This window comes from Actibacterium sp. D185-2, from assembly GCF_054954595.1.
Genome location: NZ_JBPWNX010000001.1, coordinates 163,585 through 218,680 on the forward strand (window position 1 = coordinate 163,585; position 55,096 = coordinate 218,680).

Below are 55,096 nucleotides of genomic sequence, written 5' to 3' on the forward strand. Positions count from 1 at the left end.
TGCCAAAGCGAGCGCTCTTCGGGGCTCAGACCCCTGGGCGGGCGGCGTGACATGGCTAGCCCCCCGGCACCAGGGACAGCGCCTGCTCGATCGGCAACAGCACGATAATCCGGCCCGGGTCACGCACATGGCCTGCGGCGCGCCCGGCCGCAGCGCCGGTGCCAAAGAAGATATCGGCACGTTGCGGCCCCTTGATGGCCGAGCCGGTATCCTGCGCCACCATCAGCCGGCGAAGCGGACCCTTGCCACCCTTTTCGATCCAGACCGGTGCGCCCAGCGGCGTGAATGCCGGGTCGACCGCAACGGTGCGCATCGTGGTGATCGAACGATTCATCGCGCCCAAGGGGCCCTGATGCGCCGGAACATTGCCGATTTTGCGGAAAAACACATAGGACGGGTTATGCTGCAACAGCGCGCGCCCCTCGGCCGGGTTGCGTTTGACCCAGTTGCCGATCACCTGTGCCGAAACCTGATGCGCCTGATAGATGCCGCGCCGGACCAGCTCTGTCCCGATCGAGCGGTATTCATGCCCGTTCGCGCCACCATAGCCGACCCGCAACGCGGTGCCATCCCGCAGCCGGACCCGGCCCGACCCCTGAATCTGTAAAAAGAAGACATCGACCGGATCATCGACCCAGGCAAGCTCCAACCCGCGGTCGCGCAGCAGGCCCAGATCCTCTATCTCTTGGCGACTATACCACTTTTCGCCCGGCGCCAGTTCGGGCGGCTTGCTGTATAGCGGATAGCGGAATCGCGCATCCGGGTTGCGCGCGCCGTTCAGCTCGGGTTCGAAATAGCCGGTGAACAGGGCAGGGGCCGCACCGCCGATCAGGACGGGGCGAAAGAACAGCTCGAAAAACATGCGGGCGTTGGGCCGGTCATGCGCCAGGGCGCACAGCGCGCGCCAGTCCGGCCCGTCCAGGTCGGGGCAGGTCTGCATGAAAACGGAAAGGGCCGCGTCGTGATCGTCCGCGGCCCAGCCTTCCAGATCGTCAAAGCGCAAAATCTCGGCGGTGGTCGCCATGCCGGGGGCCGCGCCGCTCACGGTCAGTACCGCCGCAGCGGCGACAGCCCGCAAGCCACGGATCATTCCCCCGTGGCCACCAGTTGCCAGTTGGGGTCATTCGACCCCATGATCCTGGCGAAGGTCCAGATATCGCGCTGGCGCTTGATTTCGTTCGGGCTACCCTCGACGATGGCGCCGGCCTGATCGCGCACGACCGAGGTCAGCTCGCCCACGAATTTGATGACCAGCTCGCCCTCGTTGCTATCGCGCGAAAAGCGTGCATCCTGCAGCACCAGTTCGCGCACGCCAATAAAGTTCGCGTCGATGGTCAGGCCTTGTTCTTCGCGCATCGCAATGCCCGAGGCGAAGCTTTGATAGACGTCATCCGACAGGAACGGGCGCACCTGCGCGATGTCGCCCTGCTCATAAGCCATCAGGATCATTTCATACGCACCGCGCGCGCCGGCCAGAAACTCGCCCACGTTGAACCCCGGCTCGGTCAGCTTCATCGACGCCAGCGCCTTGGCCGCATCCGAGCCGTCCGGCACATGATCGGTGATGTCGGCATCGACGCCGCCTTCGATCACCTCAAAGTCGCGGCGCACCGAACCGGTGCCTTCGGCCCCGACTTGGGTCGGGACGCGCGGTTTCTCAAAACCCTCGCGCGTACCCAGCACGGACCGCAGCCGCAGAATCAGAAAAACAGCGACGCCGGCCAGAACCAGAAGCTGAATAATGGCAGAGCTCATAAAAACCTCGTCTTGTGCCGGGGGTTGGTAACAGTGCTACATCGCACATATGTAAGGCACGGGGTCGATCAAGTCCACCAGCGACCCCAAGAGAGAGAGGCTTGTCATGTGGCTTTTTGCACTGTTCCTGGCGGTTCCGCTGATTGAGATTGCCCTGTTCGTTCAGGTTGGCGGTCTGATCGGGCTGTGGCCGACCCTGGCCATCGTCGTGATCACCGCAATTCTGGGCACATCTTTGATGCGGGCGCAGGGTGCCGTTGCCATGGGACAGATCCGCAATTCGTTCAATGAACTCAGCGATCCGACCGAACCGCTGGCCCATGGCGCGATGATCCTTCTGGCCGGTGCGCTGTTGCTGACACCGGGGTTTTTCACCGATGTCACCGGGTTTTTGCTGTTGTTTCCACCGTTTCGCGCCCTGGCCTATCGCTGGCTGCGGTCGCGCGTTCGGGTCCAAAGTTTCACCACCGCCGCGCCGCATCGCGGCCCGGCCCGGCCCGGCGGCGATGTGATCGAGGGCGAATTCGAAGAACTGAATGGCGAAAAGCCCGCCAATAGCGGGCCATCGGGTTGGACCCGGCATTGAGGCGCATCGGCGTTCCTGTTAAGCACGCTGCCAAATTCATACCCCGTTTCAGGAGCAAACGATGAGCGAAACTGCCGAAAACGGCGCCGCACCGGCGCAGCCCGCGCAGGTGAAGATGAATGTTCTGGGTCAGTATATCCGGGACATGTCGTTCGAGAATTACCTGATGCAAAAGGGCGTAACCGGCGAGGTTGCCCCCGAAATTCAGGTGCAGGTGGCGCTGGACGCCAAAAAACGCCAGGCCGATCACCAATACGAGGTGATCAGCAAATTCACCGTGCGCTCGACCAACAAGGGCGACAAAGCCCCGCTTTTCCTGATGGAGCTGGAATATGCCGGGATCTTCCATGTGGAAAACGTGCCCGAGGATCAGCTGCATCCGTTCCTTTTGATCGAATGCCCACGGATGCTGTTCCCCTTCGTGCGCCGCATCGTCAGCGACGTGACCCGCGACGGTGGCTTCCCGCCGCTGAACCTGGAAACCGTTGATTTCCTTGCGATCTATCGTAATGAGGCCCAGCGCCGGCTTGAGGCCCAGAAGGCATCGCAGCCCACCAACTGAGCCTTAGCCCAGCTTTTTCCAAACCGCGCCATCGCCCAGACTGTCGACAAAGGCGGCATGGGCGGCGGCCTCTTCCCCGGTCAGGCGCGCGGGCAGGGGGGTGCTGCGCGGTTTGGGGCGCCATTCACGTTGCGCATCGCCGGTACCTGACCGATCCGAATTTCGGGTGCTGAGGGCGAAATCGGGCTGACGGCCGCCCACCAGCTCCAGATACACCTCTGCCAGAATTTCGGAATCGAGCAGCGCGCCATGCAGCGTCCGCGATGAATTGTCGATGTTGAACCGGCGGCACAGCGCATCCAGCGACGCAGGCGAGCCGGGAAACCGCTGCCGCGCGATTGCCAGCGTGTCGATTGCCTGCTCCCAAGGCAGGCTCGGCAGCTTGATCCAGCCCAGTTCGGCATTCAGGAATTTCATATCGAAGGCGGCGTTGTGGATCACCAGCTTGGCGTCGCCGACGAAATCCAGAAATGCCTGACCGATCTGCCGAAAGACCGGCTTGTCGCGCAAAAACTCGTCGCCCAGCCCGTGCACCTCGAACGCCTCTTTCGGCATCATCCGTTCGGGGTTGATATATTGGTGATAGGTCTTGCCGGTGGGCAGGTGGTTCCACAGTTCGACCGCGCCGATTTCGACAATCCGGTCGCCGGTTTCAGGGTCAAAGCCGGTGGTTTCTGTATCCAGAACGATCTCACGCATCTGCCAGGACCTTTCTTATATCCTCGATCACAAACTGGACCGCAGCGCGCGCGCCTTCAAGGGTCAGCGTTTCGATCACGTAATCCGCGCGGGCGCGTTTTTCCGCATCCGGCACCTGTTTGGCAAGAATAGTCTCGAATTGCGCCTCGGTCATCGTGCCGCGCGCCAGCACGCGGGCGCGCTGAACCTCGGGCGGGGCGGTGACCACAAGGGTGGCGTCCATCTGATCCTGCGCGCCGGTTTCGAACAACAGCGGAATATCCAGAACCACAATGTCATCGCCCGCGTGATCCGCGATGAAATCGGCCCGGTCCTGCGCCACCAGCGGGTGGATCAACTGTTCGATCCGGCGCAGGGCGGTCGGATCCTGCGCGATCCAGCGCTTCAGCGCATCGCGGCTGACCGCGCCGCCAATCACCGCGGGCGGGTACAGCTTTGCCATCAGGGGCACCGCGGCACCGCCCTGGGCATACAGCCGGTGCACGGCGGCATCGGCATCCCACACCGGCAGGCCAGCCGTGGCAAACATGGCGGCGGTCGTGGATTTTCCCATCCCGATCGAGCCGGTAAGCCCCAGAAGAAACGGGCGCCCGGTCATGCGCCCAGAACGATGGCGCGGGTTTTTTCGTCCACCTCGGGGCGCAGGCCGAACCAGCGCTCGAACCCCGGCGCGGCCTGATGCAGCAACATGCCAAGGCCGTCGACAATCGTGCAGCCGGCCTCTTCGGCCTCGATCAGCAGGCGGGTGCGCAGGGGCGTATAAACCAGATCAGTCACCACGGCGCCCGGCGACAAGCCATCCAGTGGCACCCGGAATTCCGGCTTGCCGACCATCCCCAGCGACGTGGTGTTGACCACCGTTGCCGCACCTTCGACCATGTTTCCGGCCTGAACCCAATCATAGACGGTGATTTTCGGACCAAATTCGGCCCGCAACGCATCGGCCCGCGCCTTGGTGCGGTTCGACAGCCGGATTTCGGTCACGCCGACCTCGGCCAGCGACGCGATCACCGCCCGCGCGGCACCGCCGGCACCGAACACCGCGGCGGGGCCCGATGCTGGCGCCCAGTCCGGCGCACCCTGGCGAATGTTTTCGATGAAACCATAGCCGTCGGTATTGTCGGCGTGAATCTTGCCATCCTTGCGGAAGATCAACGTGTTGGCCGCCCCGATCAGCGCCGCGCGGTCGCTGACCAGATCGGCCAGGCCCAGCACGGTTTCCTTATGCGGGATCGTCACATTCACACCGACAAAGCCAAGCTTCGGCAGCATGTGCAGCGCGTCTTTCAGATCGTCGCGGGCGATATCCATCGGCACGTAGTGACCTGGTATGCCGTATTTCCGGAGCCAGTAATTATGCAGCCGCGGCGATTTGGAATGCGCGACGGGGGATCCGATGACACCGGCCAGGGGGATTCGATTGCTCATGCCTGCACTGTTCCGTTCGTGGTCAGGTAGGACAGCAGTTCCAAAAGGGGAAGGCCCAGCACGGTAAAGTAATCTCCTTCGACGCGGGAAAAGAGGCGCACCCCTTCTTCTTCCAATTTATAGCACCCGACGGAATGCTTCACACTGTCCCAATTGCGGGTCAGGTATTCTTCCATATAGGTGTCGGAAAAAGGCCGCATCGTCAGGCGAACCTGGCCCACATGCCGCCAGACCGGCTTGCCCGCCTCATAGATCACGACCGCCGACAGCAGCTTGTGATGCGTTGCCCGCAAGGCCCCAAGCTGGGCGCGGGCATCGGACATGTCGCGGGGCTTGGCCAGAACCGCGCCTTGCAGTTCCAGCACCTGATCGCAGCCGATCACCTGGGCCTCGGGACGCTTTTCGCTGATCTTGCGGGCTTTGAATTCGGCCAGCGCATCGGCCACGTCGCGCGGCGTTGCCCCGTCTGCCTCCAGCGCGGCGCGGATCATGTCTTCGTCAATTCTGGCTGGCAGCACCTCGAATGGCACACCCGCCTGACGCAGCAATTTCTGACGAATATCCGAGGACGACGCGAGGATAACGGGATCGGCCATGTTGATGAACCTGTGGATGAGCCTCAGAAGAACCCGTGCGGCGCCTCTGGGTAAAAGTGGCATTTGCGCTGGTTTCCATAATATCGGGCAATTTTGTCAAGCGATACACCCGGTTCGTCCCGTGGGGATATCGAAAAACGCAAAGCCGGGATAAGCGTCAACAGGCGGTATCGTTCAGCCATTTATCCACAAGCGAATTAACGCTTACATCAATTCAACCTATTGAAAATAAACAACTATTATTAATCTCCATAATGATTTTCCATTTTATCAACGATTTATGCACATACAGCATGTCCTGTGGGTTTTTCTGAGGACACTCAAATAATCCCCACTATCCCCACCCCCTACAAATACATCATCTTTTCTTTTCTTCTTATATTATTTTAAGAAGGCCGGGCCGAGAGAGTTAAACAAGGACGCAAAGCATGGCTGATTTTCTGGCAGGGTTTTATCCATGGACGAAAGCCCTGCATGTGATTGCCGTGCTGACCTGGATGGCGGGGTTGTTCTATCTGCCGCGTCTGTTCGTCTATCACGCAGAGCGGGTAGAAACCGGAACGGACACCGACGCGCTGTTCCAGACGATGGAGCTGAAGCTGTATCGCTACATCATGAACCCGTCGATGATCGCGGTCTGGCTGTTCGGGCTGATGCTGATCTTTACGCCGGGCATCGTTGACTGGTCGGCCGTCTGGCCCTACACCAAGGGGATTTCTGTTCTGGCAATGACGTGGTTTCACCACTGGCTCGGCCTCCGGCGCAAGGATTTTGTGACGGGCAAGAACAGTCTGGCCGGAAAAACCTATCGAATGATGAACGAGTTGCCGACGCTTCTGATGCTGGTCATCGTCATTTCGGTGATCGTGAAGTTCTGATTTTGTTGACTCGGCACGCGCCAGCCCTTATGTGAGCGGCCAAAGGGCAGTCCTGCCCGCGATTTCCCATTCCAAGTCCGACCCGATGACGCCTTTGCGCAGGGTCTCAGCATAGTTTGTTTTCCCATGACCCAAGACGAAATCCAAGAAACCCTGAACCTGTCCGACCTCAAGGCGAAAACGCCCAAGGATCTTCTGGATATGGCCGAAGAGCTGGAGATCGAGAACGCCTCGACCATGCGCAAGGGGGACATGATGTTCTCCATCCTCAAGGAGCGCGCGGAAGAGGGCTGGGAAATCTCGGGCGACGGCGTGTTGGAGGTGTTGCAGGACGGGTTCGGCTTTCTGCGTTCGCCCGAGGCGAACTACCTGCCCGGCCCGGATGATATTTATGTTTCGCCCGAAATGATCCGTCAGCACAGCCTGCGCACTGGTGACACGGTCGAAGGCGTGATGCAGGCCCCGCGTGAGAATGAGCGCTACTTTGCCATCACCAAGGTCACGCAGATCAATTTCGAGGATCCCGAAAAGGCCCGCCACAAGATCAACTTCGACAACCTGACGCCGCTCTATCCCGACGAGCGGCTGAAGATGGAAATCGAGGATCCGACGATCAGGGACCGCTCGGCCCGGATCATCGATCTGGTCGCGCCGATCGGCAAAGGCCAGCGTGGGTTGATCGTGGCGCCGCCGCGGACCGGTAAAACCGTTCTGTTGCAGAACATCGCCAATTCGATCGCGACCAACCACCCGGAATGTTATCTGATCGTGCTGCTGATCGACGAACGCCCCGAAGAGGTGACCGACATGCAGCGCAGCGTGAAGGGAGAGGTGATTTCCTCGACCTTTGACGAACCGGCAACCCGTCACGTCGCCGTGGCCGAGATGGTAATCGAAAAAGCCAAGCGCTTGGTCGAACATAAGCGAGATGTTGTTATTCTTCTTGATTCGATCACAAGACTTGGTCGCGCCTTCAACACCGTGGTGCCGTCCTCGGGTAAGGTGCTGACCGGTGGTGTGGATGCGAACGCGCTGCAACGGCCCAAGCGGTTCTTCGGTGCGGCACGGAATATCGAAGAGGGCGGCAGCCTGACCATCATCGCCACCGCGCTGATCGACACCGGCAGCCGGATGGACGAGGTGATCTTCGAAGAATTCAAAGGCACGGGTAACTCGGAAATCGTGCTGGACCGCAAAGTGGCCGACAAGCGCGTGTTCCCGGCGATGGACATCCTCAAATCCGGCACCCGGAAAGAGGAACTGTTGGTCGATAAGCTCGATCTGCAGAAGACTTTTGTGCTGCGCCGGATCCTGAACCCGATGGGCACCACCGATGCGATCGAGTTCCTGATCTCGAAACTCAAGCAGACCAAGTCCAATGCGGAATTCTTCGATTCCATGAATACCTGACGGACGACCCGTTAAGGGGGTTACGCGGTGGATACGATCTATGCTCTGGCAACGGCGCGCGGCAAGGCCGGCGTCGCCGTCATTCGGCTTTCCGGGCCCTGCGCGCGGCAGGCGGCGGTTGCGCTTGGCGTAACACTGCCCGCGCCACGCAAGGCCGGGCTGCGCAAGCTGTTTGACGCGGACGGCCTGTTGCTGGACGAGGCACTGGTGCTGTGGTTCGAGGTCGGCGCAAGCTTTACCGGCGAAGAGGTGATCGAGCTGCACACCCACGGCAGCCCGGCCACAGTTGCCGCCGTCCTGCGGGCCTTGTCGGAAATCGAGGGGGTGCGCCTGGCGGAACCCGGTGAATTCACCCGCCGCGCGCTGGAGAACGAGCAGCTTGACCTTGCCCAGGTCGAAGGTCTGTCCGATCTGATCGAGGCCGAGACCGAGGCGCAGCGCCGTCAGGCCCTGCGGGTCCTGTCCGGCGCCATCGGGCAGCGCGCCGAATCCTGGCGCAGCGATCTGATCCGGGCGGCGGCCCTGCTGGAGGCCACAATAGATTTCGCCGACGAAGATGTGCCGGTGGATGTCACGCCCGAGGTGCTGGCGTTGCTGGACCGGGTCGAGGTTGACCTGACGCGCGAGGCGGCGGGCGTGTCTGCCGCCGAACGTATTCGCGACGGGTTCGAGGTGGCCATCGTCGGCCCGCCGAATGCCGGGAAATCGACATTGCTGAATGCGCTGGCCGGGCGCGAGGCGGCGATTACCTCTGAATTTGCGGGGACGACGCGCGATGTGATCGAGGTGCGGATGGATTTGAACGGCCTGCCCGTGACCGTGCTGGATACCGCCGGTCTGCGCGAAACCGTAGATGTGGTCGAAGGGATCGGCATCGACCGCGCCAGGGAACGCGCCACCGCCGCCGACCTGCGGGTGTTTTTGCTGGACGATCAGGGGTCCACCCTGGGCCTGACGCCAAAGGCGGATGATATCGTTCTGCGTGGCAAGGCCGATCTGGGCGGCGGCGGCGTGTCCGGAAAAACCGGCGAAGGTGTTGCAGAGCTGATCGCGGATATTACATCGCGTCTGGAAACCCGGGCCGCGCGGGCGGTGACGGCGACGCGGGAACGCCACAGGGTGGCGATCCTGAATGCGCTGGCCTCTATTTCTTCGGCGCGGAATCAGGTATGCAGGGGGCCGGACAGCGCAGAGCTTGCGGCTGAAGAGCTTCGAACCGCCATTCGCGCCCTCGATTCGCTCGTGGGGCGGGTGGATGTCGAACATATTCTGGATGAAATCTTCGCCAGCTTCTGTCTGGGCAAGTAAGGAGTGTTTCACGTGAAACATCGGGATTTCGATGTTGTTGTGGTGGGCGGAGGCCACGCGGGGACGGATGCAGCGCATGCATCGGCGCGGCTTGGCGCGCGCACCGCACTTGTGACGCTTCGCCGCGATGGCATTGGCGTGATGTCCTGTAATCCGGCAATCGGCGGGCTGGGCAAAGGTCATCTTGTGCGCGAGGTCGATGCGATGGATGGGCTGATGGGGCAGGTCGCGGATCGCGCCGGCATTCAGTTCCGCCTGCTAAACCGGCGCAAAGGGCCCGCTGTCCAGGGCCCGCGCGCGCAGGCCGACCGCAAGATTTACCGCGAAACCATGCAGGCCTTCATTACCTCCACGCCCAATCTGGATGTGGTGGAAGGGGAGGTGACCGACCTTATTATGCAGGGTGAAACCGTGGCCGGTGTTGTTCTGGCCGACGGGTCCGCATTGCGCGCCGCTGCCGTGGTTCTGACCACGGGTACCTTCCTGCGCGGTGTGATCCATATTGGTGATGTCAGGCGCCCGGGCGGGCGGATGGGCGATAAGCCGTCGGTCAAACTGGCCGAGCGGATCGACGGGTTCGGCCTGCCGCTGGGTCGTCTGAAAACCGGCACGCCGCCGCGTCTGGATGGGCGGACGATTGATTGGGGTGGGCTGGAAAGCCAGCCGGGCGACGATGATCCGGTGTTGTTTTCCTTTCTGTCGAAAGCTCCGTTCGTGCGTCAGGTTGCCTGCGGAATCACCCACACAAACGAACAAACCCACGCGATTATCCGCGAGAACCTGGATCGTTCAGCGATGTATGGCGGGCATATCGAAGGCGTCGGCCCGCGCTATTGCCCCTCGATCGAGGATAAGATCGTACGGTTTGCCGATAAAACCGCGCACCAGATTTTTCTGGAACCCGAGGGGCTGGACGATCACACCGTCTATCCCAACGGGATTTCGACCTCTCTGCCCGAGGATGTGCAGGCGGATTACGTCCATTCGATCCGGGGGCTGGAACAGGTTGTTATTCTGCAGCCGGGCTATGCCATTGAATACGATTACGTTGATCCCCGCGCGCTGGACACAACGCTGCAGGTCAAGGATGTGCCGGGATTGTATCTGGCCGGGCAGATCAACGGAACCACGGGGTATGAAGAGGCCGCGGCCCAGGGCATGGTTGCGGGGCTGAATGCGGCGCGATCTGCCTTGGCTGCCGTGCCGGTGTTGTTCAGCCGGACCGACAGCTATATCGGCGTGATGATCGATGATCTGGTGACCCGCGGCGTGACCGAACCCTACCGTATGTTCACATCGCGGGCCGAATTTCGGCTGTCGCTGCGTGCGGATAACGCGGATCAGCGGTTGACCCCGATGGGACTCGAAATTGGCTGCGTGGGCGCGACGCGCCAGCGGATGTTCGAAAACAAGATGGAACAGCTTGGCCAGGCGCGGGCGCGGCTGGATGCAATGTCGTTGACGCCAAGGCAGATCGGCGAGGTCGGGATCAAGGTGAATGCCGATGGCCACCGCCGCTCGGGCTTTGATCTGCTGGCGTTCCCGGATGTGGGATTTGACGATGTGATCGCGCTGGATCCCTCGTTGGCTGACGTTGCGCCGGAAATTCGCGATCAGGTCGCACGCGATGCGCTTTACGCTAACTACATCCGGCGACAGCAACAGGATGTGGCGGCGATGAAGCGTGACGAGGCGCAGAGGATTCCCGGAGATTTCGATTACGGCGTGCTGCAAGGTTTGTCGAACGAGCTGAAAACCAAACTGTCGCATATCCGTCCGGCGACGCTGGGGCAGGCGGGGCGTGTGGATGGGATGACGCCAGCCGCGCTGACGCTGCTTTTGGCCAAGTTGCGGCAGCGGGAGCGGAAATCCGCATGAGCACCGATGCCATGCTGAATGTTTCACGTGAAACATTGGAGCGCCTGAAAACCTATGAGGCGCTTTTGAAAAAGTGGAATCCGGCGATCAACCTCGTCGCGAAATCCACTTTGGCAGAGGCCTGGACCCGCCATTTCATCGATTCCGCCCAGATTTTCGATTGCGCGCCGCAGGATGTGCGGCATTGGGCCGATCTGGGCAGCGGCGGCGGGTTTCCCGGCATGGTGATCGCCATCATGGCGGCCCAGCGTGCGCCGGACATGGCGGTGACGCTGGTCGAAAGCGATCAGCGTAAGGCCACCTTCCTGCGCACCGTCGCACGCGAGGTTGGCGTGGCCGTCAATGTGATCGCCGCCCGAATCGAAGAGGTGCCGCCACTGGGCGCCGATGTGGTGTCCGCCCGGGCGCTGGCGCCGCTGTCGGTGCTGCTTGGCTTTGCCGAACGGCATCTGACGCCCGATGGGCGGGCGATTTTCCTGAAAGGCGCCAATCACGCGCACGAGATCACCGAGGCGCTTGCATCCTGGCGGTTCGAGGTCCAGAAAATACCCAGCAGGACAGATCCACAGGCTGTCATTCTTTCCATCGGAGGACTTGCCCATGTCTGACCCGACGCGCCCGACCGCGCCGAAGATCATCGCTGTCGCCAATCAGAAGGGCGGCGTTGGAAAGACCACGACGACCATCAACCTGGCTGCCGCGCTGGTGGCCGAGGGGCTGACCGTTCTGATCGTCGATCTGGATCCGCAGGGGAATGCCTCGACCGGGCTGGGGGTCGAGGCGGGGCAACGGCTTCGCACGACCTATGATCTGCTGCTGGACGAGGCCCCGCTGAGTGAGGTGATCCGCGCGACAGAGATCGACGGGTTGCTGATCGCGCCGGCGACGACTGACCTTAGCTCGGCAGATATCGAAATGGTATCAAATGAAAAGCGCAGCTTTCTGCTGCATGACGCGCTGCGCCAACCCGCGATTGACGGGTATGGCTTTGATTACATCCTGATCGATTGTCCGCCGTCGCTCAGCCTGCTGACGGTCAACGCGATGGTTGCCGCGCATTCCATTCTGGTTCCGCTGCAAAGCGAGTTTTTCGCGCTAGAGGGTTTGTCGCAATTGATGCTGACCATTCGGGAGCTGCGCCAGACGGCAAATCCCGGCCTGCGGATCGAAGGTGTTGTGTTGACCATGTATGACAAACGCAACAACTTGTCCCAGCAGGTCGAAAATGACGCACGGGAATATCTGGGCGATCTTGTGTTCAAGACAGTGATTCCGCGCAATGTGCGGGTCAGCGAAGCGCCGTCTTTCGCGATGTCGGTGCTGGAATATGACCCGTCGTCACGCGGGGCGATGGCCTATCGCGCGCTGGCGCGGGAAATGCTGCAGCGCACATCGGTCGTGGCCGCATAATAAAAAGGGGGAGTCATGAGCAAGAAACCTGAAAGACGTGGCCTTGGGCGGGGCCTGTCGGCATTGATGGCCGATGTGAACCTGGTTGAAGACAGCGCCGAGGCCGTCGAAGACAGGCCGCGCCGATCGGACTTGACGGTGCCGGTTGAAAAGCTTTTCCCCAACCCCGATCAGCCGCGCCGCCGCTTTTCACAGGAGGCGCTGGAAGAACTGGCCGCCTCGATCCGCGAAAAAGGTGTGATTCAGCCGCTGATCGTGCGCGACAACAAACGCCAGGCCGGAACCTATGAGATTGTCGCGGGCGAACGCCGCTGGCGCGCCTCGCAATTGGCACAGTTGCACGAGGTGCCGGTGATCGTGCGCGATCTGGACGATACCGAGGTTCTGGAAGTCGCGATTATCGAAAACATCCAGCGCGCCGATCTGAACCCGGTCGAAGAGGCGCAGGGCTATCGCCAGTTGATGGATCGGTTTGGTCATACTCAGGAACGGCTGGCCGAAGCGCTGAGCAAAAGCCGCAGTCACATTGCCAACCTGATGCGTCTGCTGCAACTGCCCGACGAAGTGCAGGACTATGTACGCGAAGGGCAGCTTTCGGCGGGACATGCGCGCGCGCTGATCACCACCGACGATCCGGCCGCGTTGGCGCGTCAGGTGATTGCGGGCGGATTGTCGGTGCGCGAAACTGAAAAGCTGGCAAAAGGGCCGAAACCGGCCGCGAAATCCGCGCCAGCGCCCAGCGGTGAAAAAGATGCCGACACCCGCGCGCTGGAACAGGATCTGTCCGCCAATCTGGGGATGAAGGTCGTGATTGATCATCCGGCGGGGCAGGAGGCGGGCAAGCTGGTAATCAGCTACCGCACGCTGGACGAGTTGGACGAGCTGTGCCGGGTTCTGAGCATCACGCCTCTGGACGCGACCAGATAAACAGCGTAACCGCGGCCAGCGTCAGCGCCTGAATCACCAGAAGTGTCGGGCGCACATCCAGAATCAGTGACACGCCGAAACCGGCAAGGATCGACAGACTGGCCAGCCATTTGACGGGGCGGCGGATGGCGCCGCTTTCCTGCCAGTCGGTGATGGATGGGCCGAAAACCGGATGGGTCAGCAGCCAGTGGTGCAGCCGTTCGGAGGAGCGGGCGAAAAAGAAGGCAGCCAACAGCATGAACGGCACCGTCGGGATCAGCGGCAGCGCCGCCCCGACAAAACCGAGCCCGACAGAGACAAGCCCAAGAAACATCCAAATTGCGCGCATGATGGATCAGTCCGGCATAAGATCGCGCAGGACGGCGTTCAGCAGTGCGCGGCCCTTGGGCGTCGTGCGCAAGGCGTCGCCATCGCGTTCAACCAGCGAAAAATCTTTTAACTTATTGATTTCATTATGGTTCATCTGTTCCCCGGCAAGCGCTTCATAACGGGAGATGCTGATCCCGTCACGCAATCGCATCCCCATCATCAGATATTCCGCTGCCTGATCTTTCAAGGGCAGGGCGGTGCGACCCATTTCCCCGTTGCCGCGCGTCCGGACCGCATCCAGCCAGGCGCCCGGCTGTAACGCGGTCTCGGTCGCATAGCGCTGGCCGCCTAATGTGATCCGCCCATGTGCGCCGGGGCCGATCCCGGCATAGTCGCCGTAGCGCCAGTAAATCATGTTGTGCCGCGATTGTGCACCGGGCCGGGCGTGGTTCGAAACCTCATAGGCCGGCATCCCGGCCTGTTCGCACAGATCCTGGGTCAGGAAATACATGTCGCCGGCGCTGTCCTCGTCCGGCAGGCCGGCCAGCTTGCCGCGCGCATAACGGTCGCCAAAGGCGGTGCCATCCTCGATCGTCAGCTGATACAGCGACAGGTGATCCACCGCCATCGACAGCGCCTCGGTCAGTTCGGCTTTCCAGGCCTCGGGTGTCTGATCTTGCCGGGCATAGATCAGATCGAAACTGACGCGGTCAAACGTGTGGCGGGCGATATCAAATGCGGCGCGGGCCTCGGCCACGCTGTGCAGCCGCCCCAACCGCCGCAGATCATCGTCATTGAGCGCCTGAAGACCCATCGAGACCCGGTTCACCCCCGCATCGCGATAGCCGCGAAAGCGCCCGGCCTCGACCGAGGTGGGGTTTGCCTCCAGCGTTACTTCCATGTCGTTGACGGTGGGCCATGTGGCGCGAACCGCATCCAGAATGGCGGCGACAAGGTCGGGCTCCATCATGCTGGGGGTGCCGCCGCCGAAAAAAACGCTGTTCAGAACGCGGGGGCCGGTTTCAGCCCCGATGCGGGCGATTTCGGCGATATAGGCACGTTTCCAGACATTTTGATCTATGGACGCTGCGACATGGCTATTGAAATCGCAATAGGGGCATTTTGCCTGACAGAACGGCCAATGGAGATAAAGGCCAAAGCCGCCCTGTTGCCAGTCGTCAGTTGCCAAAGACGGTCACCAGCTTTTCGAACGCCTTGGCGCGATGGCTGATCTTGTTCTTTTCCCAGCGGTTCATTTCGCCAAAGGTCTGATCATAGCCGTCGGGCTGAAAGATCGGGTCATATCCGTGACCCTGTGCACCGCGCATCGGCCAGACGATCTGACCGGGCATGTGGCCCTCGAACACTTCGTCATGACCGTCGGGCCAGGCCAGCACGAAGGTGCAGCAGAACCGCGCGGTGCGGGGGAAGGGGGCGTTGACCGCTTCCAGTTTTTCCCAGGTCTTGGTCATCGCCATGTTGAAATCGCGGCCCGTGGGGGTTTCGGCCCAATCGGCGGTATAGACACCGGGCGCGCCGTCCAGCGCGTCGATCTCGATTCCCGAATCGTCGGCCAGCGCGGGGATACCAGTGGCTTTGGCGGCGGCGTGGGCCTTGATCCGCGCGTTGCCGATGAATGTATCCTCGGTTTCCTCGGGCTCGGGCAGGCCCAGTTCACCGGCCGAGACGACCGCGACATTGTAAGGTTCAAGCAGGTGCTGAATTTCCTCCAGCTTGCCCTGGTTGTGCGTCGCGACCAAAAGTTTCTCTCCGGTGAACCGGCGCATCTTATCCCTCCACTGCGGCCTTTTGCGCCGCGACCAGTTGTTTCACGCCCCGCTCGGCCAGTTCCAGCAGTTCATCCATTTCGGGGCGGGTAAAGGTCGCGCCCTCGGCGGACATCTGCACCTCGATCAGGCGGCCGCCGCCGGTCATCACGAAATTGCCGTCGACACCGGCCTCGGAATCCTCGGGATAATCCAGATCCAGCACCGGCTGCGCGCCGTAAATTCCGCAGGACACGGCGGCCACATGGTCCATCAACGGGTCGGAAATGACATCGCCGGCCTTCATCAGCTTGTTCACCGCCAGCCGCAGCGCGACCCAGCCACCGGTGATCGCGGCGCAGCGAGTGCCGCCATCGGCCTGAATCACGTCGCAATCCACGGTGATCTGGCGTTCACCCAGCGCAACCCGATCAACGCCCGCGCGCAGGGCGCGGCCGATCAGGCGCTGGATTTCCACGGTGCGGCCGCCTTGTTTGCCGGCCGTCGCCTCGCGCCGCATCCGCGACCCGGTCGAGCGCGGCAGCATCCCGTATTCCGCAGTCACCCAGCCCAGGCCGGAATTCTTCAAAAACGGCGGCACCCGGGGCTCAAGCGATGCGGTGCACAGCACATGGGTATCGCCCATCCGGATCATGCACGACCCTTCCGCATGTTTCGTCACCCCGGTTTCGATTGAAATCGGGCGCATTTCGCTTACATCACGGCCTGACGGGCGCATTGGATTGTCCTTTCGATATGTTGCCGGTTAGGTCCCATGCCGCGCGGGTTGATGCAAGCCCGATTGACGCGGGGGACACATGCTCTTTAATGGCACAGCACCATGGGGATCGCTTGGGTGAATGACGGATCGGACATTCTGAACCAGATGAATGCGCGCAGCCGCGAGGTGTTTCGCCGCGTTGTCGAAGGTTATCTTGACAGTGGCGGGCCGGTCGGGTCGCGCACCCTGACGCGTGCGATGAACGAAAAGGTCAGCGCCGCGACGATCCGCAACGTGATGCAGGATCTGGAGTTTCTGGGCCTGCTGGACAGCCCGCATATTTCGGCCGGGCGGATCCCGACGCAGTTGGGCCTGCGGATGTTCGTCGACGGGCTGTTGGAAGTGCGCGATCTGGACAATACCGACCGCGAAAAGATCGATGCGACGCTGGGCAGCAATGAGCGGGACATGAGCAGCATGCTGGACCGGGTCGGATCCGCACTGTCGGGCGTTACCCAGGGCGCAAGTCTGGTTCTGGCGCCCAAGCACGAAGCGCCGATCCGGCATATCGAATTTGTCAGCCTTGGCCATGACCGTGCATTGGTGGTGCTGGTCTTTGCCGACGGGCATGTGGAAAACCGGGTGTTCGAGCCGCCGAAGGGGCAGACGCCGTCGTCGATGCGCGAGGCTGCGAATTTCCTGAATGCGCTGGCCGAGGGCCGCACCCTGAGCGAGCTGCGCAACGTCATGGAGCGAGAGATCCGCGCCCGGCGGCAGGAGCTGGACCAACTGGCGCGTGAAATGGTCGAAAGTGGCCTGGCGATCTGGGAAAATGAGGGGCAGCCCTATGAGCGGCTGATCGTGCGGGGCCGGGCGAATCTGCTGGAAGAGGCCGCCGAGGCCGAAGAGCTGGACCGCATCCGAACCCTGTTCGACGATCTGGAACGCAAGCGCGATATCGCCGAGTTTCTGGAACTGACCGAAGATGGCGAAGGTGTACGCATTTTTATCGGCTCCGAGAACAAGCTTTTTTCACTTTCGGGCTCCTCTTTGGTGGTGTCTCCCTATATGAACGCAGACCGAAAGATCATTGGTGCCGTTGGCGTGATCGGTCCGACGCGGTTGAATTATGGCCGTATCGTTCCGATCGTGGACTACACGGCACAACTGGTCGGAAAACTGATCTCTGACCGGGGTAAGGGGTAGAAGATGGCAGAAGCAGAAAAAAAAGAGAGCCTGGAGCCCGAGGAAGGCTTCGTGGAAGACAACGAAACGTTCGGGGGGCTCGATCTGGGCCAGCCGGACGAGGTCGAGTTGCTGCGCGCCGAGCGTGACGACATGCGCGACCGGTTCATGCGCGCGCTGGCCGATGCGGAAAACGCCCGCAAGCGCGGCGAACGCGACCGGCGCGAGGCCGAGCAATATGGCGGCTCGAAACTGGCCCGCGACATGCTGCCGGTGTTCGACAACCTCAAGCGCGCGCTGGAAGTGGTGAGCGACGAGCAGCGCGAGGCCAACAAGGCGCTGATCGAAGGGGTGGAACTGACGTTGCGCGAGCTGATCAACGTGTTCGGCAAACACGGGATTCAGCCCATCGCGCCCGAGATTGGGGATGTGTTCGACCCGCAACTGCACCAGGCAATGTTCGAGGCGCCGGTGCCGGGCACCAAGGCGGGCGAGATCATTCAGGTGATGACCGAAGGGTTCCTGCTGCACGAGCGTCTGCTGCGCCCGGCGCAGGTTGGGGTTTCCTCGACCCCCGCGGGCTGATCCGGGGCGGCGAGGATAGTTTCAAAAGAGGAAGGGGTGGTCAGGATTTGGCCGCCTCTTTCAATTCATAGAGGATTTGCAGCGCCTCGCGCGGGGTGAGTTCATCGGGCAGGACGGCCGCGAGCTTTTCTTCAAGCGCTGACGGCGCAGATGGTTTCGGCACGGGCACGGGTGCCGCGGCAAAGAGCGGCAGATCGTCGATCAGCGCCTTTTTCCCCGCGCCGCCCTCGCGTTCCCCCTTTTCCAGCGCATCCAGCACCACGCGGGCGCGATTGATCACAGCCGCAGGCAGGCCCGCCAGTTTCGCCACCTGTACGCCGTAGGATCGGTCGGCGGCGCCCTTGTGCACCTCGTGCAGGAAGATCACATCGCCCTGCCATTCCTTCACCGCCACGGTGGCGTTCTCGACCCCGGGCAGCTTGCCCGCCAGCGCGGTCATTTCGTGGTAATGGGTGGCGAACAGGGCGCGGGCGCGGTTCACGTCGTGCAGGTGTTCCAGCGTGGCCCAGGCGATCGACAACCCGTCATAGGTGGCGGTGCCACGCCCGATTTCATCCAGAATCACAAGCGCGCGGTCGTCGGCCTGATTGAGGATCGCGGCGGTTTCAACCATTTCCACCATGAAGGTCGAGCGCCCGCGCGCCAGATCGTCCGACGCGCCGACGCGGCTGAACAGTTGTGAAACAAGGCCAATATGGGCTTGCGTCGCGGGCACGAAACTGCCCGCCTGAGCCAGCAGCGCGATCAGCGCGTTTTGCCGCAGGAAGGTGGATTTACCCGCCATGTTCGGGCCGGTCAGCAGCCAGATCGCAGCACCGTCGCCCGCCGAAAGATCGCAGTCATTGGCAATGAACGGCGCACCGCCCTGTTTGCGCAGGGCGCGTTCCACGACCGGGTGGCGACCGCCGCGGATATCGAAGGCGCGGCTGTCATCGACCCGGGGTTCGCACCAATCCTCGCCCCGTGCCAGATCGGCGAAACCGGCGGCAAGGTCGATTTCGGCCAGTGCGGCAGCGGCCTGGGCGATGTCGGCGGCACGGTCCAGAATGGCGGCTTTCAGGATGTCATAGAGCCGCTTTTCAATCTCAAGCGCCCGGTTGCCGGCGTTCAGGATGCGGGTTTCCATCTCGGACAGATCGACGGTGGTGAAGCGCACCGCGTTGGCGGTGGTCTGGCGATGGATGAAGCTTTCCGACAGCGGGGCCGACAACATCTTTTCGGCATGGGTTGCGGTAGTTTCGATGAAATAGCCCAGCACGTTGTTGTGCTTGATCTTGAGCGACGGGATGCCGGTTTGCGCGGCATAGTCGGCCTGCATCCGGGCGATCACGCCACGGCCTTCGTCGCGCAACTGGCGGGCCTCGTCCAGCGCGGGGTCATAGCCGGGCGCGATAAAGCCGCCGTCGCGGGCCAGAAGCGGCGGATCGGCCACCAGCGCCTGATCCAACAGATCCAGCAGCGCATCGTGACCGATCAGTGCCCGCGCCGCATCGGCGATCAGGGCGGGGGCGTCATTGGGCAGATCTGTGGCAACAGCGCCAGCCTGGGCCAGACCGTTGCGGATCGCGGCCAGATCGCGTGGCCCACCCCGATCAAGACCCAGCCGCGACAAGGCGCGGTCCATGTCGGGCGCGCGGCGCAGATGGGCGCGCAATGTGTCGGATAAGCGGCTCTGTTCCAGCATGAATCGCACGGAGTCCAGTCGCGCGTGGATCAGCGTCAGATCGCGCGAAGGGCTGGAAATGCGCCGTTCAAGCAGCCGCGCACCGGGGGCGGTGACGGTGCGGTCGATCGCGGCCAGCAAGGATCCGTCGCGCCCGCCCGACAGACTGGCGGTCAGTTCCAGGTTGCGCCGGGTGGCGGCATCGATCTGGACGTTGCGCGATGCGGATTCGCGCACCGGCGGGCGCAGCAGGGGCAGGTTGCCCTTCTGGGTGATGTCCAGATAGTCGACGATGGCCCCCATCGCCGACAGCTCGGACCGGGTGAAGCTGCCGAAGGCGTCCAGCGTATCGACGCCGAACAGCGCGCCCAGCCGCTTTTCCGCCGATGCGCTGTCGAAGCTGGCCCGCGCCAGGGGTGTCAGCGCGGCCCCGGATTCAGTGACTATTTCGGCCAGTTCGGCCTCTTTTACCTCTGACACGATCACCTCGCGCGGGGCGAGGCGGGCCAGTTCGGGCGACAGGCGCACCGGGGCGCAGGGCATCACCCGGAACGCGCCGGTCGAAATATCGACCCAGGCAAGGGCCGCGTCATCGCGTACCTCGGCATAGGCGGCAAGGTAATTGTGGCGCCGCGCCTCCAGCAGGCTTTCCTCGGTCAAGGTGCCGGGTGTCACCAGCCGCACCACGCCGCGTTTCACGACGGATTTCGAGCCGCGCTTCTTGGCTTCTGCCGGGTCTTCCATCTGTTCGCAGACCGCCACGCGAAACCCCTTGCGGATCAGCGTCAGCAGATAGTTCTCGGCGGCATGGACCGGCACGCCGCACATCGGGATGTCATCGCCCAGATGCTTGCCGCGTTTGGTCAGGGCGATATCCAGCGCTTCGGACGCGGCGACGGCGTCGTCAAAGAACATCTCATAGAAATCGCCCATCCGATAGAACAGGAGGGCGTCCTGATACCCTTCTTTTATCTCCAGAAACTGCGCCATCATCGGCGTGACGGATGCGTTAGCGATGGTCACGACTTCCCCCGGTGTTTTGGTCAGCAGACCTTACAAACCGCGCAGAGGCGGCGAAAGCGGGAATTCCATCTTTTGTTGAGGCCCGGCACGCGGGGCGTTAAGACAGCCTGATCCGACTGGAGGAGGAGAAGAGGGCCGATGTCGAGCAAGAACAAGATCACCCGCGAAGAGGCGCTGGCCTATCACCTGGATCCGACGCCGGGCAAATACGAGATCCACGCCACCACCGCGATGACCACCCAGCGCGACCTGTCGCTGGCCTACAGCCCCGGTGTGGCCGTGCCGGTCGAGGCAATCGCCGAAAATCCCGAAACCGCCTATGACTATACGGTCAAGGGCAACATGGTGGCGGTGATTTCCAACGGCACCGCGATCCTGGGGCTGGGCAATCTGGGCGCGCTTGCCTCCAAGCCGGTGATGGAGGGCAAGGCGGTTCTGTTCAAGCGCTTTGCCGACGTCAACGCCATCGACATCGAGCTGGATACCGAAGATCCCGAAGAGATCATCAAGGCGGTGCGCCTGATGGGCCCCACCTTTGGCGGGATCAATCTGGAAGACATCAAGGCGCCCGAATGTTTCATCATCGAGCAGCGCCTGAAGGAAGAGATGGATATCCCGGTCTTCCATGATGACCAGCACGGCACCGCCGTGATCTGCGCCGCGGGTCTGATCAACGCGCTGCATCTGTCGGGCAAGAAGATCGAGGATTGCAAGATCGTTCTGAACGGTGCGGGGGCCGCCGGAATCGCCTGTCTGGAACTGATCAAGGTGATGGGCGCCCAGCACGACAATTGCATCATGTGCGACACCAAGGGCGTGATCTGGCAGGGCCGGACCGAGGGTATGAACCAGTGGAAATCGGCCCATGCCGCCGTGACCGATGCCCGCACGCTGGAAGAGGCGATGGTCGGCGCCGATGTGTTTCTGGGCGTGTCGGTCAAGGGTGCGGTGACCGCTGACATGGTGGCCAGCATGGCCGACAACCCGGTGATTTTCGCGATGGCCAACCCCGACCCGGAAATCACCCCGGAAGAGGCGCAGGCCGTGCGCGTCGATGCCATCGTGGCCACGGGCCGGTCGGATTATCCCAATCAGGTCAATAACGTGCTGGGTTTTCCCTATCTCTTTCGCGGTGCGCTGGATATCCACGCCCGCGCCATCAACGACGAGATGAAGATCGCCTGCGCCGAAGCACTTGCCGCGCTGGCCCGCGAAGACGTGCCCGACGAGGTGGCCATGGCATATGGGCGCAAGCTGACCTTCGGGCGCGATTACATCATCCCGACGCCGTTCGACCCGCGTCTGATCTATGTGATTCCGCCTGCCGTGGCGCGTGCGGGCATGGATACCGGTGCCGCGCGTCGGCCGATCGTCGATATGGATGGCTATGTGCAGTCGCTGAAGGCGCGGGTGGATCCCACGGCCTCGATCCTGCGGGGGATCGCGGCGCGGGCCAAGGCGGCGCAGGCGCGAATGATCTTTGCCGAGGGTGACGATATCCGGGTGCTGCGCGCCGCCGTGCAGTATCAGCGCAACGGCTATGGCAAGGCGCTGATCGTGGGGCGCGAACCCGACGTGAAACAGCGGCTGGAAGCCGCCGGTCTGGGCGATGCGGTGCGCGAGCTGGAGGTGGTGAACGCCGCCAACACGCGGCATTTGGCGGCCTATATCGATTTCCTGTATGCCCGATTGCAGCGCGAAGGCTTTGACCGCAACGATATCCGCAAGCTGGCGACGCGCGACCGGCATGTGTTTTCGGCACTGATGCTGGCGCATGGTCATGGCGATGGAATGATCACCGGGGCCACTCGAAAATCGGCCCATGTGATGGAGCTGATCAACCATGTGTTCGACGCCCGCGCACAGGATGGCGCGGTGGGTGTGACGGCTTTGCTGCACAAGGGGCGGATCGTGCTGATCGCCGATACGCTGGTGCATGAATGGCCGGACGAAGAGGATCTGGCCAATATCGCCGAGCGCAGCGCCGATGTGGCGCGCAGCCTGGGGTTGGAGCCGCGCGTGGCCTTTGTCAGCTTTTCGACCTTCGGCTATCCGGTCAGCGAACGCGCGACCAAGATGCACCTTGCGCCCAAGGTGCTGAACCGGCGCGGTGTCGATTTCGAATACGAGGGCGAGATGACCGTGGACGTGGCGCTGAACAAGGTCGCGATGGAGGCTTACCCCTTCTCGCGGCTCAGCGGACCCGCGAATGTTCTGGTGGTGCCGGCGCGGCATTCGGCCTCGATTTCGGTCAAGCTGATGCAGGAAATGGCCGGGGCGACGGTGATCGGGCCGATCCTGACCGGGGTGGATAAGCCGATCCAGATCTGCTCGACCGTATCGACGGTGAACGACATCATGAACATGGCGCTTCTGGCGGCCAGCAAGGTGGGCTAGGCGATGGCGATCTTCAACCTTGGCTCGATCAATGTGGATTATTTCTATGAGGTGCCGCATCTGCCTGCCAGGGGCGAAACCATCGCCGCGCCGGTGCATCGGGTCGGGTTGGGCGGCAAGGGCGCCAATCAGTCCGTCGCGGCAGCAAAGGCCGGGGCGCAGGTGTTTCACATCGGGGCTATCGGTGCGGGCGGCGGCTGGGTTCTGGACCGGATGCGTGGCCACGGCGTCGATGTCACCCATGTGGCCGAGGTGGACGGCGCGACCGCCCATGCGGTGATCACCGTGGATCCGGACGGGGAAAACACCATCGTGCTGTTCGCCGGGGCCAATGCCGCGCAGTCAGAGGCCCGGATCGGCGCGGCCCTTGCCGGTGCGGGGCCGAATGACACGCTGATGTTGCAGAATGAAACCTCGCATCAACGGATCGCCGCGCGGATGGCGTGGGATCGGGGGATGCGGGTGATCTATTCCGCCGCGCCGTTTTCGCTGTCGGCGGTGCAGGCGGTTCTGCCGCATGTATCGATTCTGGTGCTGAACGAGGTCGAGGCCGAACAGTTGATCGCAGCCGCAGGTCTGCCCGATGTGCCCGAAATGATCGTGACCAAGGGGGCAAAAGGGGCAGGCTGGACCATGAAAGACGGTGAAACAGTGACTGTTCCAGCCTTTCGGGTGCAGCCGGTCGATACGACCGGGGCGGGTGATTGTTTCATCGGGTCGGTCGCCGCCGGGCTGGATCAGGGGATGGGCCGGGCCGATGCGTTGCGCTATGCCGCTGCCGCATCCGCGCTTCAGGTCACCCGCCCCGGCACGTCGGACGCCATGCCGACCCGTGCCGAGGTTCTGGGGTTTCTGGCCGATGCCTGAGGGTCAGTGGGCAAACGCCGCCTGATCGCCCCAAAGCTGTTTCACCCGCTGATCGCGGCCACAGGCGGTGCGGTATTTTTTATAGGCCTCGGCCTTGGATTTCGGCCCGAAGCGGGTAATCACCAACTCGTCCTTCTTGTAGTAATCCTGGTGATAGCTTTCGGCCTTGTAGAACGGTCCGGCCTGCACGATGGGCGTCACGATTTTGCGGCCAAGCGCGGCCTGCGCGTCGGCCTTGGCTTGTTCGGCGTCGGCCTTTTGCGCAGGATCAGTCACGAAAATTGCCGTGCGATAGCTGTCCCCGCGATCGCAGAACTGCCCGCCCGCATCGGTCGGATCGACGCTGCGGAAAAACAGCGCGATCAACTGGCCATAGCTGACCTGATCGGGGTCATAGGTGATTTCCACCGCCTCGTAATGCCCGGTGCCGCCGCGCACCACCTGTTTGTAGCTGGGCTTGGCGACCGTGCCGCCGGTGAAGCCCGACACCACGCTTTTCACGCCCTTGACCTGTTCGAAATCGGATTCGACACACCAGAAACAACCCCCGGCCACGATGGCGGTTTCCGGCGGCGCCGCGTGGACGCTGGTGCATTGCAGGGCAAAGCCGAAGACGATGGCGATCGCCAGGGCAAAGGTTTTGACGTTCTGAACTGCGCTGGGCATGGTGCCCTCCTGTATTAAGCGCCCCAAGCCTAGGCCGCCGCACAGTCCGGGCGGAACTGACATAAGCGTGAGATCACGAAGCTTCGATCTGTTGCAACATTTGCCGGGCGGGCCTAGCGTGGCCCGAAAAGGAGCCCCCATGACAGATCAGGTGACCACCCATCAGGCCGAGGAAGATGCGCGCAACGCGGATATTCGGATCTATGTCGATGGCCGGATCGTGCCCCGCGCCGAGGCCACGGTCAGTGTCTATGACAGCGGGTTCATGCTGGGCGACGGCGTGTGGGAAGGGCTGCGGCTGTATGATGGCACCTGGGCGTTTCTGGGTGACCATATGGGCCGACTGTTCGAAGCGGCCAAGGCGATTGATCTGGATATCGGGCTGGACCGCGCCGGTGTGATCAAGGCGCTGGAAGACACGCGCGCCGCCAACGGGATGCAGACCGACGCCCATGCCCGGCTGATGGTGACGCGCGGGGTGAAGACGCACCCGTTTCAGCATCCGGGGCTGTCGCGGTCCGGGCCGACCGTGGTGATCATCATGGAGCATTCCAAACCCTCGATTCCGCGTCCGATCCGGCTGGCCACGGTGCCGCATATCCGGGGCCTGCCGATGACGCAGGATCCGAAGCTGAATTCGCATTCCAAGCTGAACTGCATCCTGGCCTGTATCGCCGCCGAAAAGGCCGACGCGGACGAGGCGCTGATGCTGGACGTGCACGGGTTCGTGAACACCACCAACGCCTGCAATTTCTTCATCGTGCGCAAGGGCGCGGTCTGGACCAGTACCGGGGACTATTGCATGAATGGGATCACCCGCCAAAAGGTGATCGATCTGTGCCGCGCCAACGGCATTCCGGTCTTTGAGCGGAATTATTCGCTGGTCGATACCTACGGCGCGGACGAGGCGTTTCTGACCGGCACCTTTGGGGCGCAAACCCCGGTGGGCGAGGTCGACGGGCGACAGATCGGCAGCGGCGAAATGGGGCCGGTGACCGAACGTATCCGGGGGCTTTACACGGCTCTGATCCGGCAGGAATGCGCCTGATGCGGATTGCGATGTGGTCGGGCCCGCGCAACCTGTCGACGGCGATGATGTATGCCTTTGCCGCGCGCGGCGATTGCGCGGTCTGGGATGAACCCTTTTACGCCGCCTATCTGAACCTGACCGGGCTGAATCACCCGATGCGCGACGACGTGATCGCGGGCGGAGAGGGTGACCCCGCCAGGGTGGCCGCCCGCTGCGCCGGGCCGGTGCCGGGGGGCAAGGCAGTGTTTTATCAAAAACACATGTGCCAGCACATGATCGACGGCGTGCCGCGCGACTGGATGAACGCCTGCACCAATGTGTTCCTGATCCGCCATCCGGCCCGCGTGGTGGCCAGTTTTGCCGCGAAATACGAAGATCCCACGCTGGCCGATATTGGGTTCGCCCAGCAGGCGGAGCTGTTCGACACGGTGGCGCAGAAAACCGGCAAGGCCCCGATTGTGGTGGATTCGGCAGATATTCGGAACGATCCCGGAAAAGCCCTGGCCGGGCTATGCGATGCCATCGGCCTGACCTTCACGCCGAAGATGCTGACCTGGCCTGCGGGGGGTCATGCCGATGACGGGGTCTGGGCCCCGGTCTGGTACGGGGCGGTGCACCGCAGCACCGGCTTTGCCGGGCCAGAGGGGCCGTTGCCCGAACTGGGTGGCGGCTATGCCCGACTGGCCGAGGCGGCGCTGCCGTTTTACGAAAAGCTGGCGGTCTTCAAACTATAGGCGAAAGTTGGGCCGGGCATTGATTCCCGGCCCAATTGGTCACTTCAGCCGGCGGTTGCGCATCGCGATCAGCCGCAGGCGCAGCGCGTTCAGCTTGATAAAGCCTGCCGCGTCTTTTTGGTCATAGGCGCCGGCGTCATCCTCGAAGGTCACATGCTCTTCGGAATACAGCGAATACTCGGACCAGCGGCCGACGGTGCGGGCCAAACCCTTGTACAGCTTCAGCCGGACGGTGCCGATGACGTGTTCCTGGCTTTTGTCGATCAGCGCTTGCAGCATTTCGCGCTCGGGGCTGAACCAGAAGCCGTTATAGATCATCTCGGCATATTGCGGCATGATCTGATCTTTCAGATGCATCGCGCCGCGGTCCATGGTGATGGATTCGATGCCGCGGTGGGCCTCCAGCAAAATGGTGCCGCCGGGGGTTTCATAGATGCCGCGCGATTTCATGCCGACGAACCGGCCTTCGACCAGGTCCAGCCGGCCGATGCCGTGCTTGCCGCCCAGCTCGTTCAGTTTGGTCAGGATGGTGGCAGGGCTCATCGCGGTGCCGTCGATGCTGACGGCGTCGCCCTTTTCGAACCCGATTTCCACATATTCGGGTGTGTTCGGCGCATCTTCGGGGTGGACGGTGCGCTGATAGACGTAATCGGGCGCTTCTTGTGCGGGGTCTTCCAGCACCTTGCCCTCGGACGAGGTGTGCAGCAGGTTCGCATCCACCGAAAACGGCGCTTCGCCGCGCTTGTCCTTGGCGATCGGGATCTGGTTTTGCTCGGCGAAATCCAGCAGCTTGGTGCGGCTGGTCAGCGACCATTCGCGCCACGGCGCGATCACCTTGATATCCGGGTTCAACGCATAGGCGGCCAGTTCGAACCGCACCTGATCGTTGCCCTTGCCGGTGGCGCCATGGGCCACGGCATCGGCGCCGGTCGCGGCGGCGATTTCGATCAGGCGCTTGGAAATCAGCGGCCGCGCGATCGAGGTGCCCAGCAGGTACAACCCTTCATACAGCGCATTGGCGCGGAACATCGGGAAGACGAAATCGCGCACGAATTCTTCGCGCAGGTCTTCGATATAGATGTTTTCCGGCTTGATCCCCAGCAGCTCGGCTTTTTTGCGGGCCGGGTCCAGTTCTTCCCCCTGACCCAGATCGGCGGTGAAGGTCACCACCTCGCAACCGTATTCGGTTTGCAGCCATTTCAGGATGATCGAGGTGTCGAGGCCGCCGGAATAGGCCAGCACGACTTTCTTGGGGGCGGACATGCGTCTCTCCACTCTGTCGGATATCGGGCGGCGGATAGCGGTTTTTGCCAGCAAGGGCAAGGGAGTGCGCCCACAGGTACGCTTGCGCAAGGGCCGGATTCGCGCCATTGCTGCGGTCATGACCGATTTTGCCACCAAAGCCCGCGCCGCCGAACAGGCCATGCGCCCCGTTTTCCCGCCCACGCCGCTGCAGCGCAACGACTATCTGTCGGCCCGGTTTGGCGCGGATATATGGCTTAAGCGCGAAGACCTGTCGCCGGTGCGGTCCTACAAGATCCGCGGCGCGTTCAACGCGATGCGCAAGGTGCTGGCCGAAAAGCCCGATCAGGGCGTGTTCGTCTGTGCCAGTGCGGGCAACCACGCACAGGGCGTGGCCTGGGTGTGCCGTCATTTCGGGGTGAAGGGCGTGATCTTCATGCCGGTCACCACGCCGCAGCAGAAGATCGACAAGACCCGCGCCTTTGGCGGCGATGCGGTCGAAATCAAACTGACCGGCGATTATTTCGACGACACGCTGGCCTCGGCCCAGGACTACTGCGCGCAGGTTCAGGCGTATTTTCTGGCGCCGTTTGACGATGCGGATGTGATCGAGGGGCAGGCCTCTGTCGCGGTCGAAATCATGGATGAAATGCCCAATACCCCCGATCTGGTGATCCTGCCGGTCGGTGGCGGCGGCCTGTCGGCGGGTGTGCTGCGCTATATGTCTGCGGTCGCGCCCGGCACCCGTTTCAAGTTTGTCGAGCCCAAGGGCGGCGCATCGCTGACGGCGGCGGTGCGGGCCGGGGCGCCGGTGACCGTACCGAACATCGATACATTCGTGGATGGCGCGGCGGTGGCGCGGATCGGGGCACGCACCTTTGCAGCGCTGAAGGATGTCGCGCCAGAGGACATCCTGCTGGCCCCCGAAGACCGCATTTGCGTGACAATGCTGGACATGCTGAATGTCGAAGGCATCGTGCTGGAACCCGCCGGCGCGCTGTCGGTCGATGTGCTGCCGGAACTGGCCGCAGAGATTGCCGGCAAGACCGTGGTGTGCGTCACCTCGGGCGGGAATTTCGATTTCGAGCGTCTGCCCGAGGTCAAGGAACGTGCGCAGCGCTATTCTGGGGTGAAGAAATACTTTATCCTGCGTCTGCCGCAGCGCCCCGGCGCACTGCGCGAGTTTCTGGAGCTATTGGGGCCCGACGATGACATCGCGCGGTTCGAATACCTGAAGAAATCGGCGCGCAACTTCGGTTCTGTCCTGATCGGGATCGAAACCCGGGATGCGGCGAATTTCACGCAGCTTTTCGGGCGGCTTGATGATGCCGGGTTCGTCTATCACGACATCACCGAAGACGAACTGCTGGCCCAGTTCGTGATTTAGGCCACCGCCAGCACCGCATCGAGCCCGGCCAGGAATTTTTCCCGCGATCGCATGTAGCAATCGACCAGCGCCACCAGATCGACGCTGTCGACCCCCTGACGCGCGGCGCGCTTTTCATCCGCGCCGCATTGTGTGGCGAAGGCCTCGAATCCCAGATTCAGGGCCGATCCTTTCAGAAAATGCAGATCGTCGGTCAAATTTGTGCGATCGGTCGTGCCGCGCAGGCGCGCGATTACCTCTTCGACCTCTTCCAGGAACAGGTCCACCACTTCATCGAACGCATCGGCGCCGACCTCTTTTTTCAGTTCCGCAACGCGGTTCCATTCGATCATCACACCCCTCCAGTGCCTGGACAGGCCCCCACTCGCCGACAAGACTAGGGCGGGGTTGTTTAACAAGCGGTAAGCTTTGCCGGTGAAGTCGCTAAAAGCTTAAGCTTCACCTCTCCTTAAAATCCGGCCTCTAGGACCGACGCATCACTGTTTTGTTCGGGGTTGCCGTGACGCTGCGTACCAAATCCAAATTGCCCCCCGCGGCCCCTGTGGCCCCGCCGTCCGAGCGTCTGGTGCTGCTGGTCGACGACAGCAGGCTGCAACGGCGCATCTTGCGGGTTCTGCTGGCCAAATGGGGCTACCGCGTGATCGAGGCGGGGTCGGGCGCCGAAGCGTTGGAGATTTGCCAGCACCAGAACGTGGATTTCATCATCAGCGACTGGATGATGCCGGGTATGACCGGGCTGGAATTTTGCACCCGCTTCCGGGCCCTGGCGCGGGAAAGCTATGGTTATTTCATCCTGCTGACCTCGAAATCCGAAACCGGCGAGGTCGTGCATGGGCTGGAGGTCGGCGCCGACGATTTCCTGACCAAGCCGGTCAATGCCAGCGAGCTGCGCGCGCGCCTGTCCGCGGGCGAGCGGATTTTGGGGATGGAACAGGCGCTGAACACCACGAATCAGCTGATCGGCGCCGCGCTGGAAGAGCTTCAAGGCCTTTATGACACGATCGACCGCGACCTGATTCAGGCCCGGAAAATCCAGGAATCGCTGGTGCCCGAGCAGTATTGCAGATTTGGCGGCTCTCAGGTGTCGCTGCTGTTGAAGCCTTGCGGCCATGTCGGCGGCGATCTGGTGGGGTTGTTTTCGCCCGGGCCCAACCGGCTGGGGTTCTACAATATCGACGTGTCGGGCCACGGCGTAACCTCGGCGCTGATGACGGCCCGCCTGGCGGGCTATCTGAGCGGCCGGTTTCTGGAACAGAACATTGCGCTGGAACGGCGGTTCGACCGATTCTTTGCCTTGCGTCCGCCCGACGAGGTTGCCCGCATCCTGAACGACCGGCTGCTGTCCGACAGCGGGGTCGAGGAATATTTTACCATGGTTTACGGCACCATCGATCTGGCCAGCGGGCTGGTCCGGCTGGTGCAGGCCGGGCATCCGCATCCGGCGCTGCAACGCGCCGACGGGCGCGTGGAATTCGTCGGCAAGGGCGGGGTGCCGGTCGGGCTGGTCCCCGGCGCGCAGTATGAAACGTTCGAGATTCGATTGTCGAAAGGGGATCGGTTACTGCTTTATTCCGACGGTTTCACCGAAGCGGTGTGCAAAAACGGCCAGATGCTGGAGGAAGAGGGCCTGGCCGAGATGCTGACCCGAAGCGCGGGATCACGGGGCCCGGACGTGCTGGACGATCTGTTCTGGCAACTGACCACGCGCCGCGAAGACGCGCCATTGAACGACGATGTGTCTGCCGTGCTTTTGGAATATGGCGGGCCCTAAAGCAGCAGCCCGGCAAAATGCCGGTCGCCCGCGTTGCCCAGCCGGGTTACCGCCTCGTCCAGCGGCAGCCATAGCGCGGTATGGCCCGGCTCGGTGGGTGGGCCATGCGGGCGAATCGGGCGGGCCAGATAGATATGGCACAGCTTTTCGGCCCAGATGTCGTAGTCTGGCATGAAGGTGAAGCGGCGGAACGCCCCCAGCCGCCGCACCGGCGCGATGTGCCAGCCGGTTTCCTCGAACACCTCGCGGTGCAGGGCCGCCAAGGGTGATTCGCCCGGATCGATGCCGCCGCCGGGCAGTTGAAATTCCGGCACCGGCGCGGCCTGATGGGTCAGCAACAGTGACCCGCCCCGCGGCAACACGGCATAGGCCCCGTGCCTTATCCGGTAGCGTTGCGCGCGGTCGACCGCATCGCCGAATCGTCTGATCATGCCCGCCCCCTTGGTGTGCCGGTTGTGCCGCCTATATAGTCGCGGTATGCCAACCCCAGGCGCACAAGGAAACCCCATGTCACTCGGATCTAAAATCGCCTGGGACGATACCGTCCTGCCCTTTCAGCTTGACCGGTGCGATATTCGCGGCCGGGTGGCCCGTCTTGACGGGGTCCTGGATCAGGTTCTGGCCCAGCACGATTACCCCCCGGCGATCGAGGCGCTGGTGGCCGAGGCCGCATTGCTGACCGCGATGATCGGCCAGATGATCAAGCTGCGCTGGAAGCTGTCGCTGCAAATTCGTGGTGACGGGCCGGCCCGGCTGATCGCGACCGACTATTACGGCCCGACCGACGATGGCACCCCCGCCCGTATCCGCGCCTATGCCAGCTATGACAAGGAGCGGGTGCAGGAAACGGATCGCCCGTTCACACAGATCGGCAAGGGCTATCTGGCGATCATCATAGATCAGGGCGAAGATATGTCGCCCTATCAGGGCATCACGCCGATCGCGGGCGGGTCCCTCGCCGCCTGTGCAGAGACGTATTTTGCCCAGTCCGAACAGCTTCCGACCCGGTTCGCGCTAAGCTTTGGCCGGTCGCGCATGCCCGGACAGGCCGAGCATTGGCGCGCTGGCGGCGTGATGTTGCAGCACATGCCCGAAGCATCGCCGCTGATCGCCAAGGATGGCGGAAGCGGTCTGGACGGGCTGCTGAATGCCGGTGACGTTCTTTATGGCGATGACGAGGAAAACTGGATCCGCGCCAATACCCTGCTCGACACCGTCGAGGAGATGGAGCTGATCGGTCCCAAGGTGCATCCGACCGACCTGCTGGTCCGGCTGTTTCACGAAGAGCAGCCGCGCGTGTTCGACGCGCAGCCGATCGCCTTTGGCTGCACCTGTTCCGAAGAGCGGGTGCGCGAAAGCCTGTCGATCTATTCGGCCAAGGATATCGGTCATATGACCACGGATGATGGCATCGTAACTGCCGATTGCCAGTTCTGCGGCGCGCATTACGAGCTTGATCCGAAAACGCTTGGTTTCGAGGCCAGGGAGGCGCCGGGTGACGACGGATGACACCCTCGCCCGTTTGCGCGCAGCATTGGACGGCCCCGTCGCCGGGTCGTCGGATTTCGACCTGAACCCTGACCAAGCCCCACCCGGGGGTCGCGTGCTGCGCCCTGCCTCGGTGCTGGTCGGCGTGTCGGTTCTGCGCGGGCAGCCAGAGGTTCTGTTGACCAAGCGCGCCTCGCATCTGAAACACCATCCCGGCCAGATCGCCTTTCCGGGCGGCAAGCAGGAAGACGGCGACGCGGGCCCGGTCGGTGCCGCATTGCGCGAAACCCATGAAGAGGTCGGTCTTGCACCCGGTCTGGTCCGCGTCCTTGGGACGTTGCCGATGCATGAAACCGTCACCGGCTTTTGCGTGACCCCGGTCGTGGCCCTGATCCGTGACGATTTCACCCCGATTCCAGAGGCGGGCGAGGTGGACGAGGTGTTTTACGTGCCGCTGGATCATGTCGCCGACCCGGCCCGCTATGCGATCCAGTCGCGGTTGTGGCGCGGCGAGCGGCGGCACTATTTCACCGTACCTTACGGGCCATACTATATCTGGGGCGCGACCGCACGGATCCTGCGCGGTCTGGCCGACAGGCTGACGCCGTGATGCGGATCGAGGCCGACTGGATCGCCGCGCCGGAAACCCAGGCGGTTTGTGCCGCGCTGACCGGGGCCGGGTTTCAGGCGTTGTTCGTGGGGGGCTGTGTGCGCAACGTGCTGTTGGGCGCGCCGGTCAGCGATATAGACATCGCCACCGACGCCACGCCCGAACAGGTGATCGATCTGGCCCGCGCGGCGGGACTGCATCCGGTGCCGACCGGGGTCGATCACGGCACGGTCACGGTGGTGTCGGCCCATGTGCCGCATGAGGTCACCACCTTCCGCCGCGACGTGGAAACCGATGGTCGCCGGGCCGTGGTGGCCTATGCCAGGGACGCGTCCGAAGATGCGCACCGGCGCGATTTCACCATGAACGCGCTTTATGCCACGCCCGACGGCCAGATCATCGATCCGCTGGGCGGGCTGGCCGATCTGCGGGCGCGGCGGGTGCGGTTCATCGACGATGCCGATGCGCGTATCCGCGAGGATTACCTGCGCATTCTGCGCTTCTTTCGGTTTCATGCCTGGTATGGCGATCCGGCCGAGGGGTTGGAGCCAGAAGGGCTGGCCGCCTGTGCCGCGCATTCCGCCGGAATAGAGACACTTTCGAAAGAACGGATCGGGGCCGAGATCCGGAAATTGCTGGCCGCGCCCGACCCGGGGCCAAGCGTGGCGGCAATGGCACGGTCGGGTATTCTGGCGCGGGCGGTGCCGGGCGCCGATGCAAAGCCCCTGCCGGTGCTTGTTCATCTGGAGGCCGAAACCGGCACTTTGCCCGATGCGATCCGGCGTCTGGCGGCGCTGGGCGGGCAGGATCTGACCGACAATCTGCGCCTCAGCCGGGACGACACCCGCCGCCTGCAACATCTGCGCGACGGGGTCGGCATGGCGGATGGGCCGGCGGCGCTAGGCTACCGGCTTGGCGCGGGGATGGCGCGCGACATTTTGCTGTTGCGCGGTGCGCTGCTGGAAACGCCTGTGCCGGACGGGTGGCAAAAGGCCGTGGAAATTGGCGTGGCGGCAGTTTTTCCTGTTCAGGCGGCGGATTTGATTCCTGCCTATCGCGGCGCCGCGCTGGGCGCGCGTCTGAAAGAGCTTGAATCGCGCTGGATCGCATCCGGGTTTACCCTGACCAAGGATGCGCTTCTGGCTTGACGGGCCCGGCAATCGCCGCCCATATCGGTCGGCACTCTGGACCTGATCGCCATGCCCCTTGATACATTTCTTGCTCTTGTCACCCTGGCGGTGACGGCCGCCTGGACGCCCGGCCCGAACAACGCGCTGGTGGCCAATTCCGCCGTGCATTTCGGGTTTCGCCGGACCGTTCCGCATATTCTGGGCATCGCGCTGGGCTTTGCGTTGATGATGTTTCTGGTGGGGTATTTCCTGGGCCAGGTCTTTGCCAGCAGCCCGCTTTTGCGCGAAACCCTGCGCTGGGGCGGCGCGGCGCTGTTGCTGTGGATCGCATGGAAAGTGGCGAATTCGGGTGGAATAGGCACTGTTTCCGGTGAAGTACGGCCCTTTACCTTTGTCGAGGCGGCCGGGTTTCAATGGATCAACCCCAAGGGCTGGTCGATGGCCATCGCCGTGACCTCGCAATTCATCAGTGGCGACGCGCCCCTGGTTTCGGCGCTGATCGTGGCGGGGGTGTTCGTTCTGGTCGGGCTGGGGTCGGCGTCCAGCTGGGCGATTGCGGGCCAGGCCATCACCCGCTGGATCAATACCGAAGGACGGATGCGGTGGTTCAACTATGCCATGGGCGCGCTGATCGCCGCCTGTGTCATATTGCTGTTTCTCGACTGACCGGCCCTGCGCCGCTATATGCACCGGGTAACATCTGAAAGCTGTTCCCGTGTTCCGTTTCTTTGAACGCCTTGTCGACCCGTATACACCCTATACGGAAAACGATCAGCCGCCCCGGCGGCTGTGGCCGTTCCTGTGGATCTATGCGCAGCCGTTCAAGCGGGTCTTTGCGCTGACCGCGCTGATGTCGGTGGTTGTCGCGGGGATGGAGATTTGGCTGATCGCCTATATGGGGCGACTGGTGAATCTGATGTCGTCGGACACGCCGGAACAGGTCTGGGCCGCGCATGGGGTTGAACTGATCGCGGTGGCCCTGTTCCTGCTGCTGGTGCGTCCGTTGCTTCAGGGGTTGGATGTGGCGCTGCTGAACAACACCATCCTGCCGAATTTCGGCACGTTGATCCGCTGGCGGTCGCATCGTCATGTGCTGCGCCAGTCGGTCGGCTGGTTCGAGAATGATTTTGCCGGGCGCATCGCCAACCGCATCATGCAGACGCCGCCGGCGGCGGGTGAGGCTATCTTTCAGATCTTCGATGCGATCACCTTTGCGCTGGCCTATATGCTGGGCGCGCTGGTGCTGCTGGCCGATGCCGATGCGCGGCTGGCGGTGCCGCTGCTGATCTGGCTGGCGCTGTATGGCGCGCTGGTGCGCTGGACGATGAAACGGGTCGGCCCGGCGTCCAAGGCCGCGTCGGATGCGCGCAGCGAGGTCACGGGGCGCGTGGTCGACAGCTATACCAATATCCATTCGGTCAAGATGTTCGCCCATCACGACCGCGAACTGAACTATGCCCGCGAAGCGATCGAGAACACGCGCCAGACCTTTTTTGCCGAGATGCGGATTTTCACCCGGATGGATGTGGCGTTGACCGCGATCAACGGGATGCTGATCGTCGGCGTGGTGGGTTGGGCGGTGGCGCTGTGGATGCAGGGCGCGGCCAGCGTGGGCGTGGTGGCCGCCGCGACCGCGCTAAGCCTGCGGCTGAACGCGATGACCGGCTGGATCATGTGGGCGCTGACCTCGTTTTTCCGCAACCTCGGCGTGGTGGCCGAAGGGATGGAAACCATTGCCCAACCGGTGACGCTGATCGACCGGCCGGACGCCCGGGCGCTGGATTTGCACGCGGGCGAGGTGCGGTTTCAGTCACTATCGCACCATTACGGGCGCGGCAGCGGCGGGTTGCAGGATCTGACGCTGATGCTGAAGCCTGGCGAAAAAGTCGGGCTTGTGGGCCGTTCGGGCGCCGGGAAATCGACGCTGGTGAAACTGCTGCTGCGGTTTTACGACGCCGAGCAGGGGCAGGTCCTGATCGACGGGCAGGATATTGCCGGGGTCACGCAGGAAAGCCTGCGCTGCCAGATCGGCATGGTCAGTCAGGACAGCTCGCTTCTGCACCGTTCGGTGCGGGATAATATCCTTTATGGTCGCCCCGGGGCGAGTGAAGCGCAGATGATCGCCGCCGCCAAGCGGGCCGAGGCGCACGAGTTCATTCTGGGGCTGAAGGATCCGCAGGGCCGGTGCGGCTATGACGCGCAGGTCGGCGAGCGGGGCGTGAAACTGTCGGGCGGACAGCGGCAGCGGGTAGCGCTGGCGCGGGTGATCCTGAAGGATGCGCCGATTCTGGTGCTGGACGAGGCGACAAGTGCGCTGGACAGTGAAGTGGAGGCCGCGATCCAGAGAACGCTTTACGGTGTGATGGAGGGCAAGACCGTGATCGCCATCGCGCACCGGCTGTCCACCATCGCCCATATGGACCGGATCGTGGTTCTGGACGGTGGCCGGATCGTCGAGGACGGGCCGCATGACGCGCTTTTGGCGCAGGGCGGGCTTTACGCGCGGTTCTGGGCGCGGCAGTCTGGCGGCTTCATCGGAACCGAAGAGGCGGCGCAATGAGGCTGGCCAATCTGATAGATGCGTTCCGCCCGGCCGACGGGCCGCCGCCGTGCACGTTGCTGGCCTTCTTTCGCTGGGCACTGTCGGGGGCCTGGCCGGTTTTGCTGGGTGCCGCCGTGCTGTCGGCGCTGGCCGGGGTGATGGAGGTGGTGACCGCCTTTTTGCTGGGCACGATCATCGACACCGCGCTGGCGGCGGGGCCCGCGGCGTTTTTCAGCGATCATTGGGCGCTGATCCTGGGTGCCGTCGCGTTTTTCGTGGGGGTGCGGCCCATCGTCTTTGGCCTGAATTCGGGCGCGAACGCGATCGTGGTGGCGCCCAATGTCAACATGCTGGTGCTGACCCGGCTGCATCGCTGGACGATGGGGCAGGCGGTGACGTTCTTTGACGACGATTTTGCCGGTCGCATCGCGCAAAAGCAGATGCAGACATCGCGCGCGATGACCGATGTGGTGGTCGAGGTGATCAACGTGGTGACCTTCGCGCTGGCCTCGTTCCTGGGGTCGGCGGCCCTGTTGCTGGCGATCGACTGGCGCGTGGCGCTGGCGCTGGCGCTGTGGCTGCTGGGGTATCTGGCGCTGATCAGCTGGTTCTTGCCGCGCATCCGGGTGCGGGCCGCGGCGCGGGCGGGCGCGCGATCCACGGTGTCGGGACAGGTGGTGGACACGATCACCAATATCAAGACGGTCAAGCTGTTCGCCCATGCGGCGCATGAAGACCGCGCCGCATTGAACGCGATGGCGCGGTTCCGCGAGAAGGCGCTTTCGTTCGGCTATATTTCGACCTCGTTCCGCTTTGCGCTGATGACGGTCGCGGGGGTGTTGCCGGTGCTGCTGATCGGCGGTGCGTTGTTGCTGTGGTCGCGGGGCGCGGCGACGGCGGGCGACATCGCGGCGGCCGGGTCGGTGGCGATCCGCATTGCGCAGATGACCGGCTGGGTCAGTTTCACGCTGATGGGGGTCTATTCCAATATCGGCGAGGTCGAGAACGGGATGGAAACCCTGACCCCGCCGCACGGGCTGACCGATGCGCCGGATGCCACGGATCTGCCCAAGGTGCAGGGCGAGATCGTGTTCGACGGTGTGAGCTTTGCTTATGGTCGGCAAAGCGGCGGGATTTCCGATATCGACCTGACCGTGAAGCCGGGCGAAAAGCTGGGCATCGTCGGGGCCTCGGGCGCGGGAAAATCGACGCTGGTTGCGCTTCTGTTGCGGCTCTATGACACCGAAACCGGGCGCATTCTGATCGACGGTTTCGATATTTCCAAGGTCACGCAGGAAAGCCTGCGCCGCCAGATCGGTATGGTCACGCAGGAAACCGCGATGTTCAACCGCTCGGCCCGCGACAACATCCTGTACGGCAACCCCGAAGCGGGCGAAGAGGCGATGATTGCCGCCGCCAAACGGGCCGAGGCACATGAGTTCATTCTGGGGCTTGAGGATCACAAGGGCCGCAAAGGCTATGACGCGCATCTGGGCGAACGGGGCGTGAAACTGTCGGGCGGGCAGCGGCAGCGGATCGCGCTGGCCCGCGCCTTTCTGAAGGATGCGCCGATTCTGGTGCTGGACGAGGCGACAAGCGCACTGGACAGCGAAGTGGAGGCCTCGATCCAGGAGGCGCTGACCCGGGTGATGGAGGGCAAGACCGTGCTGGCCATCGCGCATCGGCTGTCCACCATCGTGCAGATGGACCGGATCGTGGTGCTGGATGCGGGCCGGATTGTGGAATCCGGCACCCATGACGTGCTGCGCAAGCAGGGCGGGCTTTACGCGCGTTACTGGGACCGGCAATCTGGCGGCTTTATCGGCGCAGAGGAAGCAGCGGAATGAATGTGACAATCCGGCGGTTGGGTCACCTTGGCGACGGGGTGGCGGACGGCCCTGTTTTTGTGCCGCTGACCCTGCCCGGCGAAGAGGTGGAAGGCGACCTGACCGGCGATCGGATTGCGCAGCCGCGAATCGTCACCCCCTCGCCCGACCGGGTGCGCCCGCCTTGTTCGCATTACAAAAGCTGCGGGGGCTGCGCGCTGCAGCACGCCTCTGATTCGTTCGTGGCGGGGTGGAAGGTGGATGTGGTGCGGCAGGCGCTTGCGGCGCAGGGGCTGTCGGCGCCGATGCGCCCGATCCTGACCTCGCCGCCACAATCGCGCCGACGGGCGGTTCTGGCGGGGCGGCGCACCAAGAAGGGCGTGATCGTCGGCTTTCACGCGCGCGCGTCCGACACGCTGGTGCAGATCCCCGATTGCACGTTGTTGCATCCCGACCTGATGGCCTGTCTTCCGGCGCTGGAGGCATTGGTGCCGCTGGCGGCCTCGCGCAAGGGCGAGGTCAGCTTTACCCTGACCCGGTCCGGCGCCGGGCCCGATCTGGCGGTGGGCAACGCGAAACCGCTGGATGCGCCGCTTTGGGCCACGTTAGGCACCGTTGCGCAGCAGTTCGATCTGGCCCGGCTGTCCTGGAACGGCGAACTGATCGTCGAGCGTAACGCGCCGGTGCAGCGGTTCGGCAAGGCCGCCGTGGTGCCGCCGCCCGGCGCGTTTCTGCAGGCCACGGCAGAGGGGCAGGCGGCCCTGACCCAGGCGGTGCAGGCTGCCATGGGTGGCGCCAGACAGGTGGCCGATCTGTTCGCCGGCTGCGGCACCTTTGCCCTGCCGCTGGCCGAACGGGCCGGGGTGCATGCGGTCGAGGGCGAGGCCGACATGCTGGCCGCGCTGGATCAGGGTTGGCGCCGCGCGCCCGGGTTGCACCGGGTGACGACAGAGGTGCGCGATCTGTTCCGCCGCCCGCTGATGCCCGATGAGCTGAAGCGCTTTGATGCGGTGGTGATCGACCCGCCCCGCGCCGGGGCCGAGGCGCAGGTGGCGCAGATCGCCGTCTCGGGCGTGCCGGTCGTCGCGGCGGTGTCGTGCAACCCGGTGACCTTCGCGCGTGATGCCGCCGTGCTGGTCGGGGGCGGGTTCACGCTTGACTGGGTGCAGGTGGTCGATCAGTTCCGCTGGTCCCCGCATGTTGAACTGGCCGCACGATTCAGTCGCGGCAGCGCTGTTTGAGGGTGAAATCCCGATGCGAATGCGGTATTTTGCGGCAAAGAATAACAAACACGCACGGGCAAGGCAGTTACACATGATCGGACGGCGGGAATTCATCCTTTCTGGCGCGGCGCTGGCGCTTTCGGGTTGCGCATCCGGGCCGCAGATCAAGCCCTATTACGGCCCCGAGGTCACCCGCGTCGTGGTGATGAAAAATGCGCGGCGTATGTATCTGCTGCATCAGGACGAGGTGCTGCGCGATTACAATGTCGCGCTGGGCTTTTCGCCCGAAGGCGACAAGCAGATCGAGGGCGATGGCCGGACCCCCGAAGGCCGCTATGTCATCGACCGGCGCAACCCGCGCAGCGATTTCCACCTGTCGCTGGGCATCTCGTACCCCAACGAGACCGACATCGCAGAGGCGCAGGCGCTGGGCCAAGAACCGGGCGGCGACATCTTCATCCACGGCCGGGCGCGCAAACATCGCGGCAAGGGTCCTGACTGGACCGCCGGGTGCATTTCCATCAGCGACAAGCAGATCGAACAGGTCTATTCGATGGTGCGCGACGGCACCGTGATCGACATTTTTCCTTAAAACCCCAGGGTCGGCGCATCGGCCGGCGCGCCAGTGATCAGCGTCCACCAGATCTTGCCGTTGGGTTCCTGGAAATAGGCAAAGCCCATGTCGCGGGCCTTGGCGTCCAGAATCACGTTGGCCGTGTCGGGCTGTTCCATCCAGGCGGCCAGGGTTTCCAGTTCGGTCTCGTAGGTTTCAGAGATGTTTTCGCCCATAAGCGTGCCGGTATAGCCCACGCGCTGTACCCGGTCGATCGGCGACGATCCGTCGGATCCGAAATGCCAGGGCCGGTTCTGCACCGACATATCGCGCGAATGGGTGGCGGCGGCGGCGTTCAACTGGGCATTCAGTGTCAGCGGGGTCGCCCCGCGCGCCTGACGCAGGGCATTGACCGAATCAAGCATCCGGTACTGGATTTTCGCGGTGTCGGCGGCAGAGATGCGATAGACGCGCGGCAGCGGCCTGCCATCCGCCCCCAATTGCGGCGCGGGCGTATCGCAGCCTGCCAGGGCGAAAGCCGCAACAATAACAATCGCAAAGAGACGTATCATACCCGGCAATCCCTCGTTTCCACACTTTTCTGTATCCCGAAGCGTTGCGTGGTTCAAACGCTTCGCAGGCAAATTGCCGCTGACGCGCGTTTGATTTGCGACTGCGGCTTTCCGGCCATATCATGGGACATAGCAATTTGCCGATGATGGAGTTCATGATGAGTCACCGTTCGTCCGACACCGCAAATCGCCGCGCCTTTCTTGCCGGGGGGGCCGCGCTGCTGACCGGCCTTGCCGCGCCAGCGTTGGCCCAGGAAACCAATTCGGTTGAAATCGAGAGCGAGCCCGAGCGCGGACCCGGCAGTGTGCGGCACAATATTTCCAGCTTTCGCACGCTTCGGTGGGAGCCCTATTTCGCCAATCTGGATCAGGGCGCGGTGTTGGTGGATACCACGTCGCGGGCGCTGCATTACTGGTCGCCGGACGGGCAGACCTACAAGCTCTATCCGACCAGCGTCCCGATTTCCGAAGAGCTGACGCGCCGCGGGCGTACCTCGGTTGTGCAAAAGGTCGAAGGCCCCGAATGGCGCCCGACGCCGTCGATGAAAAAGCGCAACCCGGAATGGCCCGATTATGTCGGCCCCGGCCCCGATAATCCGCTGGGCACCCACGCGCTGTATCTGGGCTGGACCTATTACCGCATTCACGGCACCCACGATACGCGCAAGATCGGCCGCCGGTCGTCGAACGGGTGCATCGGGCTGTATAATGAAGATATCGCAGAACTGTTCGGATACGCCAAAGTGGGTACACAAGTGTTGCTGATTTGACGACAAGTCCCTGACTTTGCTGGCGTGGAAAAAACGCCAGTTGCAATATTCTTATCTTACTGCTTAGTGGAAACTACAAAAACACAGTCTTGAGTTCGTATCAGTGCGACAACCATGCTGATACGACGATTCTGGAGGGAAACATGAAGAAACTTGCTCTTGCTGCTGCACTGTCCGTTGCTGCGTCCACCGCCTTCGCTGGCAACATGGTCGAGCCCGTGATGGAACCGGAAATCATCGTGGAAGACACCTCTTCCTCGAACGGTGGTATCCTTGTGCCGCTGCTGTTCCTGGTTCTGGTTGCTGCTGCTGCTTCTTCCTAAGCTCAGCGCCAAATCAAACGAAAAAGGCGGTGGTTTCGACCACCGCCTTTTTTGTTGCGCGGATGAAACGGGGCGGGCCTAGTCCAGCCAGCCTTTCAGATTGTCGCGGATCACCTCCGACAGCACCGCAACATGCGCGGCATCGTCGTTGAGGCACGGGATATAGGTGAACCCCTTGCCGCCCGCGTGTTCAAAGCTTTCCCTGATCTCTTCGTTGATCTCTTCCAGCGTCTCAATACAGTCGGCCGAAAAGGCGGGCGCGATGACGGCGATGTTCTTGCGGCCTTCGTCGCGGGCCAGGCGCGCGACCTCCTGAACGGTATAGGGGCGCAGCCATTCTTCGGGCCCGAACACAGACTGGAACGTGGTGGTGATCTGGTCGTCGCCCCAGCCCAGCCGCTCTTTCAGCAGGCGCGTGGTTTTCTGGCACTGACAATGATAGGGGTCGCCGTTCATCAGATAGCGCCGCGGCATCCCGTGATAGGACACGACCAGGGTTTCCGGTTTTACCGCGGCGGCGGCATAGGCACGTTCGACCGACTGGGCCAGCGCCTCGATATATTTCGGATGCTCGAAATAGGCGGGCACGGTGCGCGCGGCGGGCTGCCATTTTTCATCCATCAGCGCGCGAAAGAACTGGTCATTGGCGGTGGCCGTGGTGGCGCCGGCATATTGCGGGTAAAGCGGGAAGAACAGGATGTTGCGGCAGCCCTTCGCGATCAGCGCCTGCACCTTCGATTTGGTCGACGGGTTGCCGTAACGCATGCAGAACTCCACCTCGACCCGGTCGCCGTAGGTTTCGTGCAGCGCGGTGGCGATGGCGTCGGTCTGATCCCGCGTGATCGTCATCAGCGGGCTTTCGTCCTTGTCCGCGTTCCAGATCGATTTATAGGCCTTGCCGGATGAAAATGGCCGCTTGGTCAGGATGATCAGTTGCAGCAGCGGCTGCCATTTCCACGCCGGATAGTCGATCACCCGCTTGTCGGACAGAAACTCGTTCAGATAGTGGCGCATCGACCAATAATCGTAATTGTCGGGTGTGCCCAGATTGGCCAGCAGCACGCCGGTCTTGGCGGGCGTGATCGCGGGATGGTCCGCCGGGGCATGGGCGGGGCGTATGGCGTCGGGCTGCGGTTTATCCAGCATCATCTCTCCGGCGGTTGGTTGAGGTCCAGCAGGGTCCAGCCGGACATAGCTGCTTTTGCCCGGGGGTCAATCGCGGCGTGGCTGCACAGGGTCGGTCAGCGGCGTTTCATCGGTGCCCAGTGCATCGGCCAGCCGCGCGGCGGCGCTGCCGGGGCGCAGCGGCTTTTGCTGGCTGTCATGCGGGGCCCAGCCGGTCAGGAAGATCGTCTCGAACGTGGCGGGAATGCGCCCGTCGGGGCGGCTGTGCGCCTCGGCGTAACGGCGGGCGGCCTCGGCGAACAGGGCGCGGGGTGGCGGGGCGCGGTGGCGTTGGGCCAGGGCGTTGACCTCGCCCATGGCGCGCAGATCGGCCATCAGGTGAAACGGCGAGCGATAGGTGACGGTGCGTGCCGCACTGTCGGCCACGGGCAGGGCAAAGCCCGCCCGTTGCAGCAGCGCACCCAGATCGCGGATTTCGGCCATCGGGGCGACGCGGGGCGACAGGCCGCCGGTTACCTGTACCTCGGCCCCGGCCAGGGCGGTGCGCAACTCGTGCAGGGTCTGGCCGCCGAACAACACGCCGATGAACAGCCCGTCGGGTTTCAGCGCGTGGCGGCATTGCACCAGCTGGCCCACCGGATCGTTCGCCCAGTGCAGCGCCATGGCATGGACCACCAGATCATGCGCACCGGCGTCCAGCGCCAGAACCTCGTCATCCGGCACATGCACCGCGCCGGGCAACGCCCCATGCCACACCTGCGGAAAAGGAGAGATCACCGCGGGGGCCGTAAAGGTTCTGTTAACCTCTGTGAGTCTTTCCTGAACCTCGGCGGCGGCCTCTTCGTGCAGAAACAGCGCCGGATCGGCCAGCCGCAGGGCGCGGTCGCGGAACCGCTCCAATGCAGCGCGGTCGGTCAGGGTCGGGGCGTTCTGGGGTGTCATCGGCTCTCCTTGGGTTTGGGCGATATGTAGAAGGCATGGGATGGGATTGCAAAGCGCGCTTCGGCTGATCTATCCGCCGCAATGCATTTCCTGCGGCGCGCTGGTGGACAGCGATTTCGGCCTGTGCGGCCCCTGTTGGCGGGACACGCATTTCATTTCCGGGCTGGTCTGCGACACCTGCGGCACACCGCTGCCGGGTGACGATCCGGGCGGGGTGGTGCATTGCGACGATTGCCTGACGCGCGCCCGGCCCTGGGCGCGGGGGCGGGCGGCGGTGATTTACCGTGACAATGCGCGGCGGCTGGTGCTGGCGCTGAAACATGGCGACCGGGCCGAACTGGCCCGCCCCGCGGCCGTCTGGCTGGCCCGTGCGGCGGCGCCGATCCTGACCCCCGACATGCTGGTGGCGCCGATCCCGCTGCACCGGTTGCGGCTTTTGCGCCGGCGCTATAATCAGGCGGCGCTGCTGGCACAGGGGGTGGCGCGGCTTGCCGGGCTGGAACAGTGCCCCGATCTGCTGATCCGCGCCCGGCGCACCGCGTTTCAGGACGGCATGGGCGTGGAGGCCCGGTTTGCCAATGTCAGCGGCGCGATCCGCGCCCATCCCAAGCGCCGGGCGCGGATCGCGGGGCGGCATGTGCTGTTGGTCGATGACGTGATGACCTCGGGCGCGACGCTGACCGCAGCGGCCGAGGCATGCCGGGCCGCGGGGGCAAGCGATGTCTCGGCCCTGGTGCTGGCGCGCGTTGCGAAGGACGCGTGATCCCCTATAGTTGCCGCAACACGGGGATATGAACATGCAACCAGTCGAAATCTACACCACACCCACCTGCGGCTATTGCCAGATGGCCAAGCGGCTTTTGGCCCAGAAGGGCGTGACCTTTACCGAGATTGACGTCGCCGCCCAGCCCGACAAGCGGCAGGAGATGATGACCCGCGCCAATGGCGGCTATACCGTGCCGCAAATTTTCATCGGCGCGACCCATGTCGGCGGCTGCGACGAGCTTTATGCGCTGGACCGGGCAGGCAAGCTCGACCCGATGCTGGCGGGCTGAGTGATGCGCGCGGCCCTGTTGCAGATCTGTTCCAGTGACGATCCGGCCGAAAACCTGGTCACCGTGCGCGACATGATGCGCGTGGCGGCGGCGGGTGGCGCGGGGTTCGTGCTGACGCCCGAGGTGACCAATTGCGTGTCGTCCAGCCGATTGATGCAGCAGCGTGTGCTGCGCGTCGAGGAGGAGGACCAGACCCTTGCCGGATTGCGCGATGAGGCCGCCGCGCTGGGCGTGTGGCTGCTGATCGGCTCGCTCGGGATCAAGACGCATGACCCGGACGGACGTTTTGCCAACCGGTCGTTCCTGATCGGCCCCGATGGCGGGATCGTGGCGCGCTATGACAAGATCCACATGTTCGATGTGGATATCGGTGCGGGCGACAGTTTTCGCGAATCCGATGGCTATCGCCCCGGCGGGGCCGCCACGCTGGCGCAGGTGCCCTTTGGCGCGATCGGCATGACGGTCTGTTACGATCTGCGCTTTCCGCATCTTTATCGCGCGCTGGCCCAGGCGGGCGCCACCATCCTGATGGTGCCGGCGGCGTTCCATCCGGTGACAGGGGCCGCCCATTGGGAGGTTTTGCTGCGCGCCCGCGCGATTGAAACCGGCTGTTACGTGCTGGCCCCGGCGCAGACCGGCCACCACAAGACGCACGAGGGAAAGCCGCGCCAAAGCCATGGCCACAGCCTGGCAATCGCCCCCTGGGGCGAGGTTCTGGCCGATGCTGGCACAGAGCCCGGTGTGGTTTACGTTGATCTTGACTCGTCCGAGGTGGCAAAAGCCCGCAAACGTGTTCCATCCCTGACCCATGACCGGACATTCAAGGCCCCTGCGTGAGCAACACATCCGAAACCCTTGCCGTCTCGCTGTTCAGCGAATTGTTCATGGCCGATCAGCTGGCCCGCATCCGCCTGTCAAAGGCGCTGCCCAAGGGGATGGAACTGAGCCATTTTTCGGTGCTGAACCATCTGGCCCGGCTGGGCGAGGAACGTTCGCCCGCGCAACTGGCGCAAAGCTTTCACGTCACCCGTGGCGCCATGACCAACACGCTGAGCAAGCTGGAATGGGCCGGTCACGTCCATATCCGCCCCGATTGGGACGATGCCCGGCGCAAGATGGTATCGGTCAGCCCGTCGGGGCTGCGCGCGCGCGATGCGGCGATCGAGGCGATCTCGCCGCTGATCGCCGAGGTGGTTGATGACATCGGCGCCGACAAGGTGCGCGCCGCGCTGCCGGTGCTGCGCGCGTTGCGCCAGAAGCTGGGCGAAGGCGTCTAGGCCGGTTTCAGGCTGGCGGTGACGTAGTTCACGCTCAGATCGCGGTCGGATATGGACCAGCGCCAGGAAATCGGGCTGAAGACGAACCCCTTGCGGTCCACCGGATCGAACCCGGCCTTGGCCAGCAGGGCGAACAGTTCGTCCGGGGTGATGAACCTGTGCCATTCATGGGTGCCCTTGGGCAGCCAGCGCATCACCCATTCGGCCCCCAGAATCGCCACCGCAAAGCTTTTGGGATTGCGGTTGATGGTCGAACACAGCATCAGCCCGCCGGGTTTCAGCAGGGTCTGACAGGCGGTCAGATAGGCCAGCGGGTCGGCCACATGCTCGACCACTTCCATGTTCAGCACCACGTCGAACTGCTCGCCCGCTTCGGCCAGCGCTTCGGCGGTGGTATGGCGATAGTCGATCTGAAGCCCCGATTGCGCCGCATGGACCTGTGCCACGGGGATGTTGCCGGCGGCGGCGTCGGCACCCACCACGGTGGCGCCCAGCCGCGCCATCGGTTCCGACAAAAGCCCGCCGCCACAGCCGATATCCAGCAGGCGCAGCCCGCTGAACGGCACAGGTGCGGTCAGGTCGCGGTCGAATTCGGCGGCGATCTGCGCGGTGATATAGTCCAGACGGCAGGGATTCATCAGATGCAGCGGCTTGAACTTGCCTGCGGGATCCCACCATTCGGCGGCCATTGCCTCGAATTTGGCCACTTCGGCGGCATCAATCGTTGTTTCGGCGGCTTGCATAGGGCTCTCCGATCCGGTCTTCTTTGTTTCACCCCTGTCGGGGGTCGTTTCAGGGTTATATAGATCGGTAATGGACAAATCCGCAGGCCAAAAGCGCGCAGCGCATTTTCTTTTTCCCCCGCTCGTTCCGTTTGACCAGCGGATGCTGGATGTCGGTGACGGTCACACCTTGTATGTCGAGCAATGCGGCAACCCCGACGGAATCCCGGTCGTGGTGCTGCATGGCGGTCCCGGCGGCGGGTGCAGCCCGGCGATGCGGCGCTATTTCGACCCGGCGGAGTATCGCATCATCCTGTTCGATCAGCGCGGCTGCGGCCGCTCGCGCCCCCATGCCTGTGTGGACGATAACACGACCTGGCATCTGGTCGCGGATATCGAACGGATCCGCAGGGTGCTGGGCATTGATCGCTGGGTGGTGTTCGGCGGAAGCTGGGGCGCCACGCTGTCGCTGCTTTATGCCCAGACCCATCCCGACCGCGCGGCCTATCTGATCCTGCGCGGCGTGTTCCTGATGACGCAGGCCGAACTGGACTGGTTCTATGGCGGCGGGGCGGGGCAGTTCTGGCCCGATCTGTGGGCGCGCTTCGCCGCGCTGATCCCCGAAGATGAGCGCGGCAATATGATCGCCGCCTATCACAAGCGGCTGTTTTCCGGCGATCTGATGCTGGAGACCCGCTATGCCCGCGCCTGGGCGGCGTGGGAAAACGCCCTCGCCTCGATCGAGCATGACGGGCCGGTGGGCGATGCCCCGGCCGATTATGCCCGTGCCTTTGCCCGGCTGGAAAATCATTATTTCCAGAACGCCGGCTGGCTGGAGCGCGACGGGCAGATATTGCAGAACGTTTCGCTGATCTCGCATATTCCGGCGACGATCGTGCAGGGGCGTTACGATATGGTCTGTCCGCCATCCTCGGCCTGGGCGCTGGCCGAACGCTGGCGCCGCGCCGAGATGCGCATGGTGCCGCTGGCAGGCCACGCGCTGAGCGAGCCGGGGATCACCGCGGAACTGGTACGCACAACGAAAGCGGTGGCGCGGCAGGCGGGGCTGTTTGGGGTTTAAGGGTATCGCGGGCCTTGCAGACTCGTCCCCCATCCCGTATATGCCCCTCAACAGCGGCGCGCTGGCCTCCACCCCCGGCGCTCCACCGGACAGTAATGCACGGGCCGCGCGCCCGTTTTTTTGTTTTTGGACCACCCATGAACGATCTTATCGCAAAAGCCGCCATCGACCGGCGCCTGGCCGAAATCCTCCAGCCCGTGATCGAGGGACTGGGATTCGAACTGGTGCGCATCCGGCTGATGGGTGGCAAGACGGTAACGTTGCAGATCATGGCCGAACGTCCCGAGGGCGGGATCGAGGTGGATGACTGCGCGGCAATTTCGACCGCCGTATCCGCCACCATGGATGTCGAAGACCCGATCGACGACAATTATACGCTGGAAGTGTCCAGCCCCGGCATCGACCGGCCGCTGACCCGGCTCAAGGATTTCGATACCTGGGCAGGTTATGAGGCCAAACTTGAGACCGACGAGCTGATCGACGGGCGCCGCCGTTTCAAGGGCGAGCTGCGCGGGACCGAAGGCGACGAGGTTCTGATCGAGATCGAGGAAGGCGTGATCGGCCTGAAATTCGACTGGCTGACCGATGCCAAGCTGGTGCTGACCGACGATCTGATCCGCGAGATGCTGCGCCAGCGCAAGGCCGCCGGCATCGTGGACGAAGACCAATTCGACGAGATAGAAACAGACGCTTCCGAGGAGGAGTGAGGAATGGCGATTACCTCTGCAAACCAGCTGGAGCTGTTGCAAACCGCCGAGGCCGTGGCCCGCGAAAAGATGATCGACCCCGAACTGGTCGTTCAGGCGATGGAAGAAAGCCTCGCCCGGGCCGCCAAGTCGCGCTACGGGTCCGAGATGGACATCCGCGTTGCGATCGACCGCAAGACCGGCAAGGCCACCTTCACCCGGGTGCGCACCGTGGTCGAGGATGACGCGCTGGAGAATTACCAGGCCGAGCTGACCGTCGCACAGGCCAAGGGCTATCTTGACGATCCCAAGGTCGGCGACGAGATTCGCGATGAGGTGCCGCCGGTCGAAATGGGCCGGATCGCCGCCCAATCGGCCAAGCAGGTGATCTTGCAAAAGGTTCGCGAAGCCGAGCGTGACCGCCAGTACGAAGAGTTCAAGGACCGCGCCGGCACGATCATCAATGGTCTGGTCAAGCGCGAGGAGTACGGCAACGTCATCGTCGATATCGGCCGGGGCGAAGCCATTCTGCGCCGGAACGAAAAGATCGGCCGCGAAAGCTATCGCCCGAACGACCGGGTGCGCTGTTATATCAAGGACGTGCGCCGCGAGGCCCGCGGCCCGCAGGTTTTCCTGAGCCGCACCGACCCGCAGTTCATGGCCGAGCTGTTCAAGATGGAAGTGCCCGAGATTTACGATGGCATCATCGAGATTAAGGCCGTGGCCCGCGACCCCGGTTCGCGTGCGAAGATCGCCGTGATTTCCTATGACAACTCGATCGACCCCGTCGGTGCCTGCGTCGGTATGCGCGGCAGCCGGGTGCAGGCGGTGGTGAACGAGCTTCAGGGCGAAAAGATCGACATCATTCCGTGGAACGAGGATCAGCCGACCTTCCTGGTGAACGCGCTGCAACCGGCCGAGGTCACCAAGGTGGTTCTGGACGAAGAGGCCGAGCGGATCGAGGTTGTCGTGCCCGACGATCAGCTGTCGCTGGCCATCGGCCGGCGCGGTCAGAACGTGCGGCTTGCGTCGCAGCTGACCGGGCTTGATATCGACATCATGACCGAATCCGAGGAATCGGCGCGCCGTCAGGCCGAATTCGCCGAGCGCACCAACCTGTTCATGGAAGCGCTGGATCTGGACGAATTCTTTGCCCAGCTTCTGGTGTCCGAGGGGTTCACCTCGCTGGAAGAGGTGGCTTATGTGGATCAGGACGAGCTGTTGGTGATCGACGGGGTCGATGCGAGCACCGCCGAAGAGCTGCAGGCCCGGGCCCGCGACTATCTGGAAGCGGCCAACAAGAAGGCGCTGGAACATGCCCGCGAGTTGGGCGTCGAGGACAGCCTGGTTGAATTCGAGGGTCTGACACCCCAAATGATCGAGGCGCTGGCCGAGGACGATGTGAAGTCGCTCGAAGATTTCGCCACCTGCGCCGACTGGGAACTGGCCGGTGGCTGGACCACGGTTGACGGCCAGCGCGTGAAGGACGAAGGCGTGCTCGAGAAATTTGACGTCTCTCTGGAAGAGGCGCAGAATATGGTCATGACCGCGCGGATTCAGCTTGGCTGGGTTGATCCGGCCGAGCTGGCGGCGGGCGAAGACGACGCCCTTGAAGACGCAGAGGAGACCGAGGCCTGATCTCAGGTCTCGGGTGCGCTTTGGGCCGTGGCGGTCAACATAACACGCGGGAAGATCCCGAGCGGCGTTGCATCGTCACGGGCGAGGTTCAGCCCAAGGCGGGGCTGATCCGTTTCGTGGTCGGGCCGGGCGACGTGATCGTGCCCGATATCCTGGGCAAGCTGCCGGGCCGCGGCATCTGGGTGTCGGCAGACCGCGGCGCGCTGGAAACCGCGATCCGCAAGCGTCTGTTCGCCCGCGGGGCCAAACAGGCGGTTCAGTTGCCCGACGATCTGTATGCGCAGGTCGAGGCCGGGTTGGCGCGCCGGGTGATCGAAGGGATCTCGCTGGCGCGCAAGGCCGGGTTGGCGGTCGCTGGGTATGAAAAGGTGAAAGGCTGGCTGGGTAGTGGTGAGGCGACAGTGCTGATCCAGGCCAGCGACGGGTCTGAACGGGGGAAGACGAAACTGCGTCTGCCCTCGGAAACAAAGGCTTTTATAGGCTGTCTGACGGCTGCGGAATTGGGTTTGGCTTTCGGACGGGAACATGTGATACATGGCGCGCTTGCGGCTGGCGGACTCACTAAACGTGTAGTAGAGGATGCAGCCAAGCTTTCAGGCGTGCGCAAAGCGGACGGGGGCAATGCCCCTGCGAAAGGTACGAAGACCACATGAACGATAGTGACGGCAAGAAAACTCTCGGTGTGCGCGGCGGTCCGCGTTCCGGACAGGTGAAGCAAAGCTTCAGCCACGGGCGGACCAAGAGTGTCGTGGTCGAGACGAAGCGCAAGCGCGTGGTCGTTCCGAAACCCGGTGCCGGAAAAGGCGCCGGGGGCGCAACGCATCTGGGGGATCCGTCGAAACGGCCGGCTGGTATTTCCGACGCCGAGATGGAGCGCCGGCTGAAGGCGTTGCAGGCCGCAAAGGCCAACGAGGCCGAAGAGGCCAAGCAACGCGCCGCAGAAGAAAAGCGCCGCGAGGAAGATCGCCAGCGCCGCCGCGAAGATCTTGAAACCAAAGAGCGTGAAGAGCGCGAGCGCGAAGAAGCTGCCCGGCTGAAGGCCGAGGAAGAAGAGCGCAAGAAACGCGAAGCCGAGGAAGCCAAGAAGCGCGCGACCGAAGCTCCGGCAAAAGCTGCGGCCGCTGCGGCGGCGGCCCCTGCTGCTGCTGCACCTGGGGCCGAGGCCGAGGCCCAGCGTGGCGGCGGCAAGCCGACCCCGCGCAAGACCGAGCGCGAGCGCGACACCCGCGACGATCGCCCCACCCGTGCGAAGGCGCGCGATGACAGCCGCCGTTCCGGCAAGCTGACCGTCAACCAGGCGCTGACCGGCGGCGAAGGCGGGCGGCAACGCTCGATGGCCGCGATGAAGCGCAAGCAGGAACGGATGCGCCAAAAGGCCATGGGCGGCGCCGAGAGCCGCGAAAAGGTCGTGCGCGACGTTCAGGTGCCCGAAACCATCGTGGTGCAGGAGCTTGCCAACCGTATGGCCGAGCGTGTGGCCGATGTGGTCAAATCGCTGATGAACATGGGCATGATGGTCACGCAGAACCAGCCGATCGACGCCGACACAGCGGAACTGATCGTCGAAGAGTTCGGCCACAAGGTGGTGCGCGTGTCGGATGCCGACGTGGAACAGGTGATCGACAAGGTCGAGGACAAGGAAGAGAACCTCAAGCCGCGTCCGCCGGTCATCACCATCATGGGCCATGTCGACCACGGCAAGACCTCGCTGCTGGATGCGATCCGGCACGCCAAGGTTGTCTCGGGCGAGGCCGGCGGCATCACGCAGCATATCGGCGCCTATCAGGTGAAGACCGATAGCGGCGCGCTGCTGACCTTCCTCGATACCCCGGGCCACGCCGCGTTTACCTCGATGCGGGCACGCGGTGCCCAGGTGACGGATATCGTCGTTCTGGTCGTTGCCGCGGATGATGCGGTGATGCCGCAGACCATCGAGGCGATCAACCACGCCAAGGCGGCCGGCGTACCGATGATCGTGGCGATCAACAAATGCGACAAACCGTCCGCGAACCCCGACAAGGTGCGCACCGATCTGCTTCAGCATGAGGTCGTGGTCGAAAAGATGTCCGGCGACGTGCAGGATGTAGAGGTTTCGGCCGTTACCGGCCAGGGGCTGGATTCGCTGCTGGAAGCAATCGCGCTGCAGTCCGAAATTCTGGAACTGAAAGCCAACCCCGAGCGTGCCGCCTCTGGCGCCGTGATCGAGGCGCAGCTTGATGTGGGCCGCGGCCCCGTCGCCACGGTTCTGGTGCAGAACGGTACGCTGCGGCAGGGCGACATCTTTGTCGTGGGCGAGCAGTGGGGCAAGGTTCGCGCGCTGATCAACGACAAGGGCGAGCGCGTCGAAGAGGCCGGGCCGTCGGTTCCGGTCGAGGTTCTGGGCCTGAACGGCACACCCGAGGCCGGCGACGTTCTGAACGTGGTCGATACCGAAGCCCAGGCGCGCGAGATTGCCGAATACCGCCATCAGGCGGCCAAGGACAAACGCGCCGCTGCCGGGGCGGCCACGACGCTGGATCAGCTTCTGGCCAAGGCCAAGGAAGACAAAAATGTGCAGGAGCTGCCGATTCTGGTGAAGGCCGATGTGCAGGGTTCTGCCGAGGCGATCGTTCAGGCGATGGAAAAGATCGGCAACGAAGAGGTCCGCGTGCGGGTGCTGCATGTCGGGGTCGGTGCCATCACCGAAACCGATGTGGGTCTGGCCGAAGCGTCGGGCGCGCCGGTCATTGGCTTTAACGTGCGGGCCAACGCGCCGGCCCGGAGTGCGGCCAACCAGAAGGGTGTCGAGATTCGCTATTACTCGGTGATCTACGATCTGGTGGATGACGTGAAGGCGGCAGCCTCGGGCCTGCTGTCGGCAGAAATTCGCGAGACCTTCATCGGCTATGCCGAGATCAAGGAGGTCTTCAAAGTGTCCAACGTTGGCAAGGTTGCCGGCTGTCTGGTCACCGAAGGCGTGGCGCGCCGCTCTGCCGGTGTGCGCCTGCTGCGCGACAACGTGGTGATCCACGAGGGTACGCTGAAGACGCTCAAGCGTTTCAAGGACGAGGTGAAAGAGGTCACTTCGGGTCAGGAATGCGGTATGGCGTTTGAAAACTACGATGATATCCGCCCCGGCGACGTCATCGAGATTTTTGAGCGCGAAGAGATCGAACGGTCGCTGACGTAATCCGGCCCACCCGCCGAAAACAAACAAAAAGGACGGCTTGATCGGGCCGTCCTTTTTCATTTCATTCGCAGAATATGGTTGGTCAGGCTGCGGTTTTCTCGGACACCGGGCGGCCTTCGAAGACGCGCTCTCCGACGCGGACCTGAATGTTGCCGTTGCCCAGTTTGCGCACAAAAGCGCCCTGAACCGAAACGCAGCTTCCCATGGTAATTGTCTTGATCACGGTCATCCCCCCAACAGTGCTGTGACATTTCAAAGACAATACCGATTTTTTGTTAAAAATCACCTGAAAAAAGCGTCACGCACCTCGAATGCCCGCCTGAATATAAGGCAAAATTATGACATCCCTGTGCAGATGCGCGCAAAGTGATCGGAAAATCCCCGCCGATTTACAGCCAATCCCGCAAAATCGGGATCAGCGGGATATCGGCGGGCGGCATCGGGTAATCCTTCAGCGAATCACCGCGCACCCATTTCAGGGTCTGCCCTTCGCGCGGCTGCGGGATGCCTTTCCATTTGCGGCAGGCGAAAAGCGGCATAAGCAGGTGGAAATCATCATAGCCGTGGCTGGCGAAGGTCAGCGGCGCAAGGCAGCTTTCCCAGGTGTCGATGCCCAGCTCTTCGGCCAACTCGCGGATCAGCGCGGCCTCGGGGGTTTCGCCCGTCTCGACCTTGCCGCCGGGGAATTCCCACAGCCCGGCCATGGATTTTCCCGGCGGCCGCTGGGCCAGCAACACGCGACCCTCGACGTCGATCAGCGCGACGGCCGAGACCAGCAAGGTCTTCATGACCGATAATCGGCGTTGATGTCGATATAGCGATGCGTCAGATCGCAGGTCCAGACCGTGGCCGCGCCGGTGCCCAGCCCCAGATCGACACCGATCACCAGTTCGGGCTGCTTCATATAGGTGGCCCCGGCCTCTTCGGTATAGCTGGGCGCCACCCAGCCTTTTTCGGCCACCGCGATGTCGCCGAAACGGATCGACAGCAGGTCGCGATCGGCTTTGGCGCCGGATTTGCCCACCGCCATCACCACGCGGCCCCAGTTGGGATCCTCGCCCGCGACGGCGGTTTTCACCAGCGGCGAATTGGCGATCGACAGTGCGACCTTGCGCGCGTCGGCGGCACTGTCGGCACCGGTCACGGCGACCTCGACGAATTTGGTGGCGCCTTCGCCGTCCTTGACCACCTGATGCGCTAGATCGAGCATCACGGTTTTCAGCCCGACGGCGAAATCGCGGGCGGCTTTTGAGCGCAGATCGGTGATCTCAGGTGCCGCGCTTTGCCCCGTCGCCGCCAAAAGCAGCGTGTCCGAGGTCGAGGTATCCCCATCCACGGTGATGTTGTTGAATGTCTCATCCGTCAGGCGTGACAGGAAGCGTTGCAGGGGCGCCCGCGCGATTTTGGCATCGGTGAAGATATAGACCAGCATCGTCGCCATATCCGGCGCGATCATGCCGGACCCCTTGGCGATGCCCGCGATGGTGACGATTTCGCCGCCGATCTCGACCGTGGTTGTGGCCCCCTTGGGGAAGGTATCGGTGGTCATGATGGCGCGGGCGGCGTCGCCCATGGAACCTG

General features: G+C 63.2%; 59 protein-coding genes (2 of these 59 running past the window's edge). 36 read left to right on the top strand and 23 right to left on the bottom strand.

Translation table 11 applies throughout. From position 1 onward, the window contains the following. The 3 genes in view from ACSR1C_RS00870 to ACSR1C_RS00880 are tightly spaced (at most 2 nt apart) and all read right to left on the bottom strand, a layout consistent with a single transcriptional unit that may run on beyond the window. On the bottom strand, positions 1-53 hold the 5' portion of the coding sequence (locus tag ACSR1C_RS00870; protein WP_460257435.1) for a Smr/MutS family protein. 544 nt of this gene lie to the left of the window's left edge; 53 of the gene's 597 nt are visible here — the first part of the coding sequence; it begins with the start codon at positions 51-53; the stop codon falls past the left edge of the window. A 2-nt stretch (positions 54-55) separates the two neighbouring features. After that, positions 56-1,090 carry a murein transglycosylase A gene (gene mltA / locus ACSR1C_RS00875; RefSeq protein ID WP_460257436.1) on the bottom strand — a complete coding sequence of 345 codons (1,035 nt, stop codon included), beginning with the start codon at positions 1,088-1,090 and terminating at the stop codon, positions 56-58. Beyond that, on the bottom strand, positions 1,087-1,755 hold the full coding sequence (locus tag ACSR1C_RS00880) for a Tim44/TimA family putative adaptor protein (RefSeq protein ID WP_460257437.1): 669 nt from the start codon (positions 1,753-1,755) through the stop codon (positions 1,087-1,089). The genes mltA and ACSR1C_RS00880 overlap by 4 nt, the downstream gene beginning before the upstream one ends. 106 nt (positions 1,756-1,861) lie before the next feature. Between ACSR1C_RS00880 and ACSR1C_RS00885 the strand changes: the two genes are divergently transcribed. Further along, the gene (locus ACSR1C_RS00885) at positions 1,862-2,341 is read left to right on the top strand and encodes an FxsA family protein (protein ID WP_460257438.1); all 480 of its coding nucleotides are present in this window, start codon (positions 1,862-1,864) and stop codon (positions 2,339-2,341) included. 61 nt (positions 2,342-2,402) lie between these two features. Continuing rightward, positions 2,403-2,903: a protein-export chaperone SecB gene (gene secB / locus ACSR1C_RS00890; protein WP_460257439.1), complete on the top strand. Its 501-nt coding sequence runs from the start codon at positions 2,403-2,405 to the stop codon at positions 2,901-2,903. Positions 2,904-2,906: 3 nt separating this feature from the next. Here secB and dnaQ read toward each other — a convergent pair whose 3' ends face one another. The 4 genes from dnaQ to ACSR1C_RS00910 are packed head-to-tail and all read right to left on the bottom strand — an operon-like array spanning position 2,907 to position 5,626. Continuing rightward, positions 2,907-3,602: a DNA polymerase III subunit epsilon gene (gene dnaQ, locus ACSR1C_RS00895; protein ID WP_460257440.1), complete on the bottom strand. Its 696-nt coding sequence runs from the start codon at positions 3,600-3,602 to the stop codon at positions 2,907-2,909. Continuing rightward, positions 3,595-4,200 (bottom strand): dephospho-CoA kinase, encoded by a 606-nt coding sequence (coaE, locus tag ACSR1C_RS00900; protein WP_460257441.1) that lies wholly within the window; start codon positions 4,198-4,200, stop codon positions 3,595-3,597. Before coaE ends, dnaQ begins: the two co-directional genes overlap by 8 nt. Further along, positions 4,197-5,030, bottom strand: a complete 834-nt coding sequence (locus ACSR1C_RS00905) for a shikimate dehydrogenase (protein WP_460257442.1) — start codon at positions 5,028-5,030, stop codon at positions 4,197-4,199. The genes coaE and ACSR1C_RS00905 overlap by 4 nt, the downstream gene beginning before the upstream one ends. Continuing rightward, positions 5,027-5,626, bottom strand: a complete 600-nt coding sequence (locus ACSR1C_RS00910) for a Maf family protein (RefSeq protein WP_460257443.1) — start codon at positions 5,624-5,626, stop codon at positions 5,027-5,029. Before ACSR1C_RS00910 ends, ACSR1C_RS00905 begins: the two co-directional genes overlap by 4 nt. A 428-nt stretch (positions 5,627-6,054) precedes the next feature. Here ACSR1C_RS00910 and ACSR1C_RS00915 point away from each other — a divergent pair, with 428 nt between their 5' ends. The 7 genes from ACSR1C_RS00915 (at position 6,055) to ACSR1C_RS00945 (ending at position 13,437) form a co-directional block, all read left to right on the top strand. Further along, positions 6,055-6,504: a CopD family protein gene (locus ACSR1C_RS00915; protein WP_460257444.1), complete on the top strand. Its 450-nt coding sequence runs from the start codon at positions 6,055-6,057 to the stop codon at positions 6,502-6,504. A 141-nt stretch (positions 6,505-6,645) separates the two neighbouring features. Then, positions 6,646-7,914, top strand: coding sequence for a transcription termination factor Rho (rho, locus tag ACSR1C_RS00920; protein ID WP_460257918.1), 1,269 nt, complete (start codon positions 6,646-6,648; stop codon positions 7,912-7,914). Positions 7,915-7,941: 27 nt separating this feature from the next. Beyond that, on the top strand, positions 7,942-9,222 hold the full coding sequence (gene mnmE / locus ACSR1C_RS00925; RefSeq protein WP_460257445.1) for a tRNA uridine-5-carboxymethylaminomethyl(34) synthesis GTPase MnmE: 1,281 nt from the start codon (positions 7,942-7,944) through the stop codon (positions 9,220-9,222). 12 nt (positions 9,223-9,234) lie between these two features. Then, positions 9,235-11,100, top strand: a complete 1,866-nt coding sequence (mnmG, locus tag ACSR1C_RS00930) for a tRNA uridine-5-carboxymethylaminomethyl(34) synthesis enzyme MnmG (RefSeq protein ID WP_460257446.1) — start codon at positions 9,235-9,237, stop codon at positions 11,098-11,100. Beyond that, positions 11,097-11,708 carry a 16S rRNA (guanine(527)-N(7))-methyltransferase RsmG gene (rsmG, locus tag ACSR1C_RS00935; protein WP_460257447.1) on the top strand — a complete coding sequence of 204 codons (612 nt, stop codon included), beginning with the start codon at positions 11,097-11,099 and terminating at the stop codon, positions 11,706-11,708. Before mnmG ends, rsmG begins: the two co-directional genes overlap by 4 nt. After that, the gene (locus ACSR1C_RS00940) at positions 11,701-12,510 is read left to right on the top strand and encodes a ParA family protein (RefSeq protein WP_460257448.1); all 810 of its coding nucleotides are present in this window, start codon (positions 11,701-11,703) and stop codon (positions 12,508-12,510) included. Before rsmG ends, ACSR1C_RS00940 begins: the two co-directional genes overlap by 8 nt. A gap of 15 nt (positions 12,511-12,525) precedes the next feature. Further along, complete coding sequence (locus ACSR1C_RS00945) at positions 12,526-13,437, top strand: ParB/RepB/Spo0J family partition protein (RefSeq protein ID WP_460257449.1); 912 nt, start codon at positions 12,526-12,528, stop codon at positions 13,435-13,437. Here the strand turns inward: ACSR1C_RS00945 and ACSR1C_RS00950 are convergent. Genes ACSR1C_RS00950 through rph form a run of 4 tightly spaced genes read right to left on the bottom strand, consistent with a single transcriptional unit; the run spans position 13,412 to position 16,251 of the window. Then, positions 13,412-13,765 carry a YbaN family protein gene (locus tag ACSR1C_RS00950; protein WP_460257450.1) on the bottom strand — a complete coding sequence of 118 codons (354 nt, stop codon included), beginning with the start codon at positions 13,763-13,765 and terminating at the stop codon, positions 13,412-13,414. The genes ACSR1C_RS00945 and ACSR1C_RS00950 overlap by 26 nt on opposite strands. A 6-nt stretch (positions 13,766-13,771) precedes the next feature. Then, positions 13,772-14,935, bottom strand: a complete 1,164-nt coding sequence (gene hemW, locus ACSR1C_RS00955) for a radical SAM family heme chaperone HemW (RefSeq protein ID WP_460257451.1) — start codon at positions 14,933-14,935, stop codon at positions 13,772-13,774. After that, positions 14,925-15,533 carry an RdgB/HAM1 family non-canonical purine NTP pyrophosphatase gene (gene rdgB / locus ACSR1C_RS00960; RefSeq protein WP_460257452.1) on the bottom strand — a complete coding sequence of 203 codons (609 nt, stop codon included), beginning with the start codon at positions 15,531-15,533 and terminating at the stop codon, positions 14,925-14,927. Before rdgB ends, hemW begins: the two co-directional genes overlap by 11 nt. A gap of 1 nt (position 15,534) precedes the next feature. Beyond that, a complete protein-coding gene (gene rph / locus ACSR1C_RS00965) occupies positions 15,535-16,251 on the bottom strand; it encodes a ribonuclease PH (protein ID WP_460257453.1) in 717 nt (238 codons plus the stop codon). Positions 16,252-16,353: 102 nt separating this feature from the next. On the opposite strand from rph, the gene hrcA reads away from it, so the two are divergent. Together hrcA and ACSR1C_RS00975 are read left to right on the top strand one after the other, a co-directional pair. Further along, positions 16,354-17,439 (top strand): heat-inducible transcriptional repressor HrcA, encoded by a 1,086-nt coding sequence (gene hrcA, locus ACSR1C_RS00970; protein WP_460257454.1) that lies wholly within the window; start codon positions 16,354-16,356, stop codon positions 17,437-17,439. Between the two features lie 3 nt (positions 17,440-17,442). Further along, on the top strand, positions 17,443-18,003 hold the full coding sequence (locus tag ACSR1C_RS00975; RefSeq protein WP_460257455.1) for a nucleotide exchange factor GrpE: 561 nt from the start codon (positions 17,443-17,445) through the stop codon (positions 18,001-18,003). A 40-nt stretch (positions 18,004-18,043) separates the two neighbouring features. Here ACSR1C_RS00975 and mutS read toward each other — a convergent pair whose 3' ends face one another. Then, on the bottom strand, positions 18,044-20,659 hold the full coding sequence (gene mutS / locus ACSR1C_RS00980; RefSeq protein ID WP_460257919.1) for a DNA mismatch repair protein MutS: 2,616 nt from the start codon (positions 20,657-20,659) through the stop codon (positions 18,044-18,046). A gap of 168 nt (positions 20,660-20,827) precedes the next feature. Between mutS and ACSR1C_RS00985 the strand changes: the two genes are divergently transcribed. Further along, entirely contained in the window at positions 20,828-23,086 is a 2,259-nt protein-coding gene (locus ACSR1C_RS00985) for an NADP-dependent malic enzyme (protein WP_460257456.1), read from the top strand. Positions 23,087-23,089: 3 nt separating this feature from the next. Continuing rightward, positions 23,090-23,953, top strand: a complete 864-nt coding sequence (locus ACSR1C_RS00990; RefSeq protein WP_460257457.1) for a ribokinase — start codon at positions 23,090-23,092, stop codon at positions 23,951-23,953. 3 nt (positions 23,954-23,956) lie between these two features. On the opposite strand, the gene msrA is transcribed toward ACSR1C_RS00990, so the two are convergent. Continuing rightward, entirely contained in the window at positions 23,957-24,619 is a 663-nt protein-coding gene (gene msrA / locus ACSR1C_RS00995) for a peptide-methionine (S)-S-oxide reductase MsrA (RefSeq protein WP_460257458.1), read from the bottom strand. 139 nt (positions 24,620-24,758) lie between these two features. On the opposite strand from msrA, the gene ACSR1C_RS01000 reads away from it, so the two are divergent. Together ACSR1C_RS01000 and ACSR1C_RS01005 are read left to right on the top strand one after the other, a co-directional pair. After that, entirely contained in the window at positions 24,759-25,667 is a 909-nt protein-coding gene (locus tag ACSR1C_RS01000) for an aminotransferase class IV (RefSeq protein WP_460257459.1), read from the top strand. After that, positions 25,667-26,383, top strand: a complete 717-nt coding sequence (locus tag ACSR1C_RS01005; RefSeq protein ID WP_460257460.1) for a sulfotransferase-like domain-containing protein — start codon at positions 25,667-25,669, stop codon at positions 26,381-26,383. The genes ACSR1C_RS01000 and ACSR1C_RS01005 overlap by 1 nt, the downstream gene beginning before the upstream one ends. Before the next feature lie 39 nt (positions 26,384-26,422). Here ACSR1C_RS01005 and ACSR1C_RS01010 read toward each other — a convergent pair whose 3' ends face one another. Continuing rightward, on the bottom strand, positions 26,423-27,646 hold the full coding sequence (locus ACSR1C_RS01010) for an argininosuccinate synthase (protein WP_460257461.1): 1,224 nt from the start codon (positions 27,644-27,646) through the stop codon (positions 26,423-26,425). A 118-nt stretch (positions 27,647-27,764) separates the two neighbouring features. On the opposite strand from ACSR1C_RS01010, the gene ilvA reads away from it, so the two are divergent. Further along, positions 27,765-29,012, top strand: a complete 1,248-nt coding sequence (gene ilvA, locus ACSR1C_RS01015) for a threonine ammonia-lyase IlvA (RefSeq protein WP_460257920.1) — start codon at positions 27,765-27,767, stop codon at positions 29,010-29,012. On the opposite strand, the gene ACSR1C_RS01020 is transcribed toward ilvA, so the two are convergent. After that, entirely contained in the window at positions 29,009-29,344 is a 336-nt protein-coding gene (locus ACSR1C_RS01020; RefSeq protein ID WP_460257462.1) for an Hpt domain-containing protein, read from the bottom strand. The genes ilvA and ACSR1C_RS01020 overlap by 4 nt on opposite strands. A 173-nt stretch (positions 29,345-29,517) precedes the next feature. Here ACSR1C_RS01020 and ACSR1C_RS01025 point away from each other — a divergent pair, with 173 nt between their 5' ends. Then, entirely contained in the window at positions 29,518-30,783 is a 1,266-nt protein-coding gene (locus tag ACSR1C_RS01025; protein ID WP_460257921.1) for a PP2C family protein-serine/threonine phosphatase, read from the top strand. Here ACSR1C_RS01025 and ACSR1C_RS01030 read toward each other — a convergent pair. Continuing rightward, complete coding sequence (locus ACSR1C_RS01030) at positions 30,780-31,214, bottom strand: NUDIX hydrolase (RefSeq protein WP_460257463.1); 435 nt, start codon at positions 31,212-31,214, stop codon at positions 30,780-30,782. The genes ACSR1C_RS01025 and ACSR1C_RS01030 overlap by 4 nt on opposite strands. Before the next feature lie 76 nt (positions 31,215-31,290). On the opposite strand from ACSR1C_RS01030, the gene hslO reads away from it, so the two are divergent. The 8 genes from hslO (at position 31,291) to ACSR1C_RS01070 (ending at position 40,194) form a co-directional block, all read left to right on the top strand. Next, positions 31,291-32,292 (top strand): Hsp33 family molecular chaperone HslO, encoded by a 1,002-nt coding sequence (gene hslO / locus ACSR1C_RS01035; protein ID WP_460257464.1) that lies wholly within the window; start codon positions 31,291-31,293, stop codon positions 32,290-32,292. Beyond that, complete coding sequence (locus ACSR1C_RS01040) at positions 32,279-32,881, top strand: CoA pyrophosphatase (RefSeq protein WP_460257465.1); 603 nt, start codon at positions 32,279-32,281, stop codon at positions 32,879-32,881. The genes hslO and ACSR1C_RS01040 overlap by 14 nt, the downstream gene beginning before the upstream one ends. Continuing rightward, positions 32,881-34,029 carry a CCA tRNA nucleotidyltransferase gene (locus tag ACSR1C_RS01045; protein WP_460257922.1) on the top strand — a complete coding sequence of 383 codons (1,149 nt, stop codon included), beginning with the start codon at positions 32,881-32,883 and terminating at the stop codon, positions 34,027-34,029. The genes ACSR1C_RS01040 and ACSR1C_RS01045 overlap by 1 nt, the downstream gene beginning before the upstream one ends. Before the next feature lie 51 nt (positions 34,030-34,080). Continuing rightward, complete coding sequence (locus ACSR1C_RS01050) at positions 34,081-34,677, top strand: LysE family translocator (protein ID WP_460257466.1); 597 nt, start codon at positions 34,081-34,083, stop codon at positions 34,675-34,677. 49 nt (positions 34,678-34,726) lie between these two features. Next, positions 34,727-36,571: an ABC transporter ATP-binding protein gene (locus ACSR1C_RS01055; RefSeq protein WP_460257467.1), complete on the top strand. Its 1,845-nt coding sequence runs from the start codon at positions 34,727-34,729 to the stop codon at positions 36,569-36,571. Beyond that, positions 36,568-38,400 carry an ABC transporter ATP-binding protein gene (locus ACSR1C_RS01060; RefSeq protein ID WP_460257468.1) on the top strand — a complete coding sequence of 611 codons (1,833 nt, stop codon included), beginning with the start codon at positions 36,568-36,570 and terminating at the stop codon, positions 38,398-38,400. The genes ACSR1C_RS01055 and ACSR1C_RS01060 overlap by 4 nt, the downstream gene beginning before the upstream one ends. Continuing rightward, a complete protein-coding gene (locus tag ACSR1C_RS01065) occupies positions 38,397-39,620 on the top strand; it encodes a class I SAM-dependent RNA methyltransferase (protein ID WP_460257469.1) in 1,224 nt (407 codons plus the stop codon). Before ACSR1C_RS01060 ends, ACSR1C_RS01065 begins: the two co-directional genes overlap by 4 nt. Before the next feature lie 73 nt (positions 39,621-39,693). Then, complete coding sequence (locus ACSR1C_RS01070; RefSeq protein ID WP_460257470.1) at positions 39,694-40,194, top strand: L,D-transpeptidase family protein; 501 nt, start codon at positions 39,694-39,696, stop codon at positions 40,192-40,194. Here the strand turns inward: ACSR1C_RS01070 and dalA are convergent. Continuing rightward, positions 40,191-40,727, bottom strand: a complete 537-nt coding sequence (gene dalA / locus ACSR1C_RS01075; protein ID WP_460257471.1) for a divisome-associated lipoprotein DalA — start codon at positions 40,725-40,727, stop codon at positions 40,191-40,193. The genes ACSR1C_RS01070 and dalA overlap by 4 nt on opposite strands. A 158-nt stretch (positions 40,728-40,885) precedes the next feature. Between dalA and ACSR1C_RS01080 the strand changes: the two genes are divergently transcribed. Further along, positions 40,886-41,497, top strand: a complete 612-nt coding sequence (locus ACSR1C_RS01080; RefSeq protein WP_460257923.1) for a L,D-transpeptidase — start codon at positions 40,886-40,888, stop codon at positions 41,495-41,497. A 143-nt stretch (positions 41,498-41,640) separates the two neighbouring features. Then, positions 41,641-41,820 carry a hypothetical protein gene (locus tag ACSR1C_RS01085; RefSeq protein WP_460257472.1) on the top strand — a complete coding sequence of 60 codons (180 nt, stop codon included), beginning with the start codon at positions 41,641-41,643 and terminating at the stop codon, positions 41,818-41,820. Positions 41,821-41,898: 78 nt separating this feature from the next. On the opposite strand, the gene hemH is transcribed toward ACSR1C_RS01085, so the two are convergent. Together hemH and ACSR1C_RS01095 are read right to left on the bottom strand one after the other, a co-directional pair. Continuing rightward, positions 41,899-42,966, bottom strand: coding sequence for a ferrochelatase (hemH, locus tag ACSR1C_RS01090; protein WP_460257473.1), 1,068 nt, complete (start codon positions 42,964-42,966; stop codon positions 41,899-41,901). A 66-nt stretch (positions 42,967-43,032) separates the two neighbouring features. Then, positions 43,033-43,887, bottom strand: a complete 855-nt coding sequence (locus ACSR1C_RS01095; protein ID WP_460257474.1) for a methyltransferase domain-containing protein — start codon at positions 43,885-43,887, stop codon at positions 43,033-43,035. Positions 43,888-43,927: 40 nt separating this feature from the next. On the opposite strand from ACSR1C_RS01095, the gene ACSR1C_RS01100 reads away from it, so the two are divergent. The 4 genes from ACSR1C_RS01100 to ACSR1C_RS01115 are packed head-to-tail and all read left to right on the top strand — an operon-like array spanning position 43,928 to position 46,219. Then, positions 43,928-44,650: a double zinc ribbon domain-containing protein gene (locus ACSR1C_RS01100; RefSeq protein WP_460257475.1), complete on the top strand. Its 723-nt coding sequence runs from the start codon at positions 43,928-43,930 to the stop codon at positions 44,648-44,650. Positions 44,651-44,684: 34 nt separating this feature from the next. Further along, the gene (gene grxC, locus ACSR1C_RS01105; protein ID WP_460257476.1) at positions 44,685-44,942 is read left to right on the top strand and encodes a glutaredoxin 3; all 258 of its coding nucleotides are present in this window, start codon (positions 44,685-44,687) and stop codon (positions 44,940-44,942) included. Positions 44,943-44,945: 3 nt separating this feature from the next. After that, positions 44,946-45,779, top strand: coding sequence for a carbon-nitrogen hydrolase family protein (locus ACSR1C_RS01110; RefSeq protein WP_460257924.1), 834 nt, complete (start codon positions 44,946-44,948; stop codon positions 45,777-45,779). Between the two features lie 47 nt (positions 45,780-45,826). After that, on the top strand, positions 45,827-46,219 hold the full coding sequence (locus tag ACSR1C_RS01115) for a MarR family winged helix-turn-helix transcriptional regulator (RefSeq protein WP_460257925.1): 393 nt from the start codon (positions 45,827-45,829) through the stop codon (positions 46,217-46,219). Here ACSR1C_RS01115 and ubiG read toward each other — a convergent pair. Further along, positions 46,216-46,962 (bottom strand): bifunctional 2-polyprenyl-6-hydroxyphenol methylase/3-demethylubiquinol 3-O-methyltransferase UbiG, encoded by a 747-nt coding sequence (ubiG, locus tag ACSR1C_RS01120; RefSeq protein WP_460257477.1) that lies wholly within the window; start codon positions 46,960-46,962, stop codon positions 46,216-46,218. The two genes, ACSR1C_RS01115 and ubiG, sit on opposite strands and share 4 nt — an antisense overlap. Positions 46,963-47,032: 70 nt before the next feature. Between ubiG and pip the strand changes: the two genes are divergently transcribed. From pip to infB, 5 genes are all read left to right on the top strand, one after another. Then, on the top strand, positions 47,033-48,022 hold the full coding sequence (gene pip / locus ACSR1C_RS01125) for a prolyl aminopeptidase (protein ID WP_460257478.1): 990 nt from the start codon (positions 47,033-47,035) through the stop codon (positions 48,020-48,022). A 137-nt stretch (positions 48,023-48,159) separates the two neighbouring features. After that, positions 48,160-48,729, top strand: a complete 570-nt coding sequence (gene rimP, locus ACSR1C_RS01130) for a ribosome maturation factor RimP (RefSeq protein ID WP_460257479.1) — start codon at positions 48,160-48,162, stop codon at positions 48,727-48,729. Between the two features lie 3 nt (positions 48,730-48,732). Next, positions 48,733-50,346 (top strand): transcription termination factor NusA, encoded by a 1,614-nt coding sequence (gene nusA, locus ACSR1C_RS01135; protein WP_460257480.1) that lies wholly within the window; start codon positions 48,733-48,735, stop codon positions 50,344-50,346. A 20-nt stretch (positions 50,347-50,366) separates the two neighbouring features. Then, complete coding sequence (locus ACSR1C_RS01140; RefSeq protein WP_460257481.1) at positions 50,367-50,999, top strand: RNA-binding protein; 633 nt, start codon at positions 50,367-50,369, stop codon at positions 50,997-50,999. Then, the gene (gene infB, locus ACSR1C_RS01145) at positions 50,996-53,515 is read left to right on the top strand and encodes a translation initiation factor IF-2 (RefSeq protein WP_460257482.1); all 2,520 of its coding nucleotides are present in this window, start codon (positions 50,996-50,998) and stop codon (positions 53,513-53,515) included. Before ACSR1C_RS01140 ends, infB begins: the two co-directional genes overlap by 4 nt. Positions 53,516-53,597: 82 nt before the next feature. Here the strand turns inward: infB and ACSR1C_RS01150 are convergent, their stop codons facing one another. The 3 genes from ACSR1C_RS01150 to argJ form a co-directional block, all read right to left on the bottom strand. Next, a complete protein-coding gene (locus tag ACSR1C_RS01150; protein WP_460257942.1) occupies positions 53,598-53,738 on the bottom strand; it encodes a hypothetical protein in 141 nt (46 codons plus the stop codon). A gap of 166 nt (positions 53,739-53,904) precedes the next feature. Continuing rightward, positions 53,905-54,303 carry a (deoxy)nucleoside triphosphate pyrophosphohydrolase gene (locus ACSR1C_RS01155; protein WP_460257483.1) on the bottom strand — a complete coding sequence of 133 codons (399 nt, stop codon included), beginning with the start codon at positions 54,301-54,303 and terminating at the stop codon, positions 53,905-53,907. Then, a protein-coding gene (argJ, locus tag ACSR1C_RS01160; protein WP_460257484.1) for a bifunctional glutamate N-acetyltransferase/amino-acid acetyltransferase ArgJ crosses the window boundary here: on the bottom strand, positions 54,300-55,096 show its 3' portion. Its footprint extends 607 nt past the window's final position; 797 of the gene's 1,404 nt are visible here — the last part of the coding sequence; its start codon lies beyond the right edge, outside the window; the stop codon is at positions 54,300-54,302. The genes ACSR1C_RS01155 and argJ overlap by 4 nt, the downstream gene beginning before the upstream one ends.

Bases quoted from the DNA above. Each gene is read 5' to 3' on its own strand.
- ACSR1C_RS01030 (WP_460257463.1), bottom strand. From the start codon at position 31,214: ATGATCAGACGATTCGGCGATGCGGTCGACCGCGCGCAACGCTACCGG.
- ACSR1C_RS01115 (WP_460257925.1), top strand. From the start codon at position 45,827: ATGGCCGATCAGCTGGCCCGCATCCGCCTGTCAAAGGCGCTGCCCAAG.
- ACSR1C_RS01000 (WP_460257459.1), top strand. From the start codon at position 24,759: ATGACAGATCAGGTGACCACCCATCAGGCCGAGGAAGATGCGCGCAAC.
- ACSR1C_RS01065 (WP_460257469.1), top strand. From the start codon at position 38,397: ATGAATGTGACAATCCGGCGGTTGGGTCACCTTGGCGACGGGGTGGCG.
- ACSR1C_RS00985 (WP_460257456.1), top strand. From the start codon at position 20,828: ATGTCGAGCAAGAACAAGATCACCCGCGAAGAGGCGCTGGCCTATCAC.
- ACSR1C_RS01110 (WP_460257924.1), top strand. From the start codon at position 44,946: ATGCGCGCGGCCCTGTTGCAGATCTGTTCCAGTGACGATCCGGCCGAA.
- hemH (WP_460257473.1), bottom strand. From the start codon at position 42,966: ATGCTGGATAAACCGCAGCCCGACGCCATACGCCCCGCCCATGCCCCG.
- mutS (WP_460257919.1), bottom strand. From the start codon at position 20,659: ATGATGGCGCAGTTTCTGGAGATAAAAGAAGGGTATCAGGACGCCCTC.
- pip (WP_460257478.1), top strand. From the start codon at position 47,033: ATGGACAAATCCGCAGGCCAAAAGCGCGCAGCGCATTTTCTTTTTCCC.
- ACSR1C_RS00905 (WP_460257442.1), bottom strand. From the start codon at position 5,030: ATGAGCAATCGAATCCCCCTGGCCGGTGTCATCGGATCCCCCGTCGCG.
- ACSR1C_RS00915 (WP_460257444.1), top strand. From the start codon at position 6,055: ATGGCTGATTTTCTGGCAGGGTTTTATCCATGGACGAAAGCCCTGCAT.
- ACSR1C_RS00945 (WP_460257449.1), top strand. From the start codon at position 12,526: ATGAGCAAGAAACCTGAAAGACGTGGCCTTGGGCGGGGCCTGTCGGCA.
- ACSR1C_RS01045 (WP_460257922.1), top strand. From the start codon at position 32,881: ATGCGGATCGAGGCCGACTGGATCGCCGCGCCGGAAACCCAGGCGGTT.
- mltA (WP_460257436.1), bottom strand. From the start codon at position 1,090: ATGATCCGTGGCTTGCGGGCTGTCGCCGCTGCGGCGGTACTGACCGTG.
- dnaQ (WP_460257440.1), bottom strand. From the start codon at position 3,602: ATGCGTGAGATCGTTCTGGATACAGAAACCACCGGCTTTGACCCTGAA.
- ACSR1C_RS01005 (WP_460257460.1), top strand. From the start codon at position 25,667: ATGCGGATTGCGATGTGGTCGGGCCCGCGCAACCTGTCGACGGCGATG.
- ACSR1C_RS00880 (WP_460257437.1), bottom strand. From the start codon at position 1,755: ATGAGCTCTGCCATTATTCAGCTTCTGGTTCTGGCCGGCGTCGCTGTT.
- nusA (WP_460257480.1), top strand. From the start codon at position 48,733: ATGGCGATTACCTCTGCAAACCAGCTGGAGCTGTTGCAAACCGCCGAG.
- infB (WP_460257482.1), top strand. From the start codon at position 50,996: ATGAACGATAGTGACGGCAAGAAAACTCTCGGTGTGCGCGGCGGTCCG.
- grxC (WP_460257476.1), top strand. From the start codon at position 44,685: ATGCAACCAGTCGAAATCTACACCACACCCACCTGCGGCTATTGCCAG.
- ubiG (WP_460257477.1), bottom strand. From the start codon at position 46,962: ATGCAAGCCGCCGAAACAACGATTGATGCCGCCGAAGTGGCCAAATTC.
- ACSR1C_RS01080 (WP_460257923.1), top strand. From the start codon at position 40,886: ATGAGTCACCGTTCGTCCGACACCGCAAATCGCCGCGCCTTTCTTGCC.
- rsmG (WP_460257447.1), top strand. From the start codon at position 11,097: ATGAGCACCGATGCCATGCTGAATGTTTCACGTGAAACATTGGAGCGC.
- ACSR1C_RS00910 (WP_460257443.1), bottom strand. From the start codon at position 5,626: ATGGCCGATCCCGTTATCCTCGCGTCGTCCTCGGATATTCGTCAGAAA.
- ACSR1C_RS00950 (WP_460257450.1), bottom strand. From the start codon at position 13,765: ATGCGCGCAATTTGGATGTTTCTTGGGCTTGTCTCTGTCGGGCTCGGT.
- ACSR1C_RS01095 (WP_460257474.1), bottom strand. From the start codon at position 43,887: ATGACACCCCAGAACGCCCCGACCCTGACCGACCGCGCTGCATTGGAG.
- dalA (WP_460257471.1), bottom strand. From the start codon at position 40,727: ATGATACGTCTCTTTGCGATTGTTATTGTTGCGGCTTTCGCCCTGGCA.
- rimP (WP_460257479.1), top strand. From the start codon at position 48,160: ATGAACGATCTTATCGCAAAAGCCGCCATCGACCGGCGCCTGGCCGAA.
- rdgB (WP_460257452.1), bottom strand. From the start codon at position 15,533: ATGCGCCGGTTCACCGGAGAGAAACTTTTGGTCGCGACGCACAACCAG.
- ACSR1C_RS01010 (WP_460257461.1), bottom strand. From the start codon at position 27,646: ATGTCCGCCCCCAAGAAAGTCGTGCTGGCCTATTCCGGCGGCCTCGAC.
- rph (WP_460257453.1), bottom strand. From the start codon at position 16,251: ATGCGCCCGTCAGGCCGTGATGTAAGCGAAATGCGCCCGATTTCAATC.
- coaE (WP_460257441.1), bottom strand. From the start codon at position 4,200: ATGACCGGGCGCCCGTTTCTTCTGGGGCTTACCGGCTCGATCGGGATG.
- ACSR1C_RS01020 (WP_460257462.1), bottom strand. From the start codon at position 29,344: ATGATCGAATGGAACCGCGTTGCGGAACTGAAAAAAGAGGTCGGCGCC.
- ACSR1C_RS00990 (WP_460257457.1), top strand. From the start codon at position 23,090: ATGGCGATCTTCAACCTTGGCTCGATCAATGTGGATTATTTCTATGAG.
- ACSR1C_RS00940 (WP_460257448.1), top strand. From the start codon at position 11,701: ATGTCTGACCCGACGCGCCCGACCGCGCCGAAGATCATCGCTGTCGCC.
- hslO (WP_460257464.1), top strand. From the start codon at position 31,291: ATGTCACTCGGATCTAAAATCGCCTGGGACGATACCGTCCTGCCCTTT.
- ACSR1C_RS01050 (WP_460257466.1), top strand. From the start codon at position 34,081: ATGCCCCTTGATACATTTCTTGCTCTTGTCACCCTGGCGGTGACGGCC.
- ilvA (WP_460257920.1), top strand. From the start codon at position 27,765: ATGACCGATTTTGCCACCAAAGCCCGCGCCGCCGAACAGGCCATGCGC.
- ACSR1C_RS01070 (WP_460257470.1), top strand. From the start codon at position 39,694: ATGATCGGACGGCGGGAATTCATCCTTTCTGGCGCGGCGCTGGCGCTT.
- msrA (WP_460257458.1), bottom strand. From the start codon at position 24,619: ATGCCCAGCGCAGTTCAGAACGTCAAAACCTTTGCCCTGGCGATCGCC.
- ACSR1C_RS00975 (WP_460257455.1), top strand. From the start codon at position 17,443: ATGGCAGAAGCAGAAAAAAAAGAGAGCCTGGAGCCCGAGGAAGGCTTC.
- ACSR1C_RS01155 (WP_460257483.1), bottom strand. From the start codon at position 54,303: ATGAAGACCTTGCTGGTCTCGGCCGTCGCGCTGATCGACGTCGAGGGT.
- ACSR1C_RS01100 (WP_460257475.1), top strand. From the start codon at position 43,928: ATGGGATTGCAAAGCGCGCTTCGGCTGATCTATCCGCCGCAATGCATT.
- secB (WP_460257439.1), top strand. From the start codon at position 2,403: ATGAGCGAAACTGCCGAAAACGGCGCCGCACCGGCGCAGCCCGCGCAG.
- ACSR1C_RS01085 (WP_460257472.1), top strand. From the start codon at position 41,641: ATGAAGAAACTTGCTCTTGCTGCTGCACTGTCCGTTGCTGCGTCCACC.
- ACSR1C_RS00885 (WP_460257438.1), top strand. From the start codon at position 1,862: ATGTGGCTTTTTGCACTGTTCCTGGCGGTTCCGCTGATTGAGATTGCC.
- hrcA (WP_460257454.1), top strand. From the start codon at position 16,354: ATGGGGATCGCTTGGGTGAATGACGGATCGGACATTCTGAACCAGATG.
- ACSR1C_RS01060 (WP_460257468.1), top strand. From the start codon at position 36,568: ATGAGGCTGGCCAATCTGATAGATGCGTTCCGCCCGGCCGACGGGCCG.